Origin of the sequence: Lelliottia nimipressuralis (genome assembly GCF_004402045.1) — a bacterium.
Lineage (GTDB): Bacteria > Pseudomonadota > Gammaproteobacteria > Enterobacterales > Enterobacteriaceae > Enterobacter > Enterobacter chinensis.
In genome coordinates this window covers 56,244-112,570 of record NZ_SOMG01000016.1, presented here as the reverse complement: position 1 = coordinate 112,570, position 56,327 = coordinate 56,244, and the positions used below count along the sequence as shown (strand labels likewise).

The 56,327-nt window shown below is 56.4% G+C and carries 58 protein-coding genes (2 of these 58 cut by a window edge); 23 read left to right on the top strand and 35 right to left on the bottom strand.

The window, feature by feature from the left end; translation table 11 throughout:
* The 3 genes in view from pgaB to pgaD are tightly spaced (each overlapping or abutting the next) and all read left to right on the top strand, a layout consistent with a single transcriptional unit that may run on beyond the window.
* Positions 1-364, top strand: the final stretch of a protein-coding gene (gene pgaB / locus E3U32_RS10660; RefSeq protein WP_134348772.1) for a poly-beta-1,6-N-acetyl-D-glucosamine N-deacetylase PgaB. Its footprint begins 1,574 nt before the window's first position; only the last 364 of its 1,938 coding nucleotides appear in the window; its start codon lies beyond the left edge, outside the window; its stop codon occupies positions 362-364.
* A complete protein-coding gene (pgaC, locus tag E3U32_RS10655) occupies positions 357-1,688 on the top strand; it encodes a poly-beta-1,6-N-acetyl-D-glucosamine synthase (protein ID WP_134348771.1) in 1,332 nt (443 codons plus the stop codon). Before pgaB ends, pgaC begins: the two co-directional genes overlap by 8 nt.
* The gene (pgaD, locus tag E3U32_RS10650) at positions 1,685-2,119 is read left to right on the top strand and encodes a poly-beta-1,6-N-acetyl-D-glucosamine biosynthesis protein PgaD (protein WP_134348770.1); all 435 of its coding nucleotides are present in this window, start codon (positions 1,685-1,687) and stop codon (positions 2,117-2,119) included. Before pgaC ends, pgaD begins: the two co-directional genes overlap by 4 nt.
* 52 nt (positions 2,120-2,171) lie before the next feature.
* Here the strand turns inward: pgaD and gss are convergent, their stop codons facing one another.
* From gss to E3U32_RS10620, 6 genes are all read right to left on the bottom strand, one after another.
* Positions 2,172-4,034, bottom strand: a complete 1,863-nt coding sequence (gene gss, locus E3U32_RS10645; protein WP_134348769.1) for a bifunctional glutathionylspermidine amidase/synthase — start codon at positions 4,032-4,034, stop codon at positions 2,172-2,174.
* Between the two features lie 185 nt (positions 4,035-4,219).
* The gene (locus E3U32_RS10640) at positions 4,220-5,197 is read right to left on the bottom strand and encodes an ABC transporter ATP-binding protein (protein WP_134348768.1); all 978 of its coding nucleotides are present in this window, start codon (positions 5,195-5,197) and stop codon (positions 4,220-4,222) included.
* A complete protein-coding gene (locus E3U32_RS10635; RefSeq protein WP_134348767.1) occupies positions 5,194-6,171 on the bottom strand; it encodes an ABC transporter ATP-binding protein in 978 nt (325 codons plus the stop codon). The genes E3U32_RS10640 and E3U32_RS10635 overlap by 4 nt, the downstream gene beginning before the upstream one ends.
* A complete protein-coding gene (locus tag E3U32_RS10630) occupies positions 6,164-7,009 on the bottom strand; it encodes an ABC transporter permease (RefSeq protein ID WP_023294546.1) in 846 nt (281 codons plus the stop codon). The genes E3U32_RS10635 and E3U32_RS10630 overlap by 8 nt, the downstream gene beginning before the upstream one ends.
* 5 nt (positions 7,010-7,014) lie before the next feature.
* The gene (locus E3U32_RS10625; protein ID WP_134348766.1) at positions 7,015-7,968 is read right to left on the bottom strand and encodes an ABC transporter permease; all 954 of its coding nucleotides are present in this window, start codon (positions 7,966-7,968) and stop codon (positions 7,015-7,017) included.
* A 45-nt stretch (positions 7,969-8,013) separates the two neighbouring features.
* Positions 8,014-9,603 (bottom strand): ABC transporter substrate-binding protein, encoded by a 1,590-nt coding sequence (locus E3U32_RS10620; RefSeq protein WP_134348765.1) that lies wholly within the window; start codon positions 9,601-9,603, stop codon positions 8,014-8,016.
* Positions 9,604-9,848: 245 nt separating this feature from the next.
* Here E3U32_RS10620 and yghU point away from each other — a divergent pair, with 245 nt between their 5' ends.
* The 3 genes from yghU to E3U32_RS10605 all read left to right on the top strand — a co-directional run bounded on the left by yghU (position 9,849) and on the right by E3U32_RS10605 (position 11,769).
* Complete coding sequence (yghU, locus tag E3U32_RS10615; protein WP_134348764.1) at positions 9,849-10,715, top strand: glutathione-dependent disulfide-bond oxidoreductase; 867 nt, start codon at positions 9,849-9,851, stop codon at positions 10,713-10,715.
* Between the two features lie 160 nt (positions 10,716-10,875).
* Positions 10,876-11,208 (top strand): glycine zipper domain-containing protein, encoded by a 333-nt coding sequence (locus E3U32_RS10610; RefSeq protein WP_134348763.1) that lies wholly within the window; start codon positions 10,876-10,878, stop codon positions 11,206-11,208.
* A gap of 231 nt (positions 11,209-11,439) precedes the next feature.
* Positions 11,440-11,769, top strand: coding sequence for a hypothetical protein (locus E3U32_RS10605; RefSeq protein WP_134348762.1), 330 nt, complete (start codon positions 11,440-11,442; stop codon positions 11,767-11,769).
* Here the strand turns inward: E3U32_RS10605 and E3U32_RS10600 are convergent.
* From E3U32_RS10600 to E3U32_RS10585, 4 genes are all read right to left on the bottom strand, one after another.
* Positions 11,744-12,253: a DUF4225 domain-containing protein gene (locus tag E3U32_RS10600; RefSeq protein WP_286164285.1), complete on the bottom strand. Its 510-nt coding sequence runs from the start codon at positions 12,251-12,253 to the stop codon at positions 11,744-11,746. The genes E3U32_RS10605 and E3U32_RS10600 overlap by 26 nt on opposite strands.
* 156 nt (positions 12,254-12,409) lie before the next feature.
* Positions 12,410-13,312 carry an alpha/beta hydrolase gene (locus E3U32_RS10595; RefSeq protein ID WP_134348760.1) on the bottom strand — a complete coding sequence of 301 codons (903 nt, stop codon included), beginning with the start codon at positions 13,310-13,312 and terminating at the stop codon, positions 12,410-12,412.
* A complete protein-coding gene (locus tag E3U32_RS10590) occupies positions 13,302-14,198 on the bottom strand; it encodes an alpha/beta fold hydrolase (RefSeq protein ID WP_134348759.1) in 897 nt (298 codons plus the stop codon). The genes E3U32_RS10595 and E3U32_RS10590 overlap by 11 nt, the downstream gene beginning before the upstream one ends.
* A gap of 24 nt (positions 14,199-14,222) precedes the next feature.
* Positions 14,223-15,278 (bottom strand): sugar phosphate isomerase/epimerase family protein, encoded by a 1,056-nt coding sequence (locus E3U32_RS10585; RefSeq protein WP_134348758.1) that lies wholly within the window; start codon positions 15,276-15,278, stop codon positions 14,223-14,225.
* Positions 15,279-15,419: 141 nt separating this feature from the next.
* Between E3U32_RS10585 and E3U32_RS10580 the strand changes: the two genes are divergently transcribed.
* On the top strand, positions 15,420-16,010 hold the full coding sequence (locus E3U32_RS10580) for a TetR/AcrR family transcriptional regulator (RefSeq protein WP_134348757.1): 591 nt from the start codon (positions 15,420-15,422) through the stop codon (positions 16,008-16,010).
* A gap of 10 nt (positions 16,011-16,020) precedes the next feature.
* Here E3U32_RS10580 and E3U32_RS10575 read toward each other — a convergent pair whose 3' ends face one another.
* The 4 genes from E3U32_RS10575 to E3U32_RS10560 form a co-directional block, all read right to left on the bottom strand.
* Positions 16,021-16,299, bottom strand: a complete 279-nt coding sequence (locus E3U32_RS10575; protein WP_134348756.1) for a hypothetical protein — start codon at positions 16,297-16,299, stop codon at positions 16,021-16,023.
* 179 nt (positions 16,300-16,478) lie between these two features.
* Entirely contained in the window at positions 16,479-16,928 is a 450-nt protein-coding gene (locus E3U32_RS10570; protein WP_134348755.1) for a hypothetical protein, read from the bottom strand.
* 295 nt (positions 16,929-17,223) lie between these two features.
* Positions 17,224-17,478 (bottom strand): hypothetical protein, encoded by a 255-nt coding sequence (locus E3U32_RS10565; RefSeq protein WP_134348754.1) that lies wholly within the window; start codon positions 17,476-17,478, stop codon positions 17,224-17,226.
* Between the two features lie 127 nt (positions 17,479-17,605).
* Entirely contained in the window at positions 17,606-19,153 is a 1,548-nt protein-coding gene (locus tag E3U32_RS10560; RefSeq protein WP_134348753.1) for a methyl-accepting chemotaxis protein, read from the bottom strand.
* A 219-nt stretch (positions 19,154-19,372) separates the two neighbouring features.
* Here E3U32_RS10560 and E3U32_RS10555 point away from each other — a divergent pair, with 219 nt between their 5' ends.
* Positions 19,373-20,413: an aldo/keto reductase gene (locus E3U32_RS10555; RefSeq protein WP_134348752.1), complete on the top strand. Its 1,041-nt coding sequence runs from the start codon at positions 19,373-19,375 to the stop codon at positions 20,411-20,413.
* Positions 20,414-20,461: 48 nt separating this feature from the next.
* Here the strand turns inward: E3U32_RS10555 and E3U32_RS10550 are convergent, their stop codons facing one another.
* The gene (locus E3U32_RS10550) at positions 20,462-20,950 is read right to left on the bottom strand and encodes a TIGR00645 family protein (protein ID WP_047347852.1); all 489 of its coding nucleotides are present in this window, start codon (positions 20,948-20,950) and stop codon (positions 20,462-20,464) included.
* 81 nt (positions 20,951-21,031) lie between these two features.
* Positions 21,032-21,535: an ESA_00282 family adhesion-associated protein gene (locus E3U32_RS10545; RefSeq protein ID WP_134348751.1), complete on the bottom strand. Its 504-nt coding sequence runs from the start codon at positions 21,533-21,535 to the stop codon at positions 21,032-21,034.
* Between the two features lie 103 nt (positions 21,536-21,638).
* Here E3U32_RS10545 and E3U32_RS10540 point away from each other — a divergent pair, with 103 nt between their 5' ends.
* Both E3U32_RS10540 and E3U32_RS10535 read left to right on the top strand, forming a co-directional pair.
* Positions 21,639-22,043, top strand: a complete 405-nt coding sequence (locus tag E3U32_RS10540) for a hypothetical protein (protein ID WP_134348750.1) — start codon at positions 21,639-21,641, stop codon at positions 22,041-22,043.
* Position 22,044: 1 nt separating this feature from the next.
* Positions 22,045-22,494, top strand: coding sequence for a cytoplasmic protein (locus E3U32_RS10535; protein WP_134348749.1), 450 nt, complete (start codon positions 22,045-22,047; stop codon positions 22,492-22,494).
* Positions 22,495-22,536: 42 nt separating this feature from the next.
* Here E3U32_RS10535 and exbD read toward each other — a convergent pair whose 3' ends face one another.
* Both exbD and exbB read right to left on the bottom strand, forming a co-directional pair.
* Entirely contained in the window at positions 22,537-22,962 is a 426-nt protein-coding gene (gene exbD / locus E3U32_RS10530) for a TonB system transport protein ExbD (protein ID WP_134348748.1), read from the bottom strand.
* 4 nt (positions 22,963-22,966) lie between these two features.
* Positions 22,967-23,698, bottom strand: coding sequence for a tol-pal system-associated acyl-CoA thioesterase (exbB, locus tag E3U32_RS10525; protein WP_134348747.1), 732 nt, complete (start codon positions 23,696-23,698; stop codon positions 22,967-22,969).
* A 251-nt stretch (positions 23,699-23,949) separates the two neighbouring features.
* Here exbB and metC point away from each other — a divergent pair, with 251 nt between their 5' ends.
* Positions 23,950-25,137 carry a cystathionine beta-lyase gene (metC, locus tag E3U32_RS10520; RefSeq protein WP_134348746.1) on the top strand — a complete coding sequence of 396 codons (1,188 nt, stop codon included), beginning with the start codon at positions 23,950-23,952 and terminating at the stop codon, positions 25,135-25,137.
* A 143-nt stretch (positions 25,138-25,280) separates the two neighbouring features.
* Positions 25,281-25,940: a DedA family protein gene (locus E3U32_RS10515; protein WP_134348745.1), complete on the top strand. Its 660-nt coding sequence runs from the start codon at positions 25,281-25,283 to the stop codon at positions 25,938-25,940.
* Between the two features lie 45 nt (positions 25,941-25,985).
* On the opposite strand, the gene E3U32_RS10510 is transcribed toward E3U32_RS10515, so the two are convergent.
* On the bottom strand, positions 25,986-26,885 hold the full coding sequence (locus E3U32_RS10510; protein WP_134348744.1) for an AraC family transcriptional regulator: 900 nt from the start codon (positions 26,883-26,885) through the stop codon (positions 25,986-25,988).
* A 195-nt stretch (positions 26,886-27,080) separates the two neighbouring features.
* On the opposite strand from E3U32_RS10510, the gene yqhD reads away from it, so the two are divergent.
* Together yqhD and dkgA are read left to right on the top strand one after the other, a co-directional pair.
* Positions 27,081-28,244 carry an alcohol dehydrogenase gene (gene yqhD / locus E3U32_RS10505; protein WP_134348743.1) on the top strand — a complete coding sequence of 388 codons (1,164 nt, stop codon included), beginning with the start codon at positions 27,081-27,083 and terminating at the stop codon, positions 28,242-28,244.
* A gap of 105 nt (positions 28,245-28,349) precedes the next feature.
* Positions 28,350-29,177 carry a 2,5-didehydrogluconate reductase DkgA gene (dkgA, locus tag E3U32_RS10500; RefSeq protein WP_134348742.1) on the top strand — a complete coding sequence of 276 codons (828 nt, stop codon included), beginning with the start codon at positions 28,350-28,352 and terminating at the stop codon, positions 29,175-29,177.
* A 63-nt stretch (positions 29,178-29,240) separates the two neighbouring features.
* Here dkgA and E3U32_RS10495 read toward each other — a convergent pair whose 3' ends face one another.
* The 5 genes from E3U32_RS10495 to E3U32_RS10475 form a co-directional block, all read right to left on the bottom strand.
* A complete protein-coding gene (locus tag E3U32_RS10495; RefSeq protein ID WP_134348741.1) occupies positions 29,241-31,412 on the bottom strand; it encodes a YgiQ family radical SAM protein in 2,172 nt (723 codons plus the stop codon).
* A 151-nt stretch (positions 31,413-31,563) separates the two neighbouring features.
* Positions 31,564-32,976 (bottom strand): cell division protein FtsP, encoded by a 1,413-nt coding sequence (ftsP, locus tag E3U32_RS10490; RefSeq protein WP_134348740.1) that lies wholly within the window; start codon positions 32,974-32,976, stop codon positions 31,564-31,566.
* 58 nt (positions 32,977-33,034) lie between these two features.
* The gene (gene plsC, locus E3U32_RS10485) at positions 33,035-33,772 is read right to left on the bottom strand and encodes a 1-acylglycerol-3-phosphate O-acyltransferase (RefSeq protein WP_134348739.1); all 738 of its coding nucleotides are present in this window, start codon (positions 33,770-33,772) and stop codon (positions 33,035-33,037) included.
* Between the two features lie 163 nt (positions 33,773-33,935).
* Complete coding sequence (parC, locus tag E3U32_RS10480) at positions 33,936-36,194, bottom strand: DNA topoisomerase IV subunit A (RefSeq protein WP_134348738.1); 2,259 nt, start codon at positions 36,192-36,194, stop codon at positions 33,936-33,938.
* 118 nt (positions 36,195-36,312) lie between these two features.
* Positions 36,313-36,714 (bottom strand): YgiW/YdeI family stress tolerance OB fold protein, encoded by a 402-nt coding sequence (locus tag E3U32_RS10475; RefSeq protein ID WP_134348737.1) that lies wholly within the window; start codon positions 36,712-36,714, stop codon positions 36,313-36,315.
* A 138-nt stretch (positions 36,715-36,852) separates the two neighbouring features.
* Here E3U32_RS10475 and qseB point away from each other — a divergent pair, with 138 nt between their 5' ends.
* From qseB to lysM, 5 genes are all read left to right on the top strand, one after another.
* A complete protein-coding gene (gene qseB / locus E3U32_RS10470; protein ID WP_134348736.1) occupies positions 36,853-37,512 on the top strand; it encodes a quorum sensing response regulator transcription factor QseB in 660 nt (219 codons plus the stop codon).
* Positions 37,509-38,858: a quorum sensing histidine kinase QseC gene (gene qseC / locus E3U32_RS10465; protein WP_134348735.1), complete on the top strand. Its 1,350-nt coding sequence runs from the start codon at positions 37,509-37,511 to the stop codon at positions 38,856-38,858. The genes qseB and qseC overlap by 4 nt, the downstream gene beginning before the upstream one ends.
* A 105-nt stretch (positions 38,859-38,963) precedes the next feature.
* Positions 38,964-39,545: an NAD(P)H-dependent oxidoreductase gene (locus E3U32_RS10460; RefSeq protein ID WP_047347835.1), complete on the top strand. Its 582-nt coding sequence runs from the start codon at positions 38,964-38,966 to the stop codon at positions 39,543-39,545.
* 31 nt (positions 39,546-39,576) lie between these two features.
* Positions 39,577-39,891, top strand: coding sequence for a putative quinol monooxygenase (locus tag E3U32_RS10455; RefSeq protein WP_008502984.1), 315 nt, complete (start codon positions 39,577-39,579; stop codon positions 39,889-39,891).
* A 152-nt stretch (positions 39,892-40,043) separates the two neighbouring features.
* Positions 40,044-40,484, top strand: a complete 441-nt coding sequence (gene lysM, locus E3U32_RS10450; RefSeq protein WP_028014428.1) for a peptidoglycan-binding protein LysM — start codon at positions 40,044-40,046, stop codon at positions 40,482-40,484.
* A gap of 17 nt (positions 40,485-40,501) precedes the next feature.
* Here lysM and E3U32_RS10445 read toward each other — a convergent pair whose 3' ends face one another.
* Genes E3U32_RS10445 through E3U32_RS10425 form a run of 5 tightly spaced genes read right to left on the bottom strand, consistent with a single transcriptional unit; the run spans position 40,502 to position 45,175 of the window.
* Positions 40,502-41,389 carry a MurR/RpiR family transcriptional regulator gene (locus E3U32_RS10445; RefSeq protein ID WP_134348734.1) on the bottom strand — a complete coding sequence of 296 codons (888 nt, stop codon included), beginning with the start codon at positions 41,387-41,389 and terminating at the stop codon, positions 40,502-40,504.
* Positions 41,386-42,336 carry an iron-siderophore ABC transporter substrate-binding protein gene (locus E3U32_RS10440; RefSeq protein ID WP_134348916.1) on the bottom strand — a complete coding sequence of 317 codons (951 nt, stop codon included), beginning with the start codon at positions 42,334-42,336 and terminating at the stop codon, positions 41,386-41,388. Before E3U32_RS10440 ends, E3U32_RS10445 begins: the two co-directional genes overlap by 4 nt.
* Before the next feature lie 9 nt (positions 42,337-42,345).
* Positions 42,346-43,386 carry a FecCD family ABC transporter permease gene (locus E3U32_RS10435; RefSeq protein WP_134348733.1) on the bottom strand — a complete coding sequence of 347 codons (1,041 nt, stop codon included), beginning with the start codon at positions 43,384-43,386 and terminating at the stop codon, positions 42,346-42,348.
* Positions 43,383-44,366 carry a FecCD family ABC transporter permease gene (locus E3U32_RS10430; protein ID WP_134348915.1) on the bottom strand — a complete coding sequence of 328 codons (984 nt, stop codon included), beginning with the start codon at positions 44,364-44,366 and terminating at the stop codon, positions 43,383-43,385. The genes E3U32_RS10435 and E3U32_RS10430 overlap by 4 nt, the downstream gene beginning before the upstream one ends.
* Complete coding sequence (locus E3U32_RS10425) at positions 44,366-45,175, bottom strand: ABC transporter ATP-binding protein (RefSeq protein ID WP_134348732.1); 810 nt, start codon at positions 45,173-45,175, stop codon at positions 44,366-44,368. The genes E3U32_RS10430 and E3U32_RS10425 overlap by 1 nt, the downstream gene beginning before the upstream one ends.
* Before the next feature lie 381 nt (positions 45,176-45,556).
* Here E3U32_RS10425 and E3U32_RS10420 point away from each other — a divergent pair, with 381 nt between their 5' ends.
* Positions 45,557-47,698, top strand: a complete 2,142-nt coding sequence (locus E3U32_RS10420) for a TonB-dependent siderophore receptor (protein WP_134348731.1) — start codon at positions 45,557-45,559, stop codon at positions 47,696-47,698.
* A gap of 32 nt (positions 47,699-47,730) precedes the next feature.
* Here E3U32_RS10420 and parE read toward each other — a convergent pair whose 3' ends face one another.
* Genes parE through nudF form a run of 5 tightly spaced genes read right to left on the bottom strand, consistent with a single transcriptional unit; the run spans position 47,731 to position 52,139 of the window.
* On the bottom strand, positions 47,731-49,623 hold the full coding sequence (parE, locus tag E3U32_RS10415) for a DNA topoisomerase IV subunit B (RefSeq protein ID WP_134348730.1): 1,893 nt from the start codon (positions 49,621-49,623) through the stop codon (positions 47,731-47,733).
* Between the two features lie 28 nt (positions 49,624-49,651).
* Complete coding sequence (gene yqiA / locus E3U32_RS10410) at positions 49,652-50,233, bottom strand: esterase YqiA (protein WP_134348729.1); 582 nt, start codon at positions 50,231-50,233, stop codon at positions 49,652-49,654.
* Positions 50,233-51,060, bottom strand: coding sequence for a 3',5'-cyclic-AMP phosphodiesterase (cpdA, locus tag E3U32_RS10405; RefSeq protein ID WP_134348728.1), 828 nt, complete (start codon positions 51,058-51,060; stop codon positions 50,233-50,235). The genes yqiA and cpdA overlap by 1 nt, the downstream gene beginning before the upstream one ends.
* 27 nt (positions 51,061-51,087) lie before the next feature.
* Positions 51,088-51,510, bottom strand: coding sequence for a DUF1249 family protein (locus E3U32_RS10400; RefSeq protein ID WP_014833293.1), 423 nt, complete (start codon positions 51,508-51,510; stop codon positions 51,088-51,090).
* Positions 51,507-52,139: an ADP-ribose diphosphatase gene (gene nudF / locus E3U32_RS10395; RefSeq protein ID WP_134348727.1), complete on the bottom strand. Its 633-nt coding sequence runs from the start codon at positions 52,137-52,139 to the stop codon at positions 51,507-51,509. Before nudF ends, E3U32_RS10400 begins: the two co-directional genes overlap by 4 nt.
* A 204-nt stretch (positions 52,140-52,343) precedes the next feature.
* On the opposite strand from nudF, the gene tolC reads away from it, so the two are divergent.
* The 3 genes from tolC to E3U32_RS10380 all read left to right on the top strand — a co-directional run bounded on the left by tolC (position 52,344) and on the right by E3U32_RS10380 (position 55,857).
* Positions 52,344-53,831: an outer membrane channel protein TolC gene (tolC, locus tag E3U32_RS10390; RefSeq protein ID WP_134348726.1), complete on the top strand. Its 1,488-nt coding sequence runs from the start codon at positions 52,344-52,346 to the stop codon at positions 53,829-53,831.
* Between the two features lie 194 nt (positions 53,832-54,025).
* Entirely contained in the window at positions 54,026-54,694 is a 669-nt protein-coding gene (locus E3U32_RS10385; RefSeq protein ID WP_134348725.1) for a DUF1190 family protein, read from the top strand.
* A gap of 2 nt (positions 54,695-54,696) precedes the next feature.
* Complete coding sequence (locus E3U32_RS10380) at positions 54,697-55,857, top strand: glutathionylspermidine synthase family protein (protein WP_134348724.1); 1,161 nt, start codon at positions 54,697-54,699, stop codon at positions 55,855-55,857.
* An 82-nt stretch (positions 55,858-55,939) separates the two neighbouring features.
* Here E3U32_RS10380 and ygiD read toward each other — a convergent pair whose 3' ends face one another.
* Positions 55,940-56,327: the 3' portion of a 4,5-DOPA dioxygenase extradiol gene (gene ygiD, locus E3U32_RS10375; RefSeq protein WP_134348723.1), read on the bottom strand. It continues 401 nt past the right edge of the window; 388 of the gene's 789 nt are visible here — the last part of the coding sequence; its start codon lies off the right edge, out of view; the stop codon is at positions 55,940-55,942.

The window sequence follows — 56,327 nt, the reverse complement described above, 5'->3', positions numbered from 1 at the left end:
GTGGTTTGCGCAGAATCTTGATGACTTCCTGGCGGAGTATGACTGGACGGTGCCGATGGCCATGCCGCTGATGGAGTCCGTCCCGGTCGACGAGAGCAATGCCTGGCTGACGCGTCTGGTTAACGCCGTCGCCGCACGGCCCGGCGCGCTCGATAAAACCATCTTCGAGCTGCAGGCCAGGGACTGGGATCGGAAACCACAGCGCGCCGTTTCTGATAGCCAGCTTGTGCAGTGGATGCGCGTGCTCCAGCTGAACGGCGTCAAAAATTACGGTTACTACCCCGACGACTTCCTCAACAACCAACCTGATATTTCACGTATCAGGCCTGAATTTTCTTCGTACTGGTACCCTGACAATGACTGATCGCATTATCGCATTCTCTATTTTATGTCTGGTATTCGGGTTGCCGTTAGGCGTGGCCGCCTTCTTTACCGGCGAACTGATTCTGGATTTTGTGTTCTTCTGGCCGCTGTTTATGTCCGTACTCTGGATAACCGGCGGGCTCTATTTCTGGTTTCAGCTTGAACGGCACTGGTCGTGGGATAAAGACACGCCCGCCCCGACGCTCGCCGGTGAGCCGCTCATTTCCATTCTTATCCCCTGTTTCAACGAGGGACGAAATGCCCGGGAAACCATCAGCGCCGCGCTGAATCAACGGTATGAAAATATAGAGGTTATCGCCATCAACGACGGTTCTTCTGACAACACCGCGCAGGTGCTGCAGACACTGGCGCTGGAACAGCCGCGCCTGCGGGTGATTAACCTCGCGGAAAACCAGGGAAAAGCGCTGGCGCTCAAAGCCGGGGCAGCGGCGGCCCGGGGCGATCTGCTGGTCTGCATTGACGGCGACGCGCTGCTCGATCGCGATACCGCGGCTTATCTGGTGGCCCCGCTGATTCAGTACCCTCACGTCGGGGCGGTGACCGGCAATCCGCGCATTCGCACGCGCTCCACGCTGATTGGCCGCATTCAGGTGGGTGAGTTCTCATCCATCATTGGGCTCATTAAGCGGACGCAGCGGATCTATGGCCGGGTCTTTACCGTCTCCGGCGTCATCGCCGCCTTTCGCCGACAGGCGCTGGCGGACGTCGGCTACTGGAGCCCGGACATGATCACCGAAGACATCGACATCAGCTGGAAGCTCCAGCTGCGCCACTGGGATATCTTTTTCGAGCCGCGGGCGCTGTGCTGGATTTTGATGCCGGAGACGCTGAAGGGCCTGTGGAAGCAGCGTCTGCGCTGGGCTCAGGGAGGAGCAGAGGTGTTTCTGGTCAACCTGCGCAAGATTGTGCGCTGGGAGCATCACCGCATGTGGCCCCTGTTTATGGAGTACGCGCTGTCAACGCTGTGGGCCTTTGCGTACGCGATGACGGTGCTGCTGTTTATCATTAGCTATGTCGCGCCCCTTCCCGCGAACCTGACCGTTGAGAGCCTCTTTCCCCCGGAGTTTACCGGGCTGTTGCTGGGCGTGATGTGCCTGCTGCAGTTCCTTGTCAGCCTGTACATCGAGCGGCGCTATGAGCGGAACGTGGCCAGCTCGCTCTTCTGGGTGATCTGGTTCCCGATGGTGTACTGGATGATTGGCCTGTTCACCACCCTCGTCGCATTTCCAAAAGTCATGCTTAAACGCCAGCGTGCCCGCGCGCGCTGGATCAGTCCGGACCGGGGAAAAGGAAGCCTTCAATGAACGAAAATACCTTAATTTTGACCGAGCATCGGCTCTTGCCACGTCTTTTCGATGCCGCATTAACGCTGGTAGCGTGGGGAGGATTTCTGTTTTTCCTGTATGCCAGGCTCTGGATGCAGTTAACCGAGGAGAGCGACTACCGCTGGGGCGCGATTATTGCGTCCTTTAATACGGTCCTGATCTATTTGCTGTTCGCCGCGCTCAACGGCTGGCTGCTGATTTTGTGGTACCAGTACAACCGCCGACGCGCCCACGTGAGACGACGCCAGCCGGGCTATTTTCACCAGGAGGAGCTGGCCCGCAGCTTTAATGTCTCACCGCAGATCATCTCCGAGATGAGCCAGTACAACCTGCTGACGGTGTACCACGACCAGATTGGCCGCATCATCGATCTGAAGGTAAGCGAACAGCAGGAAGAGGAAGAACCGTAACAAAAAGCCCCCGCAGGATGCCCTGCGGGGGCTTTGCTAGAGCGGGTGTGCGTTACTTATCCTTCACCACAATCAGCGGTTCAATATCGCTCTCTTTTTTCACCACCAGCGAGTCATCTCCGCGCAGGCAGGTCCCGCCGTAGTTCCCGCCCACGGTAAAGGTGCAAACCTGAATATGCTTGCCGTCGACCTTTGGCAGGCACCACAGCTGCTGGTAGATGTTTTTCCGGTCAACGAACTTGCCGCTGGATTTATCCAGCAGTTCGTCCTGGGCGCCGATCAGGTCGATATTGCTGCCGCAGCGCCCGGCGATGGGCTTAACGGCATAGCCGGTCTGTTTCAGCAGATCGTTAACCTCGAAATCGGTGTCGAGCAGGTAACGGTGGTTCGGGAACAGCTGCCACAGTACCGGGAGAATCGCCTTGTTGCCGGGAATAACCGTCCACAGCGGTTCAAACACCAGCACTTCCGGACGCAGCAGGACGTCAATCAGGCGTACCTCGCCCTCGGGATGTCCGGTGCGGATCGGTACCGCGGCGTATTCGGTTTCGCTGACCTCACGGATCTGCTCAATCGCCGTCTCCCACGCCCAGGTTTTCCACACGCAGTTGACGTGGCGACCTTCGTCGTCAATCAGCTGCCCGGCGGCATCCCAGCTCAGGGCGCCAAGCCCGTGCAGAATTTTGGTTTCAAACCCGGCCTGCAGCAGAGAACGCTGGATAAAGAGCGCGTGATAGTCCTCTTCGACATCGTTGTCCTGCATGATGTGCACAAACGGACGCGCGTGGCTGTGTTTCCACGCCCCGGTCAGCTCTTCCAGCAGGCCTTCCGCCGGGTTGTGCCCGTTGCCGCGATAGCCGTTTTTGACCCACTCTTCGAGGATCAACCCGCCTTCTGTGTGACAGGACGCGGAGTCGGCATTGTACTCGTAGACCTTAATCCCGCGCTCATCCATGCAGAAATCCATACGACCGGTGATCATATGGTGACGACGCCATTGCCAGGAGAGGCGCAGACGCGGCCAGAGAATTTTCGGGATGTCGAAAAGCGCCAGCAGATTGTCGTCTTTCAGCACCTTATCCGTGGCGTGCAGGTACATCAGGTGCAGTTCGTTGGTGGCTTTAATCAGCTCCTGCTCGGCGCTTTCGGTGATGGTGAAGTACTGGCAGGGATCTTTATTGATAAAGTGACCGTTCGCGCGGACATACGCCTGCTGGAGCGCGTCATTCTCGTTGAGCCATTTCCCGTCGAACTGACGTTTGTTTTTCAGCCGTGCGCCGCTGATTTTCAGCAGTTCACCGTCGATTTCCGGCTGCGGAATGCTGTGCTCTGTGTCGTCGGTCTGGATCATCCAGCCGAGAATTTCCGTGTCGCTGAACGTGTCATGAAGGGTGTAACAGCCGTTCTCAACGCTCAGACGCAGCTCGCGCGTCCACTGCTGCCCGAGCGGCAGCGGGGCGTGAATGACGTTCTGCTCCGCAATACGCACCTTATCGTCCAGCAGCTGGGTGATCACCGCCACGTGGCCGGTTTCGTGAAACTCGCCGCCCTTTTGCCAGATCAGCAGCGCCCCGGCGCGCGGCGCGCGCTTCGAACCGTTGGCAAAGGCCTGAAGGGGCAGAATGTTATCGTTCACTACCTGACGCAAAAAGCGCAGGGAGAAGATCTCCCACGCCATGCCGACGTCGGTAAACACGACGCCATAGTTGAGGAACAGGAAACGGCGGGCGAACTCAACGCACTGCCACTTGTGGCCCATGTATTCGTTGCCGATATAGCTGCGGAAATCCGCGTCTTCCGGGTAGTTGCGCGGGTCCAGACTGCCGTAATTTGAAGAGTAAATCGCCACGCCACCGGGCGCATAGCCTAACAATGTCCCGAATGGCGCATCACTGCTTAACTTTCCTTTACGCATGTATCCAACCTAAAACAGGCAGGCGGCAATTTTTTTAGGGGTTGTCGTCGTCTGCACGTTGTAATTAACCTGACAGAGGGATATTTATCATACACCTGCGTGGCAAATAATTCGCCTTACCCGGCCTACGAAACACAAAACCCAGTCGGTCGGGTAAGCGAAGCGCCACCCGACACGTTTAAGGCTCAAATCTTAAACAACCAGCATGCCGCGAAATGCCCTGGCGCAATCTCCTGCATCGCAGGCTCCTGCGCCTGGCAAACCGGCATGGCATGCGGGCAGCGGCTGCAGAACTTACAGCCCGGCAGCGCGGACGTGGGGCCTGGAATGTCGCCGCGCAGGGTGGCGTCATCGAGGTGACGAATGCGCGGGTCGGGCCGGGGAACCGCTGCCAGCAGCGCGCGGGTGTAAGGGTGCGCCGGGCGCTGATACAGCTCATTCGCGGGGGCCACCTCCACCAGTTTACCGAGATACATCACCCCAATGCGGCTGGAGATATGCCGCACCATGGAAAGATCGTGGGCGATAAACAGATAGGTCAGCCCCAGCTCCTGCTGCAGATCCTGCAGAATATTCACCACCTGCGCCTGCACCGAGACGTCCAGCGCCGAGAGCGGTTCATCGCACAGCACAAATTCAGGATTCACGGACAGCGCGCGGGCAATACTGATGCGCTGGCGCTGCCCGCCGCTGAACTCGTGTGGGAACCGTTCAAGGTGTTCGTGCTTCAACCCCACTTTGTAGAGCAGCGTTTCCGTACGCTCCTGCTGCGCTTCCCGGCTGTAGCCGTGGATCTGCATCGGTTCGGCCACCAGCTGTCGCACGGTCATACCGGGGTTGAGCGAGGAATAAGGATCCTGAAAAATCGCCTGCATCCGCTTGCGCAGCGGCTTGAGTTCTTTTTCACGGACGTGGGCGATCGCCTGCCCGGCAAAGTAGATCTCGCCCGAGGTGATATCAAAAAGACGCAGGATGGCGCGCCCGAGGGTGGATTTCCCGCAGCCGGACTCCCCCACCAGGCCAAACGTCTCGCCCGGCTGAATATCAAAGCTCACGCCATCAACCGCCTTCACGGCCACGCCTTTACGCAGCAAACCGCCGTTGAGTGGATAGTGCTTGCGCAGCTCGCGCACGCTCACTAAAGGCACCAGTTGTTCACTCATGCCTGAATCTCCTTATCGGCCCATAGCCAGCAGGCGGCGCGATGGCCCTCGCCGGCGGGATAAAACTCGGGCTGCCGTTCACACTGCGGCATGCGTTTCGGACAGCGTTCGGCGAACGGGCAGCCCGGCGGCGGGTTAAGCAGGCCAGGCGGTGAACCTTCAATCGGCGATAGACGTTGATTCACCTCATCCGGGCGCGGCAGCGAGGCCAGCAGCCCCTGGGTGTAGGGATGCGCGGGGCGATAAAAAATGTCCTCCACGCTCCCCTCCTCCATCACCAGCCCGCCGTACATCACCACCACGCGGCTGCAGACCTGCGCCACCACGCCGAGATCGTGGGTGATCAGTAAAATCGCGGTCCGAGTCTGCTGTTGCAGACTTTTCAGCAGGCGCAGGATCTGCGCCTGAATGGTCACGTCCAGCGCGGTGGTCGGCTCATCGGCAATAAGAAGCTTCGGGTTGCAGGAGAGCGCAATTGCGATCATTACCCGCTGGCGCATCCCGCCGCTGAACTCGTGCGGATACTGGTCGTATCGGCGTTCCGCCTCGGCAATACCCACCTGTTCCAGCATGGCGATCGCCGCCGCCCTGGCCGCTTTTTTGGTGAGCCCTTTGTTGCGCATCAGGATCTCAGCCATCTGTTTGCCGATGGTCAGCACCGGGTTCAGGGCGGTCATCGGATCCTGGAAAATCATCGCGATCTCGTTGCCGCGAATGGCGCGCATCTGCGCGGGGGTTTTCTGCGCCAGGTCCTCGTTCTGGAACCGGATGCTGCCCCCGGCGATCCGTCCGTTGTTCCCCAGAAGCTGAATGATCGACTTACAGGTGACGCTTTTCCCGCAGCCCGACTCGCCAACAATGCCGACAAGTTCGCCCGGCTGAACCTGAAAGCTCACGCCGCGCACCGCGTGAACCTCGCCCTCGCGTGTGCGGAACGTGGTTTGCAGGTTCTCAAGCGCTAATAAGTTACTCATCGCGATTCGCTCCTGGCTCAAAGGCGGTACGAAATACATCGCCCAGCACGTTAAAGCTGAACACCGTCAACAGGATCAGAATGCCGGGGAACATCGCCAGCCACGACGCCTCGCCAATATAAGACTGGGCGTTGTTAAGCATGCTTCCCCACGACGCCGCAGGCGCCTGCACGCCCAGCCCCAGGAAGCTGAGCGTCGACTCCATCAGAATGGCCGAGGCGATATTGAGCGTGGCCGCCACGATAATGGTCGGGAGCACGCCGGGAATGATATGGCGCACGATAATGCGCAGCGGATGCTCTCCCGACGCGCGGGCATAAAGCACATACTCGCGCTCTTTCACCGACAGCGTTTCAGCACGCACCAGCCGCGACATGTTCATCCACGTCAGCAGGCTGATGATCAGGATGATGTTATCCACGCCCGGCTTGAGGTAAGCATTCACCACCAGCAGCAGGAAGAAGGCCGGAATGGCCATCAGAATATCCACGGCGCGCATCATCAGGTTATCCAGCCAGCCGCCAAAATAGCCGCTCACCGTTCCCACCACCGTGCCGATAAGCGTGGAAAAGAGCATGGCAAGAAAACCGACCATCAGGGAGATCTGGCCGCCATACAGCGCGCGGGTGAAGTAGTCGCGCCCGTATTCATCGGTGCCGAACCAGTGCGCGGCATCCGGCGGTAGCGTGCGTGCGCCGAGCGCCATCCGATCCGGATCGTACGGACTCAAGCCCGCACAGAGCGCGGCGACAACGAAAATAAAAAGCACAAACAGAGAGAACTGCGCCGGACGGTTGCGGCGCAGCTGGTGACGAACCTGCTGCCAGCGTCTGCTCATCCGGGTTACCTCAGCGTACGAATGCGGGGATCGGCGAAGCGATAAAGCACATCGGCGATCAGATTACCGACGATCAGCATCATCGACGAGAGCATGATGATCGCCATGATCAGCGGGTAGTCCAGCGAGGCGATCGACTGGATCCCAAGCAGCCCCATCCCCGGCCAGGAGAAGACGCTCTCGGTCACATAAGCTCCTACAATCAGCTCACCGAACGACAGGCCGAACAGGGTAATCACCGGCAGCAGCACGTTTTTCAGCACATGGCGGAACAGAATACTGCCGCGCGTCGCGCCGTAGGCAAGCTGGGTCTGTACGTAGTCGGCGGAGAGCTGCGAGATGGTGTTAGAGCGGATGTAGCGCACGTAGCTGGAGAGGTTGTAGAACGTGAGCGCAATGCACGGCAGCACGCCGTGGCGCAGCACATCCAGGCCGTTATCCTCCATGCCGATGGTGCGCATCCCCATGCTGGGAAACCAGTTAAGCTGCACGGCAAAAACGGTAATGAGCAAAATACCGAACCAGAAAATCGGCACCGAGATGCCGATATAGGCGAACAGGTTCAGCAGGTGATCCAGCCAGCGGTGCTTAAATGCGCCCGCCAGCAGGCCCAGCGGAATAGCCAGCACGATCGCCAGCAGCAATGACGCGCCCATCAGCCCCAGCGTGGCCGGAATGCGTTCGCCGATCATCTCCAGCACCGGGCGGTGGTAAATCAGCGAATAGCCGAGATCGCCCTGCAGGACGTTTTTCAGCCACAAAACGTACTGCGTGACCAGGGGCTTATCCAGCCCCAGGCTCTGGCGAATACGTTCGATATCTTCCGGGGCCATACGCGGCGTGATGTACGCTGCCACCGGATCGCCGGGCGCGAGTTTGACCAGCAAAAACGCGACCAGTGAAATAAAGAACAGCATCGGCAGCAATTGCAGCAGCCGACGCGTGAGGAGTGTGTTCACGACGTGCCCTTACCAAAGCCCCGACCTGACGGCCGGGGCAATCACTTATTTCTGATAGATTTTTGACAGATCCTGGAACAGGTAGACCGGTTTCGGCTCCGCTTCCTGGGTGCCGCCGAAACGCTTGTCCACCGCGACGGTCGCGTTGGTGTAGGCAATCGGGTAGTAGGTCATGTCGTTCGCCACGGTCTGCTGAATTTGCTTGTAGATATCGGCACGTTTCGCGGCGTCGGTTTCCACGGCACCTTTATCCCACAGGGCATCGAACTGCGGATTTTTGTAGTGTGCGTAGTTATAGGCCTCGTTGCTCATGAACAGCGATTTGTAACCGTCCGGCTCTGAACCCATGATGTAGCCGCCCAGGTTCAGCTCCCACGCGGTGTTGTTCATGTCGAGACTGCGCTGAGACATCGCGTTGGAGTCCAGCGGCATCAGCTCCACGTTCACCCCAATGCCCTTCAGCGCCTGCTGAATGTAGAGCGCCATGCTCTCCTGGGTTTTGTTGGTGTTCACATACGCCAGGCGCAGCTTGAGATTATCCGGCGCGCCGGACGTCTTCAGCAGGTCTTTGGCTTTTTGCAGATCGAATTTGTACTGCTCGACGTCATCCGTCTTGTAAAGCGTATCTGGCGTCAGGAACGAGGTTGCCGGTTTGGCGTAGTCGAGCGAGGTAAAGGCGGTCTGGGTCAGTTCATCCTTGTTGATGGCGTAAGCAATGGCCTGACGCAGCGCTTTGCTCTTCATCACCGGCACGTTCTGGTTGAACGTCATATAGGCCAGGCGGCCTTCCGGATAGACCACGAAGTCGAACTTACCGGTATTTTTCAGGCGATTCACATCCTGCGGGTCAACCATCTTGAGGTTGATCTCACCGTTTTGCAGCGCCAGGTTGGCGGCGTTACTGTCTTTGGCGAAACGGTAGGTCACGGAATCAAGCTTCGCTTTGCCGTTCCAGTAATCGTCAAAGCGGGTCAGGGCGTAATATTGCCCGGCGCGGTACTCTTTAAATTTGAACGGCCCGGAGCCTACCGGCGCATCGTTTTTGGTGCTCTTTTCCAGATCGCCTTCACTGGCAAATACGTGCTGCGGGATCGGGTAGATCTGCACCAGGGTTCCGGTAAAGGCGGCGCTAACCTGCGGTAAGGTGAATTTAACGGTGCGGTCGTCGACCTTGCTCACCTGTACCGGCTTATCGCCGTAGGTGAACATGCTGCGGAAGAAGCTGTGCTGTTTGGCATCCAGCAGCTTGTTGAACGTAAAGACCACGTCGTCCGCCGTCAGCGGCTGTCCGTCCTGCCATTTCAGATTGGGTTTTAACGTCAGGGTGTAGCTCAGGTTGTCGGCAGAAGGCGTCAGGCTTTCCGCCAGGCCCCACTCAATTTTGCCGTTATTAAAGCTGTACAGCGGGGCATAAAGCGCCTGCATGATGGTTAACGTTGTGCGGTCGCTGGCGTAGAGCGGATTAACGGCTAACGGGTCGCCGGAGGTAATCCCGATAATGAGCGAACCGCCCGCTTTTGGCGCGTCGCTTTTTGCCGCCGGGGACGTATTTGTCTCTTTATTTTTCGCATCATCACAGCCCGCCAGGCCTAACGCGAGCGAAACGATCGCGGCCGATAACAGAAGCTTACGCATCTCACTAACTCCTTGCCTTATAAAGTGTTTATTACTGCATCTTTTATTTATGTTGAAGCATCATATGCAGCTTTATCCATTTACGCATTAATTATGAAAATGCGATTTTCGATTAAGCTTATGCCGGATTTGATATATATAAGCAGCAGAAGGAATAGCGGTTAATTGATTGCGCTCAGTTCGTTAAACGCTTCACAAATCTCCTGCTACACTGCCTCAACACATCACTAAAAAGGCAGGCCAACATGTCAGACAACACGTATCAGCCACCAAAAGTATGGGAATGGAAAAAGAACGGCGGCGGCGCGTTCGCCAACATCAACCGTCCGATTTCCGGCGCAACGCATGAGAAAGATCTTCCTGTCGGCTCTCACCCGCTGCAGCTCTACTCGCTGGGCACACCCAACGGCCAGAAAGTGACGATTATGCTCGAAGAGCTGCTGGCGCTGGGCGTGACGGGCGCGGAGTACGATGCGTGGTTGATTCGCATCGGCGAGGGCGATCAGTTCTCCAGCGGGTTTGTTGACGTGAACCCGAACTCAAAAATACCGGCACTTCGTGACTACTCCACGACCCCGCCAACGCGCGTATTTGAATCCGGCAATATCCTGCTCTATCTGGCAGAGAAGTTCGGTCACTTCCTGCCGAAAGATCCGGCTGGCCGCACGGAAACCCTGAACTGGCTGTTCTGGCTCCAGGGTGCGGCGCCGTTCCTCGGCGGCGGCTTTGGTCACTTCTACAACTACGCACCGGTGAAAATTGAGTACGCGATTGACCGCTTCACGATGGAAGCCAAGCGCCTGTTCGACGTGCTGGATAAACAGCTGGCGCGGGGTCGCTACGTGGCGGGTGAGGAGTACACCATCGCGGATATCGCCATCTGGCCATGGTTCGGCTGCGTGGCGCTGGGTAGCGTCTATAACGCCGCCGAGTTCCTCGACGCAGAGAAGTACACTAACGTGCAGCGCTGGGCAAAAGATGTGGCGAGCCGCCATGCCGTCAAGCGCGGACGCATCGTTAACCGCACCAGCGGCGAGCTGAATGAGCAGCTCCACGAGCGCCATGCGGCGAGCGACTTCGAGACGAATACGGAAGACAAACGTCAGGCATGACGGCTGGCCGGGCGGTTAGCCGCCCGGCAGCACAGATCCTTGCTCAGGGCATGATTAGCCTAAAGGTTGAGGCGGTATTGCTGGCACTATCTGGCCGTTTCTCTCCTGCCAGATGCAGAGAAATGACGTATCAACCGACAGCAGTCACAAAGGATCTGTTATGAAACTGATTAAAACAACGCTGGTTATCAGCACCCTCCTGTTTTCCACCTCGGGAATGGCCATCGACAAAACTGCCGCTGGCGCGGTAGCGGGCGCTGCCATTGGCGCGGCCACGGGCAAAGATCTGAAATCGACCGTTGGCGGCGCCGTCGTGGGCGCAGGTACCGGTGCCATGTTCAAAAACGGCGACAAAGGTAAAGCCGCGCGTAAGGGCGGCGCGGTTGGGGCTGCCGTGGGCGCGGGCGCTGCGGCGGTAACCGGCAAGAGCGTGCTGAAAGGTGCGGCAGTCGGCGCGGGTACAGGTGCGCTGATTGGTGAAGCGACTCACTGATAAATGCCGTAGTTCTGCCTTTCGAACCGGTATGATGAAGAAACCCAGCTATTACGCTGGGTTTTTTGTCTTCTATCTTACTGACCACCTGGGAATACACCAGGCCATACAGAATAGTTCATGCAAATATTTCCAGATTTTCCAGGCGGCCCCCTTTCAGGTTACCGGTCGGGCTTAACTGGTTATTGGCGCAGGGCGTGTTAAACTTCCCGCAGGGAAAAGGAGGTAAGCATGAACTATGAAAATGATCTGATGAATCACGGTTTCAGTGAAGATGAAATTGTCCGATTGCAGGCCAGTTCAGCTAAAACGGGTACGGAGATGGATACCCTGCTGAATGATCTGGCAAACCGTTTTAAGGCTCTTATTTGGGTTCTATCAGTAATGGTGTTGATTTTTGTGACCACACTATTGTTTGGCTCAAGGATGCATGCCATTTCCTTTGGTGTGGCCGTTGTGATTCTTGGCACACTGTTTACTGTCACCATGCCTTTGAAGCTGGCCTATAAATCATGGCTTTACCGCAGGAAAACGCTCATTTCCCCGCATCATCCGAAGTGATCAGATCGAACACAACCTTAGCTTTTACCCCCCAGCCTACAATTTTCATTGTCAGTTTACCCCGGGACATGGTGTCGATTTTCCGGTAAAAATCGGTACTGATATAGTTAAACAGACGCCATGTTCCGGGTCTGGCCATTAATCCATAGATACTATATATATTGCCTGCGAGCGCTACCCCGTTATAAATCCCCAGCCCTGTTGATCGTTCAAATCCCATGAATTCAGCGATGTTCATCGCGCTATCACCAAACATGCCCTGCGTGTCAGGTTCATTCAGGAACTGACGACCAACTTCACGGGTAATAGTGTTAGTCGCGTCGATAATCAGAATAGCACCGGCAAGAACGCCTACGGGGATCATTGAGGAGGTCAGCACGAAGCCAAACGCGCCCTGCATACCTGCCAGCACCACTTTAACGCCGGATATCACATAACCGACCATCCGGTTTTCATCCCTGACGTATTTGATCTGTGCATACAATTTCGCGCTCCCGGAGATAGGCAACCCTGCTTTAAAGGAAAACTTTGGAAACTGAATTGCCCCAAAGCACGATCCCGGATGTACCGAAGGCAAATTTCGGAGGAAAAGATACTGAAATGAGCAGGGCTCCGCCTGGAAAACGAAGCCCCCTCTGAACTATATACAAGCCCGTTCAAACACCCGACGCGCAGCGGGCGTTAACCCTGACATATGAATACAGGCGTGCACCATGCCCGGTAGCCGTTCACAGCGAACAGGCACCCCATACTCCTCAAGCCGCCGCGCATATGCTTCAGCCTCATCGCGCAGGGGATCGTATTCACAACTCAGGATGGTTGCTGGCGGTAACCCCCTCAGCGAGGCCATATGCAGCGGCTCGGCATAAGGATGACGACGCTCTCCCAGATAGTTTTCCCAGCAAAACGCCATCGCATCGCGCGTTAAATAATAACCTTCAGCAAATTCACGATAGCTTTCGGTCGACATTTCGCGAGTTAACGCCGGGTAGAGCAGCAACTGATGCTCAATGTGAGGCCCGCCACGATCGCGGGCCAGCAGAGTTGTCGCTGCAGCAAGATTGCCGCCTGCACTGTCGCCACCCACCGCCAGACGGGTAGCATCAATACCCAGAAGCGCAGCCTGTTCACTGGCCCAGCACAGTGCCTGATAAACATCTTCTAACGGCCTTGGGAAGGGGAACTCCGGTGCCAGACGGTAATCCACGGAGAGTATTTTCCGGCCAGTGGCATTAGCCAATGCCTGACAGGGTCGATCGTACAGCGAGAGCGAACCCAGACACCATCCGCCGCCGTGAGCAAACAGCATTGCAGGCTGCGCGATGTCCGCGTTTGAGGCGGCGGGGGTATAGGCACGAAGGGTAATGGCGTAACCATCATCGGCGATGACAACGTAATCCTGCATGTCATCGCGTAATTCATCCTCTCCCTGCAGCCGCAACAAATCAACTTCGGTGGCGGCACGCAGTTCGGCTAACGACATCGGTAGCGGCGCGCCCGATAACGCTGCCAGAAAGTCAGCAATATGTTTATCAAGCGGCACGATCGGTGTCCTCTGAGAGAAATGGTACGATCAGCCCAATAAACGCCTCATGACACTCTTCGGTAATAAAATGCCCGCAGTCCGCCACCGTCTCGCCACGCAGATCAAGGGCATTGCCCTGCAGGGTTATCAGCGGCGCATCGCGCGTAGCATGTTCGGCTCCCACCGTTAACACCGGCATGGCTAAAGGCGTTTGCGCACGGCGCTGGTTCTGCCGAATGGTTTCCGGGATAGCGCGATAATAGTCGAAGCCCGCACGCAGCCCGCCGGGTGTTGAATAGGCGGCAATATACACCTCTGCGGCAACCCGTTCACGCCGATGAGACCAGCGGTCGAAAATATAGCTGAGATACTGTGATTCGCGCCCGCTGGTAAGGGTTTCGGGTAGATCCGCCAGTTGATTGAACATGAAGTGCCAGAGAAAGATGTTCTCTTCCGGTGCGACAAAAATCGGCGGTGGTGGTGCCAGTCCAGGGATAACCGCTTCTGTCAGCACAAGTTTTTCTATCGCCTGAGGAAAATCGCTCGCCATGGCATAACCAACCCACATGCCGATATCGTGACCCACTATGCTATAACGCGAATGGCCCAGCTGCTCCATCATGGTATGCAGCATGGCACCGACACGTCCGGTGTCATAGCCGTCGCGCGGTTTATCAGATTCCCCGATACCGGGCGGATCAACCGCTATCGCCTGAAAACCCGCCGCTGCCAGCGCCTGAAGGACATAGCGCCAGGTATACCAGGTCTGCGGCCAGCCCGGTATCAGTAATACCGGTTGACCTTTTCCCGCCACGACGCAGTGGATGCGCTGTCCGTTCACTTTCGTATAGACGTGTTCTGCCCTGAGATCCGCATGTGCGATCTCACCGTATTGTTGTTCCATGGGGACTCCCTGTAAGGTCGTGGCTTAGCGGATGCCGAGTAATGTGTTGATTTGTTGAGGGTTCACCGGTGCACCGGCGAAATCATCGAAGACTTTATCGGTGATGTGAATAATATGGTCGCGGATGAACGCAGCCCCTTCTCTGGCACCATCCAGCGGATTTTTCAGACAGCACTCCCATTCCAGGGTTGCCCAGCCGGCATAATCGTATTGAGTCAGCTTCGAGAAAATAGCCCTGAAATCCACCTGACCGTCACCTAATGAGCGAAAACGTCCTGCACGATCAACCCATGACTGATAGCCACCATAAATGCCCTGACGACCAGTTGGATTAAATTCAGCGTCTTTGACGTGGAACATGTTGATCATGTCCTTATAAATATCAACAAACTCCAGATAGTTAAGCTGCTGTAGCACCATGTGGCTGGGGTCGAAAAGTATCCGGCAGCGGGGATGCTCTTTCACCCTTTGATAAAACATTTCAAACGTCACCCCATCATGCAGATCTTCGCTCGGGTGGATCTCATAGCAGAGGTTAATACCCTGCTCGTCACAGGCGTTGAGCACCGGCATCCAGCGCCTGGCCAGCTCGTCAAAGGCGGTTTCAATTAACCCTTCCGGGCGCTGCGGGAATGGGAACAAATAGGGCCACGCCAGCGAGCCAGAGAAGGTGCCCAGATCGCTGAGTCCAAGCCTGGCGGAGGCCTTGACCGCCATCAGCATCTGTTGCTGTGCCCATTCACCGCGCGCTTGCGGGTTGCCGTGTACTTCCGGCGGCGCGAAGCTGTCACATAAGCTGTCGTAGGCCGGATGCACCGCCATCAATTGGCCGAAGATATGGCTGGTCAGTTCACTCACCACCAGGCCATGCTCCGCCAGCATACCGGTCAGATCGTCGCAGTAAGTCTGGCTTTCTGCCGCCGTCGCGACATCGAAAAGGCGGCGATCCCATGCTGGAATTTGCAAAGCGCTAAAACCCGTTTCCGCTGCCCACCTGGCTATCGCAGGTAAACTATTGAACGGGGTCGCATCATCGCTGAACTGAGCGAGATGGAGAGAGGGACCTTTAAGGGTTTTCATTGTATACTCCTATTGTTTGTCAATCGACAAACAATAGGAGTAAAGCCGGATAACCGCAAGCGAAAATTATAATTTCGTTGGTAATCCAGATGATTTAAGCGATCCTGTTGCACTGAATTCAGGACCAACCGGAGCAACAAAATGGCAGGCAGACCGCGCCAGTTCGATCGTGACCAGGCGCTTATCAAAGCGCGCAACCTGTTCTGGCGACAGGGTTATGAAGGAACCTCAATGTCTGATCTGGTAGCAGAGCTGGGGATTGCATCGGCACGTATTTACAAGGCGTTCGGTTCAAAAGAGCAGCTCTTTCGGGAAGCAATTGCAGATTACGAAAAACAGGAAGGCGGTTTTGCAGATCGGGCCTTATCCGCAGGGGGCAACGTGCGGGATACCATCCAGACGCTGTTAATGGATGCGGTTCACCTGTACTGCCATCCGGATTTGCCGCAAGGATGTATGGTAGTGGCCTCTGCAGCCAGCGTCAGTGCGGAAAATGAAACGCTCAAAACCTGGCTGGCACAGCATCGCCTGCAGCGTACGCAGCAGATCATCGACCGTCTCCATCAGGCAGTGCATAACGGTGAACTCCCGGATACGACCGATGCAGAGAGTTTGGGAGATTATTTTGCCGTCTTTTTACATGGTTTGTCGGTGCAGGCCCGGGACGGTGTTCCGGAATCACGATTGCAGGCGGCAGTTATGCAGGCGCTTAGCCTGCTGCCGCATTCCTGAATGTGAAGCATCAATGATGATCGTCATACTGATGCTCAATCACCATCCCTTCCGCCACGCTCGCCACATGTCGCGCACGCGGGTGATAAACCGGAGCAGGCGCTGGCGCGGCATAAACAGTTTGTGACGGTGCTGGCGAGATGCTTACCGCCTCCGGAACCGTGGTGGATGACGGGACAATCACCACTTTATAACCGCTCGGGACATCCACGGTGACGCTTTGCGCCATTGCTGAATTGACCATAGCCAAGCCTGCCATTGCGGCCAATACGATATAGAGCTTTTTCATAGACTGTATTATTTCCGATAAAATAAGAAAATTAATTATGTCGGGAGGAGCTTAAGACTATATTAATAATCATCGTTTTTACGGTGCAGAAAATGCCAAATATATTGTTACATTAACATATAAAAATAATAACGCAGGCCGGGTAAGGCGCAGCCGCTACCCGGCAACAGAAGACAATCTTAATTAATTGCGATATGACCTTCCGGCGTATTTATCCAGCGCGGCGCTTTCAGCGTATCGGCGTAATATCCCACCAGCTCACACAGCAAATCCTCTATCACGCGCGCCATCTCCTGTGGCAGAGCGCGGCCGATCAGCAACTGGGTTAAGACCTGGCAGTATTGCCCGAGTTGATCGCTCTCCGGTTCGAAAGCAGGCAGCCGTGCGGGAAGATCGTTCACGATAAAATGCGGGAGCAAATGCGCGGGAACAGGCTCGTGGAGCGTGGGTTGCAGCAGCGCCAGACAGGTGGAGAGACGCCCGCATAACGCCAGCTTCTCGGTGATGTCGTCACACTCCACCAGAGAATAAGCATAGTGCTCGCAGTTGTCTGCCAGCTCGGTGAAATCGGTGGTATGAGAAAACGGCGTGGTAAATAACGCGTGTGTCTGGGTTGGGGTTGTAGCCATGATGGCAGCCTCCTGTAACGGTATTTATATCCGCCATCGGAGAGGTCAATCTCACGGGTGGCGGAGCCAGACGAGGTTGACCTTACCGGCGTTACAGGAAACCGGCGCGTCTTTCGACGCCCCCGCCCGGTCCGCCATTGAGGTGAAACCGTGCGCGCGACATAGTAATCCATGTCACCTGTAACTTATACCAGGAGGTCAATCCCGACGCCTGATTTTGCAGGCGCGGCAAGAAGATACTGCGATTAGCACGAGGCGACAAGGGGCATTCCCGGAAGCCATCTCGCAAATCTGATTAATACTTAATGTCCCGCGCTTTCTGTCTTCCAGCCTGTTTCATCTGCCGTTTGTCCTGACGGCAGTCGTGATTGCTCTGGTTATTGTTCGCCACGCAGGTCTGTTTCACCTGTCGTGACGCGTCGCGGGTTTCCTGTCTGACATCACGCGCCACGCGCCGTTCCTGAGCCTGATCGGTCGCGCTGGCAGAAACCGGGAACAGCACAAGAAACGTGAAAGAAAGGAAAGGGATGACATATAACGATCTGTTCATAGCAACACCTCGCAGAAGGAGCCCAGAACGTCAGTGGGGTTAGCCAAAGAATAGCAGTTTCAGAGCGCGCTGAATGTGGAAGACGCTAATAAAGCAAGGCCGCACAGGGCGGCCTTGTAAAATTGCATTATGCCGTGAGGCGGAATTTTTGCACCGAGCGTTGAAGATCTTCGGTCTGCCGCTCCAGCGCCGCCGCCGCGGCGGAAACTTCCTCCACCAGCGAGGCGTTTTGCTGGGTGACGCCGTCCATCTGGGTAATGGCGATACCGACCTGAGAAATCCCCTTGCTTTGCTCCTCAGAAGCCGATGCGATTTGCTTCATAATGGTCGTCACTTCCGTCACGTCACGCAAAATCGCATCCATGGTGGTGCCCGTGTCGCTCACCAGCTTCGCCCCCTGCTCTACTCGGGAAACCGAATCGGTAATCAGCCCCTCAATCTCTTTGGCCGCGTTGGCGCTGCGGCTTGCCAGGTTGCGGACTTCACCTGCCACCACGGCGAAACCACGACCCTGCTCGCCCGCACGCGCTGCTTCAACCGCCGCGTTAAGCGCCAGAATGTTGGTCTGGAAAGCAATGCTGTTGATGACGTTAGTGATTTCAGCAATTTTCTTCGAGCTTTCAGAGATACCGCTCATGGTGCTCACCACCTCTTCCACCAGCGATCCGCCGCGGCTGGCGGTAGTTGAGGCCACATCGGCCAGCTGGCTTGCCTGACGCGCGCTTTCCGCGTTCAGTTTCACCGTGGCGGTCAGCTCTTCCATGCTGGCAGCCGTCTCTTCCAGCGCGGCCGCCTGCTCTTCGGTACGGGAAGAGAGATCGTTGTTACCGCTGGAGATTTCAGTTGCACCACGCCAGATATTTTCACTGCCGGAGCGAATCGTACTGACCGCTTCACGCAGGCTGTCCTGCATGGCGCTCAGGAGAGGCACCAGCTGTCCCACGCAGTTGCGACCAAACGGCTCAATGGGCTGGCTGAGATCGCCCTGAGCAATCTGGCGGAACTGCTGACGAATGCGGTCAAGCGGTTTGACCAGCATCGCGACCAGGTAGCGGTCGGTGAAGAGCAGGATCAGCAGGCCGACAATCGTGGCGGCGATAATCACCGTGCGGGTCATGCTGGTCAGGCCGTCCACCACCACGCGGGTGCTGTCGAGCGACTTCGCAGCGGCATTGTTGAACTCCTCAGCAGCCGCACCGAACGCGCGGCTCAGCGGTGGCGTAACGCTGTTGGCCTGCTGGCGATATCCCTCCAGAGCCCCCTGCTTCGCCTGCTGCATTTGCGGCGTGACGCCCTGTTCAAGCAGCGCCTGCCAGGTGCCGATCACCCGGGAGGAGATCTGCTCATCCATTGGGCCTGGGGAGATCGCTTTCATCTCGGCCAGTTTCTTGCCCATGTTATCCAGCGCCTGTTGGGCAGAGGCCAAATCCGGCGTGCCGCCTGCGGCTTTGACTTCCATTGCGCGGCTCAGACGGGTCACGAAGCGGAAATACTGATCGTTGCCCTGGCTGAGTACCGTCATCTGTTTAACCAACTGACGGTCCACTTCATTGCCATCAGAAACGCGAGAAAGAGACCAGGTGCTGTACAAGCCAACACCCGCCCACATTAAACAAAAGATCCCGAGAATCATCAGCATGACGAAGCGGATCGTGAAATTACGGAGCATATTCATAAGTCTTCCTTGCCGTGAGGGTGAGTTCGCCCAGAGGCGAGTACTACTCTCGTTATCGGCAGGAACGAGGGAAATTATAACGTTTTGTGATCATTTTTAATTAGCGTGGCTTCACTGGTCGCACAGCTACCGTTAACCATTATCTTCGCTCTTTGTGATGTGATAAGTTCAGAATGAAAACGACGTTTCAAAAAATTATCGATAAGAAAAGGAGACATCATGTCCTGGTACCCTTACCCCGGCCGCTATGAGAATATGCAATACCGTTATTGCGGGAAAAGTGGCCTGCGCCTGCCCGCACTGTCACTCGGACTGTGGCATAGCTTCGGCCACGTCCAGCCTCTTGATACCCAGCGCGCGCTGCTGCGCAAAGCCTTCGACCTCGGCATAACTCATTTCGATCTCGCCAATAACTACGGCCCGCCGGCAGGCAGCGCGGAAGAGAATTTCGGCCGCCTGCTGCGTGAGGATTTTTCCGCGTATCGCGACGAGCTGATTATCTCCACCAAGGCAGGTTACGACATGTGGCCGGGGCCGTACGGTTCAGGGGGGTCACGCAAATATCTGCTCGCCAGCCTCGACCAGAGCCTGATGCGTCTTGGCGTCGAATACGTAGATATTTTCTATTCCCATCGCGTGGATGAAAACACGCCGATGGAAGAGACTGCCGCTGCGCTGGCCCACGCCGTGCAGAGCGGTAAAGCGCTGTACGTCGGGATTTCGTCCTACTCAACGGAGCGCACTCAGAAAATGGCTGACCTGCTTCGCGAATGGAAAATCCCGCTACTTATTCATCAGCCATCCTATAACCTGCTCAACCGCTGGGTCGATAAGACCGGTTTGCTGGACGCGCTGGAAGCAAACGGTACGGGGTGTATCGCCTTTACCCCGCTGGCGCAGGGTCTGCTGACCGGAAAATACCTGAACGGTATTCCTGAAGGTTCACGCATGCAGCGCGAAGGGAATAAAGTGCGCGGCCTGACGCAGAAAATGCTGACCGACGCCAACCTGAGCAGCCTGCGTTTGCTGAATGAGATGGCACATGCCCGTGGTCAGACGATGGCGCAGATGGCGCTAAGCTGGCTGCTGAAAGATGCGCGGGTGACGTCAGTGCTGATTGGCGCAAGCCGTCCGGAACAGCTGGAAGAGAATGTTCAGGCGCTGGAAAACCTGCGCTTTACCGAGGACGAACTCAAGCGGATTGACCAGCATGTTGCGGATGGGGAGTTGAATCTTTGGCAGGCGTCGTCGGATAAATAGTGCGGTCTGATGCCCTCACCCACGGGGAGAGGGCCGGGGTGAGGGGAATTACTTCTTACTGATCTTATCCAGATACCCCATCACAAACGCAGACAGCACAAACGTCAGATGGATGATGACGTACCACATCAGTTTGTTATCCGGAACGTTCTTCGCGTCCATGAACACGCGCAGCAGGTGGATAGAGGAGATTGCCACAATCGACGCGGCCACTTTATTCTTCAGCGATGAAGCATCCATTTTGCCCAGCCAGCTGAGCTTCTCTTTACGCTCGTCGATATCAAGCTGGGAGACAAAATTCTCGTAGCCGGAGAACATCACCATCACCAGCAGTCCGCCCACCAGGGTCATATCTACCAGCGACAGCAGAACCAGAATCAAATCCGCTTCGGCAATGGAAAAAATGTTCGGCAGAACATGCCAGATTTCCTGAAAGAACTTAATCGTCAGTGCGACAAGCGCCAGCGAAAGGCCAAAATAGACGGGGGCCAGTATCCAGCGAGAGGCGTACATGGCGTTTTCAAAAAAGCGTTCCATAAAGTCCTGTTTGCAAAAGAAACCAGCGCCCAGTATAGCTCAACGGCGCTGACTGTTTGCAATAGCTAACCAGTACGTCACTCAGACGTTGTCTGGGTTAACCTCCGGACGGGCATACTCCGGCCAGACCAGCACCACCAGCTCCGGGTAGGCTTCCAGGCTGAACTCGCGAAAACACTGACGCAAATTTAATACGTCCAGGTCGGAATAAGATACCTTCTCGCCGTTAAGACAGCGCTTTTTGATATTGTCATAATATTTATACACTGCTGAATTCAGGTCACTACAACGACGCTGCGCCTCAAACAGTCCGGGCGTGTCATTAATTTCCGACATTTTCATGCGCTTAATTGTCGCGTGTAAAAAGTCGATATATTCATGGTTCACCCGCCAGTACCAAACAGGCGTAACGGAGTTCATCAAAACAGAGAAATGGTCTTCACCTTCCTCTTTTGTCATGAGTTCCGGTTGCGGGGATTCACTGGTGTCTTTCGACACTTTCGTTTTATTGAACTCCTGCATCAATAAAAGAACACCAGCGGTCAGTAATAGTAATGTGATGACCGTAAAAAAGATGCTGTTCATGGGTTGGCTCCATTTTTTTTGATTTTAAATTTGCCTCATGATATTGTCAACGAATCTCACGCCTTTACCAACCCCACCCTGTTGAAATTAAAGGAAATTAAAAATGCTGCCCGACTATCTCGTCCCGGCTAAGTACCACATCACGCCTGTGGAACAGCAACCGACGGAAGCAGAAAAAGAGGTCAGTTTCACTCAGGGGAAAAGAAAGCTCTCTGATTTCGAGCCTGATATATTAATTGGTGTTTCCCAAACCGGCAAATCCCGTAATATGTTGCTGGAAGAGCACGATCGCCATATAAAAGACCGCTTATTTCGCGCCATAAAAATTGAAGCCCTTGTCCACCTGCTGAATGACCTGCAGGCCGAAGGTGAAATAGATGCCCAGAAACTAAGTCAAATAATGGCCGAAAAAACCAAAGAAATTAATGAGTCGGGCAATGAAATTTGGCTTAATTTAATTACACGAGAAAAAAACAACCCAATCTTTTATAGCCTGGGGGAAGATTAACGTGAAGGAAATTAAAAACAACGACGTTTATTTGACTTTAGATGATAAAAAAAGTGATGAATTTATCTTAAAGCAAAATCTCGACGCACTGCGAAAAACAAAAAATGCCGAGATGACGCGTATTACACAAGACCTGGTATCGATCCCGGCGACGCTGGTTCGTCTGAAATGGCAGAATCGCCGTGATATTTACCCGCTACAGGTCAAAGAAGAAATTTACGGTGCCGTGATGAACGCCATCATTGAACAGCGTCCAGAGCTGAAAGAGAAGCTTCTGGGACGTCTCGAGGCCAATTACCAGTATCTGCTTGCCAGAGAGATCGCCACCCTGCGTCTGACGCGCAAACTGTCAGAGGGTGAGTACCGTACCTCAAACGTCACCTGCGTTGCGCTTGATGAGGACGCGCTGACAACGTCCGTGGCCGCACCAACGGATAATAAAAACGAATAACTCGACAGACATAAAAAAAGCCGGCTTCCGCCAGCTTCTTTATCATTTCGCGGCCGCTTTCTCTTCGCCGACCAGTCCAATCTTCAGGTACCCCGCCTGATGCAGCGTGTCCATTACCTTCATCATGGTTTCGTAATCAACGGTTTTATCCGCACGGAAGAAGACCGTGGTGTCTTTCTTACCGCCAGTAAGCTGCTCCAGCGCTGGGATGACTGAGTCCGCCGTCACCGGGTCGTTCCCGAGGAACATGGATTTATCCGCCTTCACTGACAGGTAGATAGGCTTCTCCGGGCGCGGCTGTGGCTGGCTGGAAGAGGCCGGCAGGTTCACCTTCACGTCGACCGTCGCCAGCGGCGCAGCCACCATGAAGATAATCAGCAGAACCAGCATGACGTCGATAAACGGCGTCACGTTGATTTCATGCATTTCGCCGTTATCGTCCAGATTTTCGTTTAGACGCATCGCCATCGTATCAACCTGCGCGCAGTTTAGACGCCGCATGCACCGGCTTAACCGAGCTGGCATTCAGGTCGAGATCGCGACTTTGCAGCAGCAGAACCTGCGCGGCAACGTCACCGAGCGTAGCTTTGTAGCTGCCAATCATACGCGCGAAGATGTTGTAAATAACCACCGCCGGGATGGCGGCAACCAGACCGATTGCCGTCGCCAGCAGCGCTTCTGCGATGCCCGGCGCAACGACCGCCAGGTTGGTGGTTTGGGTCTGTGCAATGCCGATAAAGCTGTTCATGATGCCCCAGACCGTACCGAAAAGACCGATGAAGGGTGAGATCGCACCGATTGTCGCCAGATAACCATTGCCGCGCCCCATGTGTCGGCCAACGGCCGCGACGCGACGCTCCAGACGGAAACCGGTACGCTCTTTGATGCCTTCGTTATCTTCACTGCCCGCGGAGAGTTCCAGCTCGTTCTGAGCCTCGTTCACTAACAGGGTGGTCAGGCTTTTCGCGTGGAAGGATGAGGTCATGTCAGATGCCTGATCCAGAGAGCGGGCTTCGGCCAGCTGCTGCTGCTCCCGCTTGAGGCGACGCTTTTGCGAAATAAGCTCGGCGCTCTTGCTAAAGAAGATAGCCCACGTGATCACGGACGCCAGAATCAGGCCGATCATCACAATCTTAACCACGATGTCAGCATGTTGATACATGCCCCAAACGGAGAGATCCGTCTGCATCAAATTATTACCCACTCTGTATCTCCAGGACGCAAATCACAAAATCTGACCGTAATAATATCAAAACGTCGTCGAATTGATAGTAGTTCTCATTAGTATTTGCATAGTGCCGCAATTTTCGTTCACTTTCCTTGCGCTTACGCAGGAAAAATTTCTTATGCGTATTTTTGCAAAAATTTTCTGCTTATTCGATAAGCCTCCGGGTGCAGTTTTTTCCAATCGTGGTAGTCTGGACGTCCAGACGTATAAAAACAGGGTTAGCGAACATGACAAAGAAGCATCTTGATACCACGCTGGTACAGGCAGGACGCAGCAAAAAATATACCCAGGGATCGGTGAACAGTGTGATTCAACGCGCCTCCTCGCTGGTGTTTGACACCGTTGAGGAGAAAAAAATCGCCACGCGTAACCGCGCAAAAGGCGGGCTGTTTTACGGCCGTCGCGGCACGCTAACCCATTTTTCTCTACAGGAAGCGATGTGCGAGCTGGAAGGCGGCGCAGGCTGCGCGCTGTTCCCGTGCGGGGCAGCTGCGGTGGCCAACACGATTCTGGCGTTTGTGGAACAGGGCGACCATATCCTGATGACCAACACCGCCTATGAACCCAGCCAGGACTTCTGTACCAAAATCCTCAACAAGCTCGGCGTAACGACCGGCTGGTTCGACCCGTTGATTGGTGAAGGCATTGCCGAACTTATTCAGCCAAACACGCGCATTGTGTTCCTGGAATCTCCGGGGTCGCTCACCATGGAAGTCCACGACGTGCCCGCTATCGTGAAAGCCGTGCGCAGTAAAGCGCCAGAGGCGATCGTCATGATCGACAACACCTGGGCGGCAGGCGTGCTGTTTAAAGCGCTGGAGTTCGACATCGATATCTCGATACAGGCCGCGACGAAATACCTGATTGGCCACTCTGACGGCATGATAGGTACGGCGGTATCCAACGCGCGCTGCTGGGATCAACTGCGTGAAAATGCTTACCTGATGGGCCAGATGGTGGACGCAGACACAGCCTACATGACCAGCCGCGGTATCCGCACGCTGGGGGTTCGCCTGCGTCAGCACCATGAAAGCAGCCTGAAGGTGGCCGAATGGCTGGCGCAGCACCCTCTGGTTGAGCGCGTTAACCATCCCGCTCTACCCGGCAGTAAAGGTCATGAATTCTGGCAGCGTGACTTTACAGGCAGCAGCGGTCTGTTCTCGTTCGTGCTGAAAAAAAGGCTGAATAACGACGAGCTGGCAAGCTATCTGGATAACTTTACCCTCTTCAGCATGGCCTACTCCTGGGGCGGTTTTGAATCCCTGATCCTGCCTAACCAACCGGAGCAGATCGCGGCCCTGCGCCCCGGTGGCGAAGTGGACTTCAGCGGCACCCTGATCCGGCTGCATATTGGTTTAGAAAATGTGGACGATTTAATTGCGGATTTAGCAGCAGGGTTCGAGCGTATCGTGTAGAGTGCTGGCTGAAAATGTACTCCCTGGACGCTTTTGTGGACACTGCAAGCAGAAAAGTCTGCATGAGTTGCGCCCGGGATCAAACCCGACGGGGGAATAAGGGAGTACAATAGCGCTATATCTGCTGTTCCACAGGAAAGTCCATGGCTGTTATTCAAGATATTATCACGGCGCTCTGGCATCACGACTTTGCCGCGCTGGCAGATCCTCACGTCGTCGGTATCGTCTATCTCGTGATGTTCGCAACTCTGTTTCTGGAAAATGGATTACTGCCTGCCTCGTTTTTACCCGGTGACAGCCTGCTTTTACTTGCCGGGGCGTTAATCGGCAAAGGCGTCATGGACTTCACATCAACGATGGTTATCCTCACCTCCGCAGCCAGCCTGGGCTGCTGGCTGAGCTATCTGCAGGGCCGCTGGCTGGGGAACACGCGCGTCGTTAAAAGCTGGCTGGCGCAGTTACCGCATAAATATCATCAGCGTGCGACCTGCATGTTCGATCGGCACGGCCTGCTGGCGCTGCTGGCGGGGCGTTTCCTGGCGTTTGTTCGCACCCTTCTGCCGACAATGGCAGGCATTTCCGGTCTGTCGAACCGTCGCTTCCAGTTCTTCAACTGGCTGAGCGCGCTGCTGTGGGTTGGCGTGGTCACCACGCTCGGCTACGCGCTGAATATGATCCCCTTTGTGAAACACCATGAAGACCAGGTAATGACCTTCCTGATGGTGCTGCCGATGTTCCTGCTGGTGGCGGGGCTGGTAGGGACGATTGCGGTGGTGATTAAGAAAAAGTACTGCAGTGCATAAACAAAAGCCGGGTGGCGCTATCGCTTACCCGGCCTACGTTTCCCCTCAGGCTCCCTGCATGGTTCTGATACGTGACGCATCCTCTCCCGGCGTAACGCCGAAATACCGCTTAAACTCCCGACTGAACTGCGACGCACTTTCGTAGCCTACCCGCATCGCCGCCGCGCTGGCCTTCATGCCATCGTGGATCATCAGCATCCGCGCCTTATGCAGCCGGTAGGTTTTAAGGTATTGCAGGGGCGAAGTGCTGGTCACCGATTTAAAATTATGGTGAAACGCCGAGACGCTCATGTTCGCTTCCGCGGCGAGCTGGTCAACGCTGAGGTTTTCCGTGTACTGGCTTTCAATACGCTTGAGCACGCGGCTGATCAGGCTAAAGTGAGTTTGTCGGCTCACCAGAGCCAGTAACGCCCCGCCGCCCGGTCCCAGCAGCACGTGGTAAAGAATTTCGCGGATAATTTGCTTGCCCAGAATGCGCGCATCCAGCGGCCTCTCCATGACGTCCAGCAGACGCTCAATGGCGCAAAGGATCTCTTCCGATAACGTCGCCGAGTTAATCCCGCTCGACGCCATCGAAGGCTGGAAGAACTCATCTTCACCTATCTCCATCAGCAGTTCCTGCAACTGAAGGATATCGACATTGACGCGGATCCCTGCCAGCGGAACCGTCTCTGTCGCGAAAGTTTCACATTCAAAGGGTAAAGGTACTGTCAGGAGCAGGTATTCATTGGTGTCGTAGCGAAACACGCGCTCGTTGATATAGCCAATTTTATGGCCTGAAAAGAGAAAAACGATGCCCGGCTGGTACATCACTGGCGTGCGCGTCCCGGGCTGCGTGCCGTAAAGCAGGCGAATATCCGGCAGCAAATCGCTGACACCTTTTTCGTTATCTATCAGTCTTTTAATCTGCGCAGTGAGCTGATGGCAGATCGCTTCACGGTTCATATTACGTTACTCCGGGTACGGTTTCCGACGTTAACAGTGTGCGTCGTTTCCCACGCTTTCTCCAGCGCTCTGTAGAAATGGGCAAGACATCGGCAGGAATGTGCATTGAGAGGATAGCCCCGGACAGCCACAATGTGCAGCATCAGGTTGCCCTCTGCGCCACCACGATTTTTCACCCACTAAAGGGAACGAGCAATGAACAACTTTAATCTTCACACCCCAACCCGCATTCTGTTTGGTAAAGACACTATCGCTGACCTGCGCGCGCAGATCCCTGCTGACGCCCGCGTACTCATCACCTACGGTGGCGGCAGCGTGAAAAAAACCGGCGTGCTGGATCAGGTATATAGCGCCCTGAACGGTCTGGACGTGCGTGAGTTCGGCGGCATCGAGCCCAACCCGTCTTACGAAACGCTGATGAACGCAGTGAAAATCGCCCGCGAAGAGAACATCACCTTCCTGCTGGCCGTCGGCGGCGGTTCCGTGCTGGACGGCACGAAATTCATCGCGGCGGCAGCCCACTACGCAGACGGTGTCGATCCGTGGCATATCCTGGAAACCCGCGGCAGCGACATTAAAAGCGCGATCCCGATGGGCTCCGTGCTGACCCTCCCGGCTACCGGCTCTGAATCCAACAAGGGCGCGGTGATTTCCCGCAAAACCACCGGTGATAAGCAGGCCTTTATGAATGAACACGTTCAGCCCGTGTTCGCCATCCTGGACCCGGTTTACACCTACACCCTGCCTGCGCGTCAGGTGGCGAACGGCGTGGTGGACGCCTTTGTGCATACCGTTGAGCAATACGTAACGTACCCGGTCAATGCCAAAATTCAGGATCGCTTCGCGGAAGGCATTTTGCTGACGCTGGTCGAAGACGGTCCGAAAGCGCTGAAAGAGCCGGAAAACTATGACGTTCGCGCCAACGTGATGTGGGCCGCAACGCAGGCGCTGAACGGCCTGATCGGGGCTGGCGTGCCGCAGGACTGGGCGACCCATATGCTGGGCCACGAGCTGACGGCGATGCACGGTCTGGACCACGCACAGACGCTGGCCGTTGTTCTGCCTGCGCTGTGGAACGAAAAACGTGATACCAAACGTGCCAAACTGCTGCAGTACGCCGAGCGCGTGTGGAACATCACCGAGGGTTCAGACGATGCGCGTATTGACGCGGCAATCGAGGCGACCCGCAACTTCTTTGAAGGCCTGGGCGTGCCAACGCGTCTGTCCGGCTACGGTCTGGATGGCAGCTCCATCCCTGCCCTGCTGGCGAAACTCGAAGAACACGGCATGACCCAACTGGGCGAGCACGGCGACATCACGCTGGACGTGAGCCGTCGTATCTACGAAGCGGCACGCTAAGCGTTTTTGTCCTTCCGACTTTCGTTTTTTGACATTTCGTCCAGACTTAATGCACATCCCATCGCCGGAGTCCCCCTCCGGCGATGCGCACCTGAAGGAGGAAAAATGGCAAACCAAACCGTAATCAAGCTGCAGGACGGCAACGTGATGCCCCAACTGGGGCTAGGTGTATGGAAAGCCGGTAACGACGAGGTCGTCTCCGCCATTCATAAAGCACTGGAAGTGGGCTACCGGTCGATTGATACCGCCGCCGCATACAAAAATGAGGACGGCGTGGGTAAGGCACTGGCCAGCGCCGGCGTCTCCCGCGATGAGTTATTCATCACCACTAAACTCTGGAACGACGATCAAAAACGCCCCCGCGAAGCCCTGGAGGAGAGTCTGGAAAAACTCCAGCTCGACTTCGTCGATCTCTGGCTGATGCACTGGCCGGTTCCGGCCATCGATCACTACGTTGATGCCTGGAAAGGAATGATTGACCTGCAGAAAGAGGGGCTGGTGAAAAGCATCGGCGTCTGCAACTTCCAGGTTCATCACCTGCAGCGCCTGATTGACGAGACGGGCGTCGCACCTGTGATTAACCAGATTGAGCTGCACCCGCTGATGCAGCAGCGTCAGCTTCACGCCTGGAACGCCACGCATAAAATCCAGACTGAATCCTGGAGCCCGCTGGCGCAGGGCGGCGAAGGGGTGTTTGATCAAAAGATTATCCGTGAGCTGGCGGATAAATACGGTAAAACCCCGGCGCAAATCGTCATTCGCTGGCATCTGGACAACGGCCTGGTGGTGATCCCGAAATCGGTCACGCCGTCCCGCATCGCCGAGAACTTCGACGTCTGGGATTTCCGTCTGGATAAAGATGAGCTGGGCGAAATTGCGAAGCTGGATAAGGGCAAACGTTTAGGGCCCGATCCGGATCAGTTTGGCGGCTAGCTGCCGGGTGGCGGCTTCGCCATACCCGGCCTACAAAAAACCCCGGCTTGCCGGGGTTTTCTTTTACGCTTTGCGCTTCACAGGTTTCTTCACGCTGGAATTACCGTTCGAACGCTGATGCACAATCGGCGTGTGCTTGGTCAGCGCCGGGCGCGTATTGCGATTCTGGCGACGCGCTTCGCGCATCTCATCCAGCGTCGGGGCCGGTACCAGGCAGTCGCGACGCGAGCCGATAAGATGTTTTTTGCCCATCTCTTCCAGTGCCTGGCGGATCAGCGGCCAGTTTTTCGGATCGTGATAACGCAGCAGCGCCTTGTGCAGACGACGCTGTTTATCCCCTTTCGGCACCACCACCTCTTCACTCTTATAGCCAATCTTACTCAGCGGGTTCTTGCCGGTGTAATACATGGTCGTCGAGTTGGCGAGCGGTGAAGGATAGAAGTTCTGCACCTGATCCAGACGGAAGCGACGCTGCTTCAGCCACAGCGCCAGGTTCACCATGTCCTCATCACGCGTGCCCGGGTGCGCAGAGATAAAGTAAGGGATCAGATACTGCTCTTTGCCCGCCTGCTTCGAATAAGTATCGAACAGCTCTTTAAAGCGGTCATAGCTGCCCATGCCCGGCTTCATCATCTTCGACAGCGGGCCTTCTTCGGTGTGCTCCGGCGCAATCTTCAGGTAGCCGCCGACGTGGTGCGTTGCCAGCTCTTTGATGTAGCGCGGATCTTCCACGGCGATGTCGTAACGTACCCCGGAGGCGATCAGGATCTTCTTGATGCCTTTCAGGTCACGCGCGCGGCGATAGAGGTTGATCGTCGGCTCGTGATTGGTGTCCATATGTTCGCAAATGCTCGGATAGACGCAGGACAGGCGGCGGCAGGTTTGCTCCGCCCGCGGCGACTTACAGCGCAGCATGTACATGTTCGCGGTCGGGCCGCCGAGATCGGATATCACGCCGGTAAAGCCCGGCACCGAGTCGCGAATCGCTTCTATCTCATTGATGATCGAATCTTCAGAGCGGCTCTGGATAATGCGTCCTTCGTGCTCGGTAATGGAGCAGAAGGAACAGCCACCGAAGCAGCCGCGCATGATGTTGATCGAGAAGCGGATCATCTCATACGCCGGGATACGGGCATTGCCGTACGCCGGGTGCGGCACGCGCTTGTACGGCAGCGCAAAGACGCTGTCCATCTCTTCGGTGGAAAGCGGGATCGCCGGTGGGTTGATCCAGATAAAGCGCTCGCCGTGCTTCTGCATCAACGCGCGGGCACAGCCCGGGTTGGTTTCATGGTGCAGAATACGGGATGCATGCGCGTAGAGCACCTTGTCGGCTTTCACCTTCTCGTAGGACGGCAGCAGCACGTAGGTCTTTTCCCACGGTTTCGGACGCGGCGGCTGCACAACGATAGCCTTCGCTTCCGCCTTCTTTGGCTCTACCGGCTTGTTATCGGCACACGGCAGATCTTCGCCGTACGGGTGTGGGATCGGGTCGATTTTGCCCGGCATGTCGATGATACGGGAATCCACCCCGCTCCAGCCAGGCAGCGCCTCTTTCACCATGATGGCGGTATTGCGTACGTCGCGGATGCTGTTCACCGGTTCACCCTGCGACAGACGGTGCGCCACTTCCACCAGCGGACGCTCGCCGTTACCGTAAATCAGCATGTCGGCTTTGGAATCCACCAGCACCGAGCGGCGAACGGTATCTGACCAATAGTCGTAGTGCGCGGTGCGGCGCAGGCTCGCCTCAATGCCGCCCAGGATCACCGGCACATCTTTCCAGGCTTCTTTACAGCGCTGGGTATATACCAGGGTCGCGCGGTCAGGGCGTTTGCCCGCCACGTTATCCGGCGTGTAGGCGTCGTCATGGCGCAGCTTACGGTCGGCGGTATAGCGGTTGATCATCGAGTCCATGTTGCCTGCGGTCACGCCGAAGAACAGGTTGGGTTTACCCAGACGCATAAAGTCGTCTTTGCTGTTCCAGTCAGGTTGGGAGATGATCCCCACGCGGAAGCCCTGCGCTTCAAGCATACGGCCACAGATGGCCATACCGAAGCTCGGATGGTCAACGTAGGCATCGCCCGTGACCAGAATGATATCGCAGCTGTCCCAGCCCAGTTGGTCCATCTCTTCACGGGACATCGGCAGGAATGGCGCCGGTCCAAAGCAGGCCGCCCAGTACTGGGGCCAGGAGAAGAGGTCACGATCCGGCTGGATCAGGGAAATTGCGCTCATAATGCTTCCGAAGAAAAAATAGACAAAAGGGCGGGGATTATACGCTGGATCATTGCGGGAAATGAAGGGGTATTTATTGCCCGGTGGCGCTACGCTTACCGGGCCTACGGGCCTGTAGGTCGGGTAAGGCGAAGCCGCCACCCGACTCGTTTTACGGCGCCGGATTCACCAGCATTTGCCCCACGGAGCCCCTGTCCATCATCTCCAGCGTCTGGCTGTGGAACAGGAACGGGAAGTGCGGCCAGGAAGGCTGACCATAGTAGACGAGCAGTTCGACCTGGCCATCCACCCAGACGGTATCCTTCCAGCCGCGGTCTTCCGGGAACGGCATCGCGCCATTCACGTTGCGGATCAGGAAGCTTACACCTTCAATATGGAACGACTGCGGCATATCCGAGCGAACGGTCCAGCGCTCCCACGTACCCTGCTGGGCGGTAATGTCGATACGGTTCACATCCCACAGCGCGCCGTTGATACCCGGATCGTCGCCCAGGCTGATATCACGGCTGCGCACCGGCGAGCCGCTCATGATCTCCTGCGGCAGCAGACGCATTGGCAGGCTATCAGTGACCAGCGGCAGCAGACCGGTTGGGCGCAGGGTCAGCACCAGGGTGGAGACAAGAATGCTCGACGGTTCAAAGAACCCGCGGATGCGATCCACAATGCTGGCTGCCTCGCCGCAGGTCAAAGACACTTCATCGCCATTGGTCATATCCACGAGGATTTCACGACGTTCACCCGGCGAGAGCGCCAGCTGTTTGACGGAAACCGGCGCCGGTAAAAAACCCTGGTCGCCGGAGATCACGTGTAGCGGGCGGCCATCGCTCATCTGGAGCTGATAGCGGCGCGAGTTAGAGGCGTTGAGCAGGCGCAGGCGTACCCAACCACGCGAGACTTCAACGTAGGGGCTTTGTGCACCGTTGACCAGCAGCGTATCACCCACAAAGCCACCGCTGCCCGGCTCGCTGTATTCCGGCGTACCGAAATTATCCAGACGTTTGTCCTGGATAATAATCGGGAAGTCGTCCACACCGTAGTGGTTTGGGATCGGCAGAGATTTACTGACCTCATCTTCCACCAGCCACATGCCGGCCAGGCCATTATAGACCTGCTGAGCGGTACGGTTAGGGGTGCTAGCGTGATACCACAGCGTTGCCGCACTCTGGCGGATTGGCAGCACGGGTGCCCAGTCAGCATTGGGTGACATCATGCGCGCGGCACCGCCCATCAACGGGCCAGGAACCTGTAAGCCGCTGACGGTCATGGCAACATTCTCAGCGGTACGGTTACTGTAGATGAGCTTAACGTCATCGCCATTCCACACGCGGATGGTCGGCCCAAGGTAGCGCCCGTTAATCCCCCAGATAGACGCACGCGTGCCCTGGGTAAAGGACCAGTGGCTACGCTGCAGGGTCAGGAAAAGTGGCTGCCCACGACGGGATTCAATCAACGGCGGAATGGGCAGCGGCTGCTGCTGCCCGGCGGCGCTGGCTGTCAGCGGCATCGCACCCGCACAAAGGGCGATCCCCGAAGCCTGAATAAACTGACGCCGACTGAGTGACATATAAGCTCCATCTGAAACGACTAACAACGCGGGAATTCGTTTTCCCTTCAACGCCGGATTAAATCTTACCGGCGGCTTCTCTCTCTGCGACTTCTTTGTCGAGCTGCGCAATATGCTGAGCCATCAGCTCACGGCAGTGTGCTGCCAGCTCGCGCACCTGATCTTTACCGTATTTGCTGGTATCGACGGGTGGCAGCATTTCGACAATCACCAGCCCGTTATTCAGGCGGTTAAGATTAATCTTATTCGATGTATTGGAAACGCACACGGGAATAATTGGAACGCCCGCCGCAATTGCGGCATGAAACGCACCGGTTTTAAAAGGCAGCAGGCCACGACCACGGCTGCGCGTCCCTTCCGGAAACATCCAGATAGAGATTTTGCGCTTTTTGAAGTGATTCACCACTTCGGCAATGGTGCTGTGCGCTTTTGCGCGATTATTGCGGTCAATCAGCAGGTTACCGGTAAGCCAGTACAGCAGGCCAAAAAACGGGACCCACAGCAGGCTCTTTTTCCCCACTGTCACGGTCGGTGGTAAAACGATGTTTGCGGCGGTCACCATATCGTAGTTGTTCTGATGGTTAGCGATATAGATAGCGTTGCCGAAATTCTCAGCCCCTTCAGGCAGACGTTTTTCAACTTTCAGGCCAAACAGCGGCGCAAGGCGACCAAACATATGGCCAAAGGTGGCAACATGCTTTGGATTACGCGGGCTGAACAGGCAATAGATGCAGCCGAAAATACAGACCAGAATGCAGTAAATAACGGTAAGAATAAGACGAACAATGTATAGCATAGCGACCTCTGAAGCCCCAACAGCTGACAATTATACTTCACCTGTGGCCAGGTAAGGACTTTATTACGAGCGCGTATTGTTAATCGCAACGCACGAATTAACAACGATTTTACGGGAAATTTTATTGAAATTCCCCCTCCGGGCAGAGGGGGATATCACGACATTACTCTTCGCTGTCACCCACGGCGCTGCGTGCAGGAGAGTCAATCTCCACGCGGTCGATACGCTGCAGACCGCGCATCAGCGAGCCACGGCGACCGCGCTCACCCACCACCTTCTGCAGCTCTTCCGGACGAAGTTTGATTTTACGCTTGCCGACATGAATGGTCAGCGTGCTCTGCGGCGGCAGGAGGAAGAGGTGCGCCAGGCCATCTTCGCCTTTCGCGGCCTCCGCCGACGGGATGTTGATGATCTTGTTACCCTTGCCTTTTGACAGTTCCGGCAGGTCGCTGACCGGGAACATCAGCATACGGCCGGCGGTGGTGATCGCCAGCAGCATGTCGCTTTCGTTCTCGATCACCAGCGGCGCCATCACGTGAGCGTTGTCCGGCAGGCTAATCAGCGCCTTACCGGCACGGTTACGAGAAACAAGATCGTTAAAGGTACAGATAAAACCATAGCCCGCATCAGACGCCAGGAGCAGCTTCTGGTCATCGGCTTCCATCAGCATATGGTCAACCGTTGCACCCGGCGGCAGCGTCAGCTTGCCGGTGAGCGGCTCACCCTGCCCGCGCGCGGAAGGCAGCGTGATCGGGTCGATGGCGTAGCTGCGACCAGTGGAGTCGATAAACGCAACCGGCTGGTTGCTCTTACCTTTCACCGCCGCTTTAAAGCTGTCGCCCGCTTTGTAGCTGAGCCCAGGCGCGTCGATATCGTGGCCCTTGGCGCTGCGCACCCAGCCGCTCTGAGACAGGACAATGGTCACCGGCTCGGATGGCTGCATGTCGTGCTCGTTCATCGCCTTCGCTTCTTCGCGCTCGTGCAGCGGAGAACGACGGTCGTCACCAAAAGCCTCGGCATCGGCCTGTAGCTCTTTCTTCAGCAGGTTGTTCATCTTGCGTTCGGACGCCAGGATCGCCTGCAGCTGATCGCGCTCTTTTTCCAGCTCGTTCTGCTCACCGCGGATCTTCATCTCTTCCAGCTTGGCGAGATGGCGCAGCTTCAGTTCGAGGATCGCTTCGGCCTGGGTTTCGCTGATGCCAAAGCGCGACATCAGCGCAGGCTTCGGTTCGTCCTCGGTACGGATGATCTCGATCACCTCGTCGATATTGAGGAACGCCACCAGCAAACCTTCGAGGATATGCAGGCGCTTAAGCACTTTCTCCAGACGGTGATTCAGACGACGGCGTACCGTATCGCGGCGGAAGGTCAGCCATTCGGTGAGGATCTCCAGCAGGTTTTTCACCGCCGGACGACCGTCGAGGCCGATCATGTTCAGGTTGATGCGGTAGCTTTTTTCCAGATCGGTGGTGGCGAACAGGTGATTCATCACCTGCTCCATATCCACGCGGTTGGAGCGCGGCACGATAACCAGACGGGTTGGGTTCTCGTGGTCGGATTCGTCGCGCAGGTCGTCCACCATCGGCAGCTTTTTATTGCGCATCTGGGAGGCGATCTGCTCCAGCACTTTCGCACCGGATACCTGATGCGGCAGCGCGGTGATGACCACAGCGCCGTCTTCTTTATTCCACACCGCGCGCATACGCACGGAGCCGCGACCGTTCTGATAGATTTTGCGGATTTCCGCGCGCGAGGTGATGATTTCGGCTTCGGTCGGGTAGTCCGGCCCCTGCACGATATCCAGTACATCATCCAGCGTGGTTTTTGGCTGTTCAATCAGGGTGATGGCGGCTTTCGCCACTTCACGCAGGTTGTGCGGCGGAATGTCCGTCGCCATACCAACGGCAATACCGGTGGTACCGTTCAGCAGGATGTTCGGCAGACGCGCAGGCAGCATCTTCGGCTCCTGCATCGTACCGTCGAAGTTGGGTACCCAGTCAACGGTTCCCTGACCCAGCTCGCCCAGCAGCACTTCGGCATATTTAGACAGACGGGATTCGGTATAACGCATCGCCGCGAAGGATTTAGGATCGTCCGGCGCACCCCAGTTACCCTGCCCATCCACCAGCGGATAGCGGTAAGAGAACGGCTGCGCCATCAGCACCATCGCTTCATAACAGGCGCTGTCGCCGTGCGGATGGTATTTACCCAGCACGTCACCGACGGTACGGGCGGATTTCTTGAACTTGGCGGTGGCGCTCAGCCCCAGCTCGGACATCGCATAGACGATGCGGCGCTGAACGGGCTTCAGGCCATCCCCGATAAACGGCAACGCCCTGTCCATGATGACGTACATGGAGTAGTTCAGGTAGGCGTTTTCCGTGAATTCATGTAGCGCGAGGCGCTCTGCCATATCGCTCATTACGTGTGATTCCTCAACTCAGAAACCGATGGGTTTCAGGCAATATTGCCGCAGATACTACCCTATCTGGCGAGTTGAGTCACAAAGAAAAAGGGCCGCTTATGCGGCCCTTTCCGGGTTATTTGTTCAGCTTAATAACCTGCTTCACGTCGATTTCAAAATCGTTCCACTCTTTATCGACCTTGCCCTGGATTTCCACTTTATCCTGCGGGGTCACGGTCACGCCGTTCCAGCGCTTGTGGTCAATCTCCACGTTTACCGTGCCGGTCTCATCGCGGAAGGTGTAGCGGTCATCGGACAGGCGCTGGGTGATATTCCCGCGCAGCTTCACCCAACTGTCGTCCTTCAGGTCTTTCACCTTCACCGCAGTGGTGAGGTTAGCGTCATTATCGACGAAACCGCCTGCCTGGGTTTGGGTCTGGGTTTGTGCGGCAGACGGGCCGTTAAATCCGCCCTGCGCAGCAAAAACAGGGGCAGTGGTCATCATCATGATGGCGGCAATAGCAGCGAATTTTTTCATATTAACTCTCCCTTTAATTTGGTTTCGTAATCCATTTAACAGGGTAATCCTTAACAACTTCTTAAGGGAAAAATTTATTTATTATTGCTGTACAGCAGGCGCTTACAGAGGGTTTACTGACGGCATCAAGGAGGGAACATGCGCATTTTACTGGTAGAAGACGACACGTTAATCGGCGATGGCATCAAAGCCGGCTTAGGCAAAATGGGCTTTAGCGTGGACTGGTTTACCGACGGAAAAACCGGTCAGGCCGCGCTCTATTCCGCACCCTATGATGCCGTCGTGCTGGACCTGACGCTGCCGGAAATCGACGGGCTTGAGATCCTGCGCGCGTGGCGCGAAAGCGGGCGCAGTGAGCCGGTACTGATCCTGACCGCGCGGGATGCGCTGAACCAGCGCGTCGAAGGGCTGCGCCTTGGCGCGGATGATTATCTCTGTAAGCCGTTCGCGCTGATCGAAGTGGGGGCCCGTCTCGAAGCGCTGGTTCGCCGCAGCCACGGCCAGGCGTGCAGCGAGCTACGCCACGGCAAGGTCACGCTCGATCCGACCCGGCTCGTCGCCACGCTGGACGGTGCTCCCCTGACGCTAAAACCCAAAGAGTTCGCGCTGCTTGAGCTGTTAATGCGTAACGCGGGCCGGGTGCTGCCGCGAAAGCTTATCGAGGAAAAACTCTATACCTGGGACGATGACGTCTCCAGCAACGCCATCGAGGTTCACGTCCATCATCTGCGCCGCAAGCTTGGCAGCGAGTTTATCCGCACCGTGCACGGCATCGGTTATACCCTGGGTGACGCATGAAACTGACGCAACGCCTGAGCCTGAAGCTGCGCCTGACGCTTCTCTTTTTACTGCTGTCTCTGACGGCCTGGTTTGCCGCCAGTCTTGTTGCCTGGCAGCAAACGACGCACAAGCTCGACAAGCTCTTTGATACCCAGCAGATGCTGTTTGCCAAACGGCTGCTGACGATGGATCTTGACGAGATCCGCGCCCCCGAACGGATGCGTGAAATCCCTAAAAAAGTGAAGCATGGTCGTCTGGATGACGACGCGCTGGCTTTTGCCATCTACGCCGTCGACGGCAAAATGATCCTCAATGACGGTGAAAATGGCAGCGATATTCCGTACCACTATCGCCGCGACGGGTTCGATAACGGGCAGCTACTGGGTGACAACGACGAATGGCGCTTTTTATGGCTGACGTCGCCCGACGGAAAGTACCGCGTGGTGGTCGGCCAGGAGTGGGAGTATCGGCAGGATATGGCGCTGGACGTGGTCAGCTCGCAGCTCACACCGTGGCTGGTGGCCCTGCCCGTGATGCTGCTGTTGCTAATCGTACTGCTAAGCCGCGAACTGAAGCCGCTGAAAAAGCTGGCGCAGACGTTGCGTTCTCGCTCACCGGATGCCACCGATAAACTGCCGACGGAGGGTGTACCAACAGAAGTACGTCCCCTGCTCGACGCGCTGAATCATCTCTTCACGCGAACCCAGGAGATGATGACCCGCGAGCGTCGTTTTACTTCCGATGCTGCCCACGAATTACGCAGCCCGCTGGCGGCCCTGAAGGTGCAAACCGACGTGGCGCAGCTCTCTCAGGACGACCCGCAGGCGCGGGAAAAAGCGCTGATGCAGCTGCATGCGGGTATCGACCGCGCCTCCCGGCTGGTGGATCAGCTCCTCACGCTGTCGCGTCTGGACTCGCTGGATAACCTGGACGATGTGGAACCGATTATCCTGGCCGATTTACTGCAGTCGGCCGTGCTGGATACCTGGCACCCGGCCCGGCAGGCGGGCATTGATATTCGCCTGAACATCAATGCGCCAGAGGTTACACGCACGGGCCAGCAGTTGCTCCTGAGCCTGCTGGTGCGCAACCTGCTGGACAACGCGATTCGCTACAGCCCGCGCGGCAGCGTGGTAGACGTGACGCTGGACACGCGTAGCTTTACCGTGCGCGACAACGGCCCCGGTATTTCACCTGATGCGCTGGCGCGCATCGGCGAACGTTTTTATCGTCCCCCGGGCCAGGATGCCACGGGCAGTGGGTTGGGGATATCTATCGTCAGGCGCATTGCCGCCCTGCATGGTATGCACGTCTCGCTGAACAATGCACCTGAAGGGGGCTTTGAAGCGAAGGTCAGCTGGTAAGGGATTATTGCATTTAATGCAAAAGACTTTGCACATTTTGCTCATTTTAACGCACCGTCCTCGCGCGTAGAATACTCGCCATACTCTCATCACCGAGGACAAATAATGAGCAACATTCTGATTATCAATGGCGCAAAAGAATTCGCGCACTCTAAAGGCCAGCTGAATGACACCCTGACCGAGGTCGCGGACGGTTTCCTGCGCGACGCCGGGCATGATGTTAAGGTCGTGCGTGCGGACAGCAATTACGACGTGAAAGCCGAAGTGCAGAACTTCCTGTGGGCCGACGTGGTGATCTGGCAGATGCCAGGCTGGTGGATGGGCGCGCCGTGGACCGTGAAAAAGTACATGGATGACGTGTTCACCGAAGGTCACGGCTCGCTGTATGCCAGCGACGGCCGTACCCGCTCCGATGCCTCTAAAAAATATGGCTCCGGCGGCCTGATTCAGGGCAAAAAATACATGCTGTCCCTGACCTGGAACGCGCCGATGGAAGCGTTCACAGAGAAAGATCAGTTCTTCGAAGGCGTGGGCGTTGACGGCGCGTACCTGCCGTTCCACAAGGCTAACCAGTTCCTGGGCATGGATCCGCTGCCGACCTTTATCGTCAACGACGTGATTAAAATGCCTGATGTCCCGAGCTATATCGCAGAATATCGCAAGCATCTCGCGGAAATTTTTGCTTAACTGGTACCCTGGAATTAAAGGAGTAGTCACAATGCTTACCGTTATTGCAGAAATCCGTACTCGTCCAGGTCAACATCACCGCCAGGCGGTGCTGGATCAGTTCGCGAAAATTATCCCGACCGTACTGAAAGAAGAAGGCTGCCACGGCTACGCGCCGATGGTGGATGCCGCCACTGACGCCAGCTTCCAGGCGACCGCTCCAGACTCGATCATCATGGTTGAGCAGTGGGAAACCGTCGCGCATCTTGAAGCGCACCTGCAGACCGCGCACATGAAAGCGTGGAGCGACGCGGTGAAGGGTGACGTGCTGGAAACCCACATCCGCATTCTGGAGCAAGGGGTTTAAGTTCGTGGTATTTGCCGGGTGGCACTGCGTTTACCCGGCCTACAAAACCTGAACCGTAGGCCCGGTAAGCGTCAGCGCTACCGGGCTTTTTTTATCAGCTTAAAACTCAACTGCTATGCTTATTCTGACTTCATGATTAACAGGAGGATGGAATGGGTCTTTTTAACTTTGTAAAAGAAGCAGGCGAAAAGCTATGGGATAACCTGACCGATCATAAAGGCCAGAGCGACAAAATCACCGAGCATCTCAAGAAACTCAATATTCCCGGTTCAGATAAGGTTCAGGTTAACGTCACCGACGGCAAAGCCAGCGTGACGGGCGACGGGCTGACCCAGGAACAGAAAGAAAAAATCCAGGTCGCCGTCGGGAACATCGCGGGCGTCAGCGAGGTGGAGAACAACATCACCACGACCGATGCCAAAGATGAAGCCACCTACTACACGGTGAAATCCGGCGATACCCTGAGCGCTATCTCCAAAACCGTGTACGGCGATGCCAACCAGTACAATAAGATTTTTGAGGCTAACCGCCCGATGCTCTCCAGCCCGGATAAAATCTATCCTGGCCAGACGCTGCGTATTCCTAAAGCGTAATCCGCGAGCCGGGGAAATCAGCTGCTTTTCTTCCCCGGTTTTAACCCACGATGTAGCTCGTTGATGCGCTTCATTGACTTGATGGTGCGCTGCGGCTCGGTGGAGGCGACGGATAAAATAATCATCTCCAGACACAGCAGCACCGTGCCGTGGAGCGGGATTTTGCCCTTTTCGCCGCCGCGCGGAACGTGGATCACCACGCTGGCCTCCTTACTGAAACGCGAATCAAGGGCGTTGGTCAGCAGGATCGTTGGGATACCCAGACGTTTTGCTTCACGCAGCGTGGTTTGCCCCTCCCGGTGCGCGGACTTCTGCGCCATCATCACCAGCACGTCGCCGCGCTGAAGCGCAATCAGCTGTTCCGCAAGCCCTATCCCGGTGCGGTTAAGCGGCGTGGCGGGTAACCCCATGCGGCTGAACAGCCTGGCAGTGTACTCGGCCAGAATGCCGGAGGCGCCAATACCAAATATGGCAACCTGTCTCGCCTGCGCCAGCAGGGAAACCGCCTGCGCCATCGCGTAGCGGTTGTGGGGCTCGGATAGCACGTCGCAGGTGTGTTGATGCCCCTCCAGCACAAAATCAATGCTCGCATTGACGTCGCTGGCAAGCGTATTCACCGTGGTGGACATCTTTTCGCTGGACGTCACCACCGGACCAAACCACTGCTCCAGGGTCTGCTTCAGATCGCGCAGCCCGGCGAACCCCAGCGCCTGAATGGCGCGGACCACCGTGGCGTCCGAGGTTTTCAGTTCCGCAGCAATCTCCATTGCCGTCTGTTCCATCACCGCTTCGCGGTTGTCATGGATATAGCGTGCGACCTGCAGCAAACGCGGCGTCAGCTGATGCGCACGCGCGCGAAAGCGATCGCCATATACATCCACGCGCCCTTTCTCTTTGCGGATCACCGTGACGCCTCCGGCAGCGGACGCCCGGCAATCTGCGACTGCACCTGCGCGGCCATCAGTCCTAACGAGGCAAACGAATTCGAGATCGCCTCTTCACGCGAGATCAGCACGTAATGCCCGGTCCGGCAGGCATTCAGAAACTGACACCACCCCGGCATCACCGCATCCATCGCCGCCAGCTCGTCCTGCGGTTTACCGCCGGTATCCCCACGCCAGGTGGCGAAGACGAAGTCGGCATCCAGTTCCGGCAGGCGCTCGGCGCTGACGTCAATCCGCCCCCCTTCCGGAATGGACTCAATCAGCGGCGGGAAGGTGAACCCGGCATCACGGAGCACGCGGCCTAGCGAGTGATAGCTGTGCATGGCGTTAATCTTCCCCTGATTCGCCTGAATCACCGACACGCTAATTTTGCGGGTATCCACCGTCGCTTTCAGCGCCTTTATTTGCTCCTGATAGCGACGCTCAAGGATCGCCAGCCGCGCCTGCGTGCCCGTGAGCTGCGCCAGCTTGCGGTAGATCTCCGGCGCGCCGCCATCGAGATGATCGATGCTGACCGTCGGGGCAATTTTTTCCAGCTGTTCCACCGGGGTGTTGCGGGTCGGCTCGGTCACGATCAGGTCAGGTTTTGCGGCGGCGATAGCTTCAATATCGATATCCGCCGTGCCGATAAATTTGATGTCGGAATTATCGAAGTCGACGCCCGTCAACATTCCGCTGGAGCGCAGAAAGTGGCTGCCGTCCGGCCGCGTGCGGCCATGGCTCGCGACCGGCGGCACGCCAAGCTCAATCAGCGGAATGGTGATATCCAGATCGTGTAACGAGACAATCCGTTTCGGATGAACCGGCACCACCACTTTTCGGTTCAGATCGTCAGTAAACGTCTGCGTCGGCTCCGCCGCACTCACCGCGAACCCCACCAACAACAGCATCGAAAACACTACGCGCATCATAGTCCCCTAAAATCTGTCCCGACGCTGCCAGAGCAGCAGCAGGAAAAACGGTCCGCCAATCAATGAAATCACAATTCCCGCCGGCAGCTGCAGCGGGAGGAATGCCAGACGGCCAACGTTATCCGCCAGCAGCACCAGCAGCGCACCCAGCACGGCGCTTCCCGCCAGGAGCGCGGTTTGCCCACCGCGCAGCAGCAGGCGTGCCATATGCGGGGCAATCAGCCCCACGAAACCAATACTACCCACGCAGGAGACGCTGGCCGCCGTCAGCACCACCGGGGCGAGAACCCGCAGCAGCGCCAGCCGGGTTGTGCGTACGCCAAGGCCCGTAGCGGCCTGATTGCCGAGCAACGCCACGTCCGCGGCCCGCGCGGTAAACAGCAACAGCACAAACGCGGGAGCAGCCCAGAGTGCGGCTAGCCCCACCAGCGTCCAGTTTGCCGCATGCAGGCTTCCTGCCAGCCAGAGCATCGCCGTCTGCACGTCGCGCACGTCAGCAGTGGTGATGAAGACGCCCATCGCCGCGGCAAACGCCCATGACACGCCGATGCCAATCAGGATGAATCGCGGGCGCGAGATATCGCGCGCCAGGGCTATGACCACTAGCGCGGTGAGCAGCCCACCGGCCATCCCGACCAGCGGACGCCAGGCCAGACTCAGCGACGGGAACTGAAAAATCAGCAGCAGTACCGCCGCGCTACAGCCCTCTTTCACGCCGATAAGCCCCGGGTCAGCCAGGCCATTGCGTGTAATAGACTGCATTGCCGCCCCAGCCATACCGAGCATGGCGCCACACAGTATCGCCATCAGCAGACGCGGCAGGCGGATGTCCATCACGATGTAGCGCGTCTCCGCCGTCAGGCTTTCAGGGTAAAACAGCGCGCGCCCGACATCTGAAGTGGGAATTGGCAGGGAACCGTGCGTCAGGCCAAAACCTGTCAGCAGGCAGGCGGCCAGCGCCAGGACGACCAGACACGCCATCGCCTTTGGACGAATCAGCGCCGAGAAGGTGCCAACGCGCAGCGCACGCAGTCCGGCCCGGTTCATTTGAACATCCTCGTGGCCATAAAGATGAAAATGGGTGCGCCAACCAGGGCAGTCATGATGCCGGTTGCCAGCTCCCAGGGCGTAAACAGCGTGCGGGCGGCGATATCCGCCAGCAGCAAAACCACCGCGCCGCAGAGGGCAGACAGCGGTACCATCACTCGCAGATCAATCGACACCAGACGGCGAATGAGCTGCGGCACCACAAGGCCGATAAAGCCAATCGGCCCGGCGATGGAGACGGCCGCGCCGCAGAGCAGCGCGATGGCCAGCAGGGCGAGCAGGCGGGTTTTCAGCAGCGACACGCCAAGCCCCTGGGCCATTCTGTCCCCCAGCGCCAGCATATTGAGCGAAGGCGACAGCCCGATAGCGAGAACAAAACCGGCTGCTGCAGCCCACAGGGCGCTCCGGAGCATCTGTGCGTTAACCCCGGCTAAATCCCCCGCCAGCCAGGTACGCAGGGAGAGCAGCGTCTGTTCGTCCAGAATCAGCACGGCGGCGGTGACTGACGAGGCAAATGCCGACATCGCGACACCGCACAGGGTGATTTTCATTGGCGTGAGCCCGGTGCGTCCGGAAGAGGAGAACATCAGCACCAGCAAAAACAGCGTGGCGGCACCGGCGGCGGCAATAAGCGGTTGACCAAATGGCAGAGTCAGACCCAGCGCGCTCGTCAGCACCACAGCCAGCGCCGCCCCGGCATTGAGACCCAGAATATGCGGCTCGCCCAGCGGGTTGCGGATGACTGACTGCAATAATACCCCCGCCACACCCAGCGCCGCGCCGGTAAGCGTGGCCGCCATAAGGCGTAACAGGCGCAGCCTGATGATGACGTTATGATCGAAATTATGCGGGTCGAAAGCGAAAAAAGCCTCGACCACCGTCCAGGGAGGAATAACGCGCGCGCCGACCCCCAGATGTGCAACCGCGGCCGCCACCAGCAGGAGCGCAAAAAGGATAAACGCCAGAGACGTGCGCATTATCATTTTTCAGCAGCCTGGCGAAAGGGCATAAAGAACGGTTTGCCGGTCAAGGGGTTAACGGACATATGCACGTCGACATCAAATACCGCTTTGATCAGCTCCGGCGTGCAGACGTCGCCTTCATGCAATACACCCTCTACTTTTCCCTGGCGTAAAAAGACCAGCGAATCGCCGTAGTTCACCGCGAAGTTGAGATCGTGCAGCACCACCACCACGGTACGTCCGTGCTGGCGGGTCAGGGCGTGCAGCAGCTCCAGGATCTCCACCTGATAGCGGAGGTCGAGAAACGTCGTGGGTTCATCAAGCAGGATATACGGCGTTTGCTGCGCCAGCGCCATGGCGATCCAGCAGCGCTGGCGCTGGCCGCCGGACAAGCTTTCGACCGGCAGATGCGCAAAGGCTGCCGTGCCGGTCAGGCGCAGGGCCTCCTCCACCGCAAGCTCGTCTTCGTCGCTCCACTGGCGCATAAAATTTTGCCAGGGAAACCGCCCGCGCGAGACCAGATCGAATACGGTTAACCCTTCCGGCAGCAGCGGAGACTGGGGCAGAATACCAAGCTGACGGGCAACCGCTTTGGTTGGTTGCTCATGAATGGCTTTGCCGTCCAGCAGCGCGGTTCCCCCCAGCGGCTGCAGCAGCCGCGCGATAGTGCTCAACAGCGTGGATTTTCCACAGCCGTTCGCCCCTACCAGCACCGTCATTTTCTGCTGAGGGATCGCAAGGGAGATCTCATCAATGATGATTTTTTTCTGATAGCCCGCAGAGAGGTTCTCCAGAACCAGTCCCGGTTTGTTTGTGTTGTGTGCCACGTGAACGCCAACGTAATGAAAAAACAACAAATAAAAATAAAACTCATTCTCTTTTGAGAGTTTGACGCCGCGCCATGTAGTAGTCAAGAGAAGAAACACCCTGATAATCCCATGGGTAAACGGAAAGCATCACAAAAATCATTAATATAATAATATCTTAAATTTCAATTAATTAACTGTTAATACGTTGCGCTTTTACGTACCACTTATGGCTGTAGTCGATTTTTGCTTTTTTCCATTTACTACTACATCCATGCATGATTGAATGATTCTCAATTACAAGTTCGATGCTTTCAGGCTAACGAACAGACCGTAAGGGCAATGACTCATACCTTCTTCCACGAACGTTTATTCGTTGGATATTTCGGGAAAACAGATGTAATGGCTACGTTCACACCTTCTCTTTCTGGGATTAAAGGGCGCGCGCTCTTTTCGCTTTTGTTTATGGCACCTCTGGTACACGCAGCAGAGACCGCAGCAACAAAAGACGGCGAAACCCTCACCGTTACCGCCGATCCCAATGCCACGGTCGAGGCCACCAACGGCTATCAACCGCTGAACACCTCCACTGCCACGCTAACCAACATGCCGATGCTGGATATCCCGCAGGTGGTGAATACCGTCAGCGATAAAGTGCTGGAGGATCAGCACGCCACCACGCTGGATGAAGCGCTCTATAACGTCAGCAACGTGGTTCAGACCAACACCCTGGGGGGGACGCAGGATGCGTTTGTACGCCGAGGATTTGGCGCGAACCGCGACGGCTCGATCATGACCAACGGCCTGCGCACCGTACTGCCGCGCAGCTTTAATGCCGCAACCGAGCGCGTGGAGGTGCTGAAAGGCCCGGCCTCAACGCTTTACGGTATCCTCGATCCGGGCGGCCTGATTAACGTCGTCACCAAACGCCCGGAGAAGACCTTCGGCGGTTCGATTTCCGCCACCTCTTCCAGCTTTGGCGGCGGCACCGGACAGGTTGACGTGACCGGCCCGATTGACGGCACGCGTCTGGCGTATCGCCTTACGGGTGAATATCAGGACGAAGATTACTGGCGTAATTTTGGCAACGAACGCAGCACCTTTATCGCCCCATCGCTCACCTGGTTTGGCGATGATGCCACCGTGACCGTGCTCTATTCTCATCGCGACTATAAGACGCCGTTCGATCGCGGAACGATCTTCGATCTCAACACTAAACAGCCGGTGAATGTGGATCGCAAAACCCGCTTCGATGAGCCGTTTAACGTGACCGACGGCCAGTCCGATCTCGCTCAGCTCAACGCAGAATATCGCCTCAACAGCCAGTGGACCGCGAAGTTTGACTACAGCTTCAGCCAGGATAAATACAGCGATAACCAGGCCCGCGTGATGGCCTACGATTCAAAAACCGGTAACCTGACCCGCCGCGTGGATGCGACCCAGGGCTCGACCCAGCGCATGCACAGTACCCGTGCGGACCTTCAGGGGAACGTGGATATCGCAGGCTTTTACAATGAGATCCTGACCGGCGTGTCGTATGAGAATTACGATCTGCTGCGCACGGACATGATGCGCTGTAAAAACGTGAAAGATTTCAATATCTATCACCCGACGTATGGCAACCTCGGCAAATGCACCACCGTGTCGGCATCCGACAGCGACCAGACGCTCAAGCAGGAGAGCTATTCCGCCTACGCGCAGGATGCCCTGTACCTGACCGATAACTGGATCGCCGTCGCAGGGATGCGCTATCAGTATTACACCCAGTACGCGGGCAAAGGCCGTCCTTTCAACGTTAATACCGACAGTCGCGACGAGCAGTGGACGCCGAAGCTGGGGCTGGTTTACAAGCTCACACCATCCGTCTCGCTGTTTGCCAACTACTCACAAACGTTTATGCCGCAGTCGTCCATCGCGAGCTACATTGGTGACCTGCCGCCGGAAACATCGAATGCTTACGAAGTGGGCGCGAAGTTTGACCTGTTCAACGGCATTACCGCCAATATCGCGCTGTTTGATATTCACAAGCGCAACGTGCTGTACAACGAAAGCGTAGGGGGTGAAACCATCGCCAAAACTGCGGGCCGCGTGCGTTCCCAGGGGGTGGAGGTGGATGTTGCCGGGTCATTGACCGAAAACACCAATATCATCGCCAGCTATGGCTATACCGACGCGAAGGTGCTGGAAGATCCGGACTATGCCGGCAAACCGCTGCCGAACGTGCCGCGCCATACCGGCTCGCTGTTCCTGACCTACGATATTCACAATGCGTTTGCCGGAAACACCCTGACGCTCGGCGGCGGCGGGCACGGCGTGAGCCGTCGCTCAGCGACCAACGGAGCGGATTACTACCTGCCGGGGTATTTCGTGGCGGATGCGTTTGCGGCATATAAGATGAAGCTGCAGTATCCGGTGACGCTGCAGGTCAACGTGAAGAACCTGTTTGATAAGACCTACTACACCTCATCTATCGCGACCAACAACCTGGGCAACCAGATTGGCGACCCGCGCGAAGTGCAGCTGACGGTGAAGATGGAGTTTTGATGTAAAAAAGCCCTGCATCGCAGGGCTTTTTATCAGGCTTCAATATCCGCCATATCGCCTTTCTCCTGCAGCCAGTTACGTCGGTCTTCCGAACGTTTCTTGGCAAGAAGCATATCCATCATGGCGTTGGTTTGCTGTTCGTCCTCGTCGCTGATCGTCAACTGCACCAGACGGCGGGTGTTCGGATCGAGCGTCGTTTCGCGCAGCTGCATCGGGTTCATCTCGCCCAGTCCTTTAAAGCGCTGAACGTTAGGTTTGCCCTTCTTACGCTTAAGCTGCTCCAGCACGCCCGCTTTCTCTTCTTCCGTCAGCGCGTAGTAAACCTCTTTGCCGAGGTCGATACGGTACAGCGGCGGCAGCGCCACGTGGACGTGACCATTTTTTACCAGCGTGCGGAAGTGCTTCACAAACAGCGCGCACAGCAGCGTGGCGATGTGCAGACCATCGGAGTCCGCATCCGCGAGGATACAGATCTTGCCGTAGCGCAGCTGGCTCAGATCGTCGCTGTCGGGATCGATGCCGATCGCCACCGAGATATCGTGGACTTCCTGCGAGGCCAGCACTTCATCTGAAGAGACCTCCCAGGTGTTCAGGATCTTTCCTTTGAGCGGCATGATCGCCTGATATTCGCGATCGCGCGCCTGCTTGGCCGACCCACCCGCCGAGTCCCCTTCCACGAGGAAGAGCTCAGTACGGTTGAGATCCTGTGCGGTACAGTCTGCCAGCTTGCCCGGCAGCGCAGGGCCGCTGGTCAGCTTTTTACGCACCACTTTCTTCGCAGCACGCAGACGACGCTGGGCGCTGGAAATGGCCATTTCAGCCAGCATCTCTGCCGCCTGAACGTTCTGGTTCAGCCACAGGGTAAACGCATCTTTCACCACGCCGGAGACAAACGCCGCGCACTGACGTGAAGAGAGGCGCTCTTTGGTCTGACCGGCAAACTGCGGATCCTGCATCTTCACGGAAAGCACGTAGGCGCAACGGTCCCAGATATCTTCCGCCGACAGCTTCACGCCGCGTGGCAGGATATTGCGGTATTCACAGAACTCGCGCATCGCATCCAGCAGCCCCTGACGCAGGCCGTTGACGTGGGTACCGCCGAGCATGGTCGGGATCAGGTTGACGTAGCTTTCGGTCAGCAGCTCGCCGCCTTCCGGCAGCCACAGCAGCGCCCAGTCCACCGCTTCGGTGTCACCGGTGAAATTACCGACGAACGGTTTTTCCGGCAGCGTCGGCAGGCCGTTCACCGCTTCGCACAGATAGTCGTTAAGACCATCTTCATAGCGCCAGCTCTGCTCGGTATTGTTGACGTGATCTTTAAAGGTAATTTCCACGCCCGGACACAGCACCGCTTTGGCTTTCAGCAGGTGCGTCAGGCGAGAAACGGAAAAGCGCGGGCTGTCGAAGAAGCTTTCATCAGGCCAGAAGTGGACGCTGGTCCCGGTATTGCGTTTACCGCACGTGCCGACAACCTGCAGATCCTGCACCTTATCGCCATTTTCAAACGCGATGTTATAGATCTGGCCGTCGCGACGGACGTTCACTTCCACGCGTTTGGACAGGGCGTTGACGACGGAAATGCCCACGCCGTGCAAACCACCGGAGAACTGGTAGTTTTTGTTGGAGAACTTACCGCCCGCATGCAGACGACAGAGGATCAGCTCAACGGCAGGTACACCCTCTTCCGGGTGGATATCCACCGGCATGCCGCGCCCGTCGTCGATGACTTCCAGCGACTGATCGGCATGCAGGATAACGTCAACGCGTTTGGCATGGCCAGCCAGCGCTTCGTCCACACTGTTATCAATAACTTCCTGGCCCAGATGATTTGGGCGCGTCGTATCGGTGTACATCCCCGGGCGGCGGCGAACCGGCTCAAGCCCGGTGAGGACCTCAATGGCATCAGCGTTATAGGTTTGCGTCATGATTTAAACTAGCAATTCGCATTGATTGTCAGTGGCTGTGCAGTCCAAGAAAATCGACAATCTGGGTGAAATGATTCTCAAAGCCCGTGAAAGCATGGTTTCCGCCCTCTTCTATAGTCTGGCGGCAGGATGCGTAATACGCCACTGCCTGGCGGTAATCCAGCACTTCATCTCCCGTCTGTTGCAGCAGCCAGATAAGATCCGGCGCCTCAAGCGGGTCGACCTGCATAACTTTGAGATCGTAAATATGGCGTGACTCTAGCACATATTGCTGGCCGGTGTAGGGGTTCTCGTTTTCGCCAAGAAAGTCCCGCAGCAGCTCAAATGGCCGCACCGCTGGATTAACCACTACGGCGGGCAGCATGAAGCATTGCGAGAGCCAGGTGGCGTAATACCCGCCCAGCGATGAGCCGACCACACCGAACGTTTCCCCGCCGTGCTCAAGCACGATAGATTCCAGCATCTCCGCGGCCTGGGCCGGATAAGGCGGCAGTTGCGGGATGATCATCTCAACATCGGGGTGATGCTCGCTCAGCCACTGGCGAAACTGTGTCGCTTTTGCGGAACGCGGCGAGCTGTTGAAGCCGTGCAGATAAAGGAGCGTAGACATCAATAGCCTTCTGAAGCGGTGTCCGGGCGGAATTGCGCGCCGGTTAAACGGCAGACTTCCGTGGCCAGCGTGCCATCGGCATGCAGTTCCAGCCAGCGCCAGCCTGGCGCGATAGTATCAAGCGTAAAATTGGCGCAGTGCGGCTTAAACTGAACGCAGGTCGATGGCGTCGCCAGCATGCGACGTCCATTCCAGTCGAGATCCTGTTCCTGATGAATGTGTCCACACAGCAGGTTCTTCACCCGCGGGAACTTCGCCAGCACGCGATCCAGCGCCGCGGAGTTGCGCAGGCTGTGTTGATCGAGCCAGCTGCATCCCGCCGGCAGAGGATGATGATGAAGCAGCAACAGCGTATGACGTTCAGGTTCAGCAGCCAGTTTGGTCTCTAGCCAGTCGAGTTGAAACTCGCTTAATTCACCGTGCGGGACGCCGAACACCTGGCTGTCCAGCAGCAAGATTTGCCACTGTTCACCCGCAAAAACACATTTCGCCGGAGAAATCCCCGCATCCTGGAGGGAACTGTACATCGCGGGCTGGAAATCATGGTTTCCGGGCAGCCAGACGCAAGGCACGCTAAAGCTCGCGATGCCTTCAGCAAAATGCTGATAGGCCGCGGAGGATTGATCCTGCGCCAGATCGCCAGTTGCGACAATCAGATCGCATCCACGATTTTCAGCGTGAATGGCGCTAAGTACCGCCTGATAACTCTCCCAGGTGTTGACCCCCAGTAGCGTCTCATGCTTTTCGGCAAAAAGGTGGGTATCGGTGATTTGTAATATCCTGACTGGCGCCCCACCAGCAACAGTCAGGTTCAACAGGCTTTCCAAATGGTGTCCTTAGGTAGGTTTATGACGCTAACAAACCGGAATCGCCATTGCTCCATGTGCTAAACAATATCTTAGCCAGTCGGCTAAAAACTGGTTAATTTGATGCTTTTCGTCGCGTTGATGCAACTTTTTATTCGGGTAATCATACCGCGCCTTGAAGCGAAAGATCTGCTGACTCGAACACACTTCAGCGACCATCGCGTCGTGATAGAGGCGCACCGTCATCGACGGCAGGCTCCAGTAGCTAATGCTGGGCGCCGTTTGCTCAATCTCCACCAGCGTAGTGTAGCGCGTTGATTCTGTTATCGTTAATCGATACTGCGCGTTACTCACCTGATAGCTTACCGTTTCGCCGGGTGCGTCGTTTTTCGGCAGCAGGCGGCGCAATTGTGCGAAATTGGTTTCGCACAGGCGCATCATTTCTGGGAAGTCAGGTGTATAGCGCTTCATTTTTTCCACTCGTTTCGTAATGCCTGATAATGCAGCTGCAGCCATTGCAGGGCGATGACAGACGCTGCGTTGTCGATTGAACCCTCTTCTACCCACTGATAAGCCTGCTCCCGGCTCACCACATGAACCCGAATATCTTCGTTTTCATCTGCCAGACCGTGGATCCCTTCCGCCGTCGTGGCGTCCACTTCACCCACCATAATGGACAAGCGCTCGCTGGTGCCTCCCGGGCTTGCCAGATAGCTCAACACCGGTTTTGTGCGGCCCACCACCAGCCCCGCCTCTTCCAGCGCCTCGCGCCGGGCGACGTCTTCAACCGATTCACCTTCTTCGATCATCCCGGCCACCATCTCCAGCAGCCACGGGCTCTCGCTCACGTCATAAGCGGCTATGCGGATCTGCTCCACCAGCACAACTTCGTCACGCACTGGGTCAAAGGGTAGCAAGACTGCCGCATGCCCGCGCTCAAAAATTTCGCGTCTGATTTCGCCACTCATTTCACCGTTAAACAGGCGATGCCTGAAACGGTAAAGTTCCATTGAAAAAAAACCGCTATAAAGCGTTTCTCGTGCAATAATTTCTACATCGTTTTTGGCGAATGTCACGGGCAACTTTTCTGGTTTTTGCATGAGTCGAGTCCTGGTAGCAATGGTGATGAAATTGTGAATTTCAAGGCTGTTTGGCTGCCGTTTGTAAGGCTATATGATAGATTGGTGCAAATTACCGCCAGATGGCACGTAACGCCAACCTTTTGGTATGGAAGATTCTGTTAGAATCGGCAATTATTTTTTAATTAGATCAGCGCTAATACTGCTTCACAACAAGGAATGCAAATGAAGAAATTGCTCCCCATCCTTATCGGCCTGAGCCTGACGGGCTTCAGTGCAATGAGCCAGGCGGAAAACCTGTTACAGGTCTACCAGCAGGCACGTCTGGGCAACCCTGATTTACGTAAATCAGCGGCCGATCGTGATGCTGCGTTTGAAAAGATTAACGAAGCGCGTAGCCCCTTGCTGCCACAGTTAGGTTTAGGTGCAGATTATACCTACGGTAACGGTTATCGCGATAATAATGGCATTAACTCCAATGCTACCAGCGCCTCCCTGCAATTGACACAGACGCTGTTTGATATGTCCAAATGGCGCGCCCTGAGCCTGCAGGAAAAGAGCGCGGGCATTCAGGATGTAACCTATCAGACCGACCAGCAGACGCTGATCCTGAATACTGCCACGGCTTACTTCAATGTACTGAGCGCCATTGACGCGCTCTCCTACACCGAAGCGCAGAAACAGGCGATTTACCGCCAGTTAGATCAAACCACCCAGCGTTTCAACGTGGGTCTGGTGGCGATCACCGACGTGCAAAACGCCCGTTCACAGTACGACACCGTACTGGCCAACGAAGTGACCGCGCGTAACAACCTCGATAACGCGCTGGAATCCCTGCGTCAGGTCACCGGGAATTACTACCCTGAACTGGCGTCCCTGAACGTGGACAGCTTTAAAACGGATAAACCGCAGGCCGTTAACGCCCTGCTGAAAGAAGCGGAAAACCGCAATTTAAACTTGCTGCAGGCGCGTCTGAGCCAGGATCTGGCCCGCGAGCAAATTCGTCAGGCGCAGGACGGCCACCTGCCAACCCTGAGCCTGAGCGCATCAACCAGCGTATCGGATACCAGCTATAGCGGTTCCAAAACCCACGGAGCCAGCGCTTCAGCATACGACGATAAAAATATTGGACAGAACCAGGTTGGCCTGAGCTTCTCCCTGCCGCTGTATCAGGGCGGTCAGGTCAACTCCCAGGTGAAACAGGCGCAGTACAACTTTGTTGGCGCGAGCGAGCAGCTGGAAAGTGCCCACCGCAACGTGGTGCAGACCGTGCGTTCTTCCTTCAATAACGTGAACGCTTCGATCAGCAGCATCAACGCCTATAAACAGGCCGTTGTGTCTGCACAGAGCTCCCTGGACGCGATGGAAGCGGGTTACTCCGTTGGTACCCGTACCATCGTTGACGTGCTGGACGCAACCACCACGCTTTACAACGCGAAACAGCAGCTCTCCAGCGCACGTTACCAGTACCTGATTAACCAGCTGAACATCAAACAGGCTCTGGGTACGCTGAACGAGCAAGACCTGCAGATGCTGAACAGCGCGCTGGGTAAACCGGTCTCCACCTCTCCGGACAGCGTTGCACCTGAGAACCCTGATCAGGTTGCCGCAGTTGATAACTTCAACGGTGACAGCAACACCCCTGCTGCACAGCCAGCCGCTGCGCGTACCACGACGTCCGCCAGCAAAGGCAATAATCCGTTCCGTCACTAAACATTGCCCGATGGCGCTTCGCTTATCGGGCCTACTGAATCGTAGGCCGGGTAAGCGCAGCGCCACCCGGCGCAAAATCACACCCGAACGTAAGCCAACGTAAAGATCCCCCTGATTCCGCCCCTCTTCGCTTCATTTTCAACCACTCATCCTCTATCCTGAGCGTTATTACCACTGGGTCCTGGAAGACAAATATGAAACGGACAAAATCCATCAATCACGCGTCGTTCCGCAAAAGCTGGAACGCACGTCATCTCACTCCTGTTGCGCTGGCGGTCACGGCTGTCTTTATGCTGGCAGGCTGTGAGAAAAACGACGAAACGGTTTCGCTGTATCAAAACGCGGACGACTGCTCTGCCGCAACCGGTAAAGCTGCCGAATGTAAGACGGCATACACTGGCGCGCTGAAAGAAGCGGAACGCACCGCGCCGAAATATGCCTCACGCGAAGACTGCGTGGCAGAGTTCGGTGAAGGTCAATGCCAGCAGGCACCGGCTCAGGCGGGTACCGCACCTGAAAATCAGGCGCAGGCGCAGTCCAGCGGCAGCTTCTGGATGCCGCTGATGGCAGGTTACATGATGGGTCGTCTGATGGGCGGCGGCGCAGGCTACCAGCAGCAACCACTCTTTAGCTCGAAAAACCCGGCCAGCCCGGCTTACGGTCAATATACCGATGCCAGCGGCAAAGGCTATGGTGCAGCCACCCCTGGTCGTACCGTGACGGTACCGAAAACGGCAATGGCACCGAAACCGGCGACCACCAGCACCATCACCCGCGGCGGGTTCGGTGAGTCTGTGGCGAAACAGACCAGTATGCAACGCAGCGCAACAGGCACCTCCTCTACTCGCTCAATGGGCGGCTGATCATGGAACGAGTCAGTATCACCGAGCGCCCGGACTGGCGTGAAAAAGCCACCGAATACGGCTTTAACTTCCACACCATGTACGGCGAGCCGTACTGGTGTGAAGACGCCTATTACAAGCTCACGCTGGCCCAGGTTGAAAAACTGGAAGAAGTGACGGCAGAGCTGCACCAGATGTGTCTGAAGGTCGTGGAAAAAGTCATCGACAGCGACGAGCTGATGGCAAAATTCCGCATTCCAAAGCACACCTGGGGCTTTGTGCGCCAGTCGTGGAAAACCAGCCAGCCATCGCTCTATTCTCGCCTCGATCTGGCGTGGGACGGCGTGGGTGAACCTAAGCTTCTGGAAAACAACGCCGATACGCCGACATCCCTGTACGAAGCGGCGTTCTTCCAGTGGGTCTGGCTGGAAGACCAGGCCAATGCCGGAAACCTGCCGGAAGGCAGCGACCAGTTCAACAGCCTGCAGGAAAAGCTGATTGAGCGTTTTGCCGAGCTGCGCGAACAACATGGTTTCAACCTGCTGCATCTCGCCTGCTGCCGCGATACGGAAGAAGACCGTGGCACGGTTCAGTATCTGCAAGACTGTGCTGCAGAAGCGGAGGTGGCGACCGAGTTCCTCTATATCGAGGATATCGGCCTGGGTGAAAAAGGTCAGTTTACGGATATGCAGGATCAGGTCATCAGCAACCTGTTCAAGCTCTACCCGTGGGAATACATGCTGCGCGAGATGTTCTCCACCAAGCTGGAAGATGCTGGCGTACGCTGGCTGGAACCGGCCTGGAAGAGCATTATCTCCAACAAAGCCCTGCTGCCGATGCTGTGGAAGATGTTCCCGAACCATCCGAACCTGTTGCCAGCCTACTTTGCGGAAGACGATTTCCCACAAATGGAAAAATACGTCGTTAAGCCGATCTTCTCCCGCGAAGGGGCAAACGTATCGATTATCGAAGACGGTAAGACGCTGGAAGCCGTTGAAGGGCCTTACGGCGAGGAAGGGATGATCGTCCAGGAATTTTATCAACTGCCGAAATTTGGCGACAGCTATACGCTGATTGGCAGTTGGCTCATCAACGATCAACCTGCCGGGATTGGCATCCGCGAAGATCGCGCGCTGATCACGCAGGATCTGTCACGATTCTATCCGCATATTTTTATTGAGTAAGACTTGCCCGGTGGCGCTACGCTTACCGGGCCTACGCTCGACGTGTAGGCCCGGTAAGGCGAAGCCGCCACCCGGCATGTTTTTACCCCACCTGTACCGACAGCATACTCAAACTCCCCATCTCAATCCCGTCGACCGGGATCGTCACCGGTTCCTGGCCGTCCCACGCGCCAAGAACGTACAGCAGCGGCAGGAAATGTTCCGGCGTCGGGTTAGAGAGCGAACCGCCTTCGTGATCCAGATAGTTCACCAGCGGATGCTCTTCGACCGGGCCTTGCCATGTCAGGTTCGCTTTTACGTAGTCGTTAAAAGAGGCCGCCCACGGGTACGGGGTATTTTCACCGTGCCAGCGTGCCGTGCGGAGGTTATGCACCACGTTGCCGCTCGCCACCAGCATGATGCCTTCATCACGAAGCGATGCCAGCTTACGGCCCATCTCCATGTGCCATGCCGCGGGTTTGGTGCTGTCG

Excerpts from the sequence above, each read along its gene's own strand:
- pgaC (WP_134348771.1), top strand. The coding sequence starts at position 357 with ATGACTGATCGCATTATCGCATTCTCTATTTTATGTCTGGTATTCGGG.
- pgaD (WP_134348770.1), top strand. The coding sequence starts at position 1,685 with ATGAACGAAAATACCTTAATTTTGACCGAGCATCGGCTCTTGCCACGT.
- gss (WP_134348769.1), bottom strand. The coding sequence starts at position 4,034 with ATGCGTAAAGGAAAGTTAAGCAGTGATGCGCCATTCGGGACATTGTTA.
- E3U32_RS10640 (WP_134348768.1), bottom strand. The coding sequence starts at position 5,197 with ATGAGTGAACAACTGGTGCCTTTAGTGAGCGTGCGCGAGCTGCGCAAG.
- E3U32_RS10635 (WP_134348767.1), bottom strand. The coding sequence starts at position 6,171 with ATGAGTAACTTATTAGCGCTTGAGAACCTGCAAACCACGTTCCGCACA.
- E3U32_RS10630 (WP_023294546.1), bottom strand. The coding sequence starts at position 7,009 with ATGAGCAGACGCTGGCAGCAGGTTCGTCACCAGCTGCGCCGCAACCGT.
- E3U32_RS10620 (WP_134348765.1), bottom strand. The coding sequence starts at position 9,603 with ATGCGTAAGCTTCTGTTATCGGCCGCGATCGTTTCGCTCGCGTTAGGC.
- yghU (WP_134348764.1), top strand. The coding sequence starts at position 9,849 with ATGTCAGACAACACGTATCAGCCACCAAAAGTATGGGAATGGAAAAAG.
- E3U32_RS10610 (WP_134348763.1), top strand. The coding sequence starts at position 10,876 with ATGAAACTGATTAAAACAACGCTGGTTATCAGCACCCTCCTGTTTTCC.
- E3U32_RS10605 (WP_134348762.1), top strand. The coding sequence starts at position 11,440 with ATGAACTATGAAAATGATCTGATGAATCACGGTTTCAGTGAAGATGAA.
- E3U32_RS10590 (WP_134348759.1), bottom strand. The coding sequence starts at position 14,198 with ATGGAACAACAATACGGTGAGATCGCACATGCGGATCTCAGGGCAGAA.
- E3U32_RS10585 (WP_134348758.1), bottom strand. The coding sequence starts at position 15,278 with ATGAAAACCCTTAAAGGTCCCTCTCTCCATCTCGCTCAGTTCAGCGAT.
- E3U32_RS10580 (WP_134348757.1), top strand. The coding sequence starts at position 15,420 with ATGGCAGGCAGACCGCGCCAGTTCGATCGTGACCAGGCGCTTATCAAA.
- E3U32_RS10575 (WP_134348756.1), bottom strand. The coding sequence starts at position 16,299 with ATGAAAAAGCTCTATATCGTATTGGCCGCAATGGCAGGCTTGGCTATG.
- E3U32_RS10570 (WP_134348755.1), bottom strand. The coding sequence starts at position 16,928 with ATGGCTACAACCCCAACCCAGACACACGCGTTATTTACCACGCCGTTT.
- E3U32_RS10565 (WP_134348754.1), bottom strand. The coding sequence starts at position 17,478 with ATGAACAGATCGTTATATGTCATCCCTTTCCTTTCTTTCACGTTTCTT.
- E3U32_RS10560 (WP_134348753.1), bottom strand. The coding sequence starts at position 19,153 with ATGAATATGCTCCGTAATTTCACGATCCGCTTCGTCATGCTGATGATT.
- E3U32_RS10555 (WP_134348752.1), top strand. The coding sequence starts at position 19,373 with ATGTCCTGGTACCCTTACCCCGGCCGCTATGAGAATATGCAATACCGT.
- E3U32_RS10550 (WP_047347852.1), bottom strand. The coding sequence starts at position 20,950 with ATGGAACGCTTTTTTGAAAACGCCATGTACGCCTCTCGCTGGATACTG.
- E3U32_RS10545 (WP_134348751.1), bottom strand. The coding sequence starts at position 21,535 with ATGAACAGCATCTTTTTTACGGTCATCACATTACTATTACTGACCGCT.
- E3U32_RS10540 (WP_134348750.1), top strand. The coding sequence starts at position 21,639 with ATGCTGCCCGACTATCTCGTCCCGGCTAAGTACCACATCACGCCTGTG.
- exbD (WP_134348748.1), bottom strand. The coding sequence starts at position 22,962 with ATGGCGATGCGTCTAAACGAAAATCTGGACGATAACGGCGAAATGCAT.
- metC (WP_134348746.1), top strand. The coding sequence starts at position 23,950 with ATGACAAAGAAGCATCTTGATACCACGCTGGTACAGGCAGGACGCAGC.
- E3U32_RS10515 (WP_134348745.1), top strand. The coding sequence starts at position 25,281 with ATGGCTGTTATTCAAGATATTATCACGGCGCTCTGGCATCACGACTTT.
- E3U32_RS10510 (WP_134348744.1), bottom strand. The coding sequence starts at position 26,885 with ATGAACCGTGAAGCGATCTGCCATCAGCTCACTGCGCAGATTAAAAGA.
- yqhD (WP_134348743.1), top strand. The coding sequence starts at position 27,081 with ATGAACAACTTTAATCTTCACACCCCAACCCGCATTCTGTTTGGTAAA.
- dkgA (WP_134348742.1), top strand. The coding sequence starts at position 28,350 with ATGGCAAACCAAACCGTAATCAAGCTGCAGGACGGCAACGTGATGCCC.
- E3U32_RS10495 (WP_134348741.1), bottom strand. The coding sequence starts at position 31,412 with ATGAGCGCAATTTCCCTGATCCAGCCGGATCGTGACCTCTTCTCCTGG.
- ftsP (WP_134348740.1), bottom strand. The coding sequence starts at position 32,976 with ATGTCACTCAGTCGGCGTCAGTTTATTCAGGCTTCGGGGATCGCCCTT.
- plsC (WP_134348739.1), bottom strand. The coding sequence starts at position 33,772 with ATGCTATACATTGTTCGTCTTATTCTTACCGTTATTTACTGCATTCTG.
- parC (WP_134348738.1), bottom strand. The coding sequence starts at position 36,194 with ATGAGCGATATGGCAGAGCGCCTCGCGCTACATGAATTCACGGAAAAC.
- E3U32_RS10475 (WP_134348737.1), bottom strand. The coding sequence starts at position 36,714 with ATGAAAAAATTCGCTGCTATTGCCGCCATCATGATGATGACCACTGCC.
- qseB (WP_134348736.1), top strand. The coding sequence starts at position 36,853 with ATGCGCATTTTACTGGTAGAAGACGACACGTTAATCGGCGATGGCATC.
- qseC (WP_134348735.1), top strand. The coding sequence starts at position 37,509 with ATGAAACTGACGCAACGCCTGAGCCTGAAGCTGCGCCTGACGCTTCTC.
- E3U32_RS10460 (WP_047347835.1), top strand. The coding sequence starts at position 38,964 with ATGAGCAACATTCTGATTATCAATGGCGCAAAAGAATTCGCGCACTCT.
- E3U32_RS10455 (WP_008502984.1), top strand. The coding sequence starts at position 39,577 with ATGCTTACCGTTATTGCAGAAATCCGTACTCGTCCAGGTCAACATCAC.
- lysM (WP_028014428.1), top strand. The coding sequence starts at position 40,044 with ATGGGTCTTTTTAACTTTGTAAAAGAAGCAGGCGAAAAGCTATGGGAT.
- E3U32_RS10440 (WP_134348916.1), bottom strand. The coding sequence starts at position 42,336 with ATGCGCGTAGTGTTTTCGATGCTGTTGTTGGTGGGGTTCGCGGTGAGT.
- E3U32_RS10435 (WP_134348733.1), bottom strand. The coding sequence starts at position 43,386 with ATGAACCGGGCCGGACTGCGTGCGCTGCGCGTTGGCACCTTCTCGGCG.
- E3U32_RS10420 (WP_134348731.1), top strand. The coding sequence starts at position 45,557 with ATGGCTACGTTCACACCTTCTCTTTCTGGGATTAAAGGGCGCGCGCTC.
- parE (WP_134348730.1), bottom strand. The coding sequence starts at position 49,623 with ATGACGCAAACCTATAACGCTGATGCCATTGAGGTCCTCACCGGGCTT.
- yqiA (WP_134348729.1), bottom strand. The coding sequence starts at position 50,233 with ATGTCTACGCTCCTTTATCTGCACGGCTTCAACAGCTCGCCGCGTTCC.
- E3U32_RS10400 (WP_014833293.1), bottom strand. The coding sequence starts at position 51,510 with ATGAAGCGCTATACACCTGACTTCCCAGAAATGATGCGCCTGTGCGAA.
- nudF (WP_134348727.1), bottom strand. The coding sequence starts at position 52,139 with ATGCAAAAACCAGAAAAGTTGCCCGTGACATTCGCCAAAAACGATGTA.
- tolC (WP_134348726.1), top strand. The coding sequence starts at position 52,344 with ATGAAGAAATTGCTCCCCATCCTTATCGGCCTGAGCCTGACGGGCTTC.
- E3U32_RS10385 (WP_134348725.1), top strand. The coding sequence starts at position 54,026 with ATGAAACGGACAAAATCCATCAATCACGCGTCGTTCCGCAAAAGCTGG.
- E3U32_RS10380 (WP_134348724.1), top strand. The coding sequence starts at position 54,697 with ATGGAACGAGTCAGTATCACCGAGCGCCCGGACTGGCGTGAAAAAGCC.